The 50,366-nt window shown below is 67.4% G+C and carries 38 protein-coding genes, 2 tRNA genes and 1 pseudogene; 20 read left to right on the plus strand and 21 right to left on the minus strand.

The genetic code is table 11. The features are described 5' to 3' along the window. Nucleotides 1-63 precede the first annotated feature (63 nt). Nucleotides 64-189 (plus strand): annotated as a pseudogene (locus tag A9X03_RS30775) (hypothetical protein); the annotation flags it as partial. Here A9X03_RS30775 and A9X03_RS05140 read toward each other — a convergent pair. The 10 genes from A9X03_RS05140 to dnaA all read right to left on the minus strand — a co-directional run bounded on the left by A9X03_RS05140 (nucleotide 143) and on the right by dnaA (nucleotide 16,979). Then, nucleotides 143-5,419 carry a type I polyketide synthase gene (locus A9X03_RS05140; protein WP_082974425.1) on the minus strand — a complete coding sequence of 1,759 codons (5,277 nt, stop codon included), beginning with the start codon at nucleotides 5,417-5,419 and terminating at the stop codon, nucleotides 143-145. The pseudogene A9X03_RS30775 and the gene A9X03_RS05140 sit on opposite strands and share 47 nt — an antisense overlap. 361 nt (nucleotides 5,420-5,780) lie before the next feature. Next, nucleotides 5,781-5,853, minus strand: a tRNA-Ala gene (locus A9X03_RS05145). Nucleotides 5,854-6,007: 154 nt separating this feature from the next. Further along, nucleotides 6,008-6,081, minus strand: a tRNA-Ile gene (locus tag A9X03_RS05150). 59 nt (nucleotides 6,082-6,140) lie between these two features. Then, a complete protein-coding gene (locus A9X03_RS05155; RefSeq protein ID WP_067756293.1) occupies nucleotides 6,141-7,040 on the minus strand; it encodes a DUF3566 domain-containing protein in 900 nt (299 codons plus the stop codon). Nucleotides 7,041-7,147: 107 nt separating this feature from the next. Further along, on the minus strand, nucleotides 7,148-9,667 hold the full coding sequence (gyrA, locus tag A9X03_RS05160; RefSeq protein ID WP_067756296.1) for a DNA gyrase subunit A: 2,520 nt from the start codon (nucleotides 9,665-9,667) through the stop codon (nucleotides 7,148-7,150). Nucleotides 9,668-9,705: 38 nt separating this feature from the next. Next, nucleotides 9,706-11,739: a DNA topoisomerase (ATP-hydrolyzing) subunit B gene (gyrB, locus tag A9X03_RS05165; protein WP_067779105.1), complete on the minus strand. Its 2,034-nt coding sequence runs from the start codon at nucleotides 11,737-11,739 to the stop codon at nucleotides 9,706-9,708. A gap of 256 nt (nucleotides 11,740-11,995) precedes the next feature. Further along, entirely contained in the window at nucleotides 11,996-12,556 is a 561-nt protein-coding gene (locus A9X03_RS05170) for a DUF721 family protein (protein ID WP_067756303.1), read from the minus strand. Then, nucleotides 12,553-13,710: a DNA replication/repair protein RecF gene (recF, locus tag A9X03_RS05175; RefSeq protein WP_068259962.1), complete on the minus strand. Its 1,158-nt coding sequence runs from the start codon at nucleotides 13,708-13,710 to the stop codon at nucleotides 12,553-12,555. Before recF ends, A9X03_RS05170 begins: the two co-directional genes overlap by 4 nt. Next, nucleotides 13,711-14,910, minus strand: a complete 1,200-nt coding sequence (gene dnaN, locus A9X03_RS05180) for a DNA polymerase III subunit beta (protein WP_067756308.1) — start codon at nucleotides 14,908-14,910, stop codon at nucleotides 13,711-13,713. 536 nt (nucleotides 14,911-15,446) lie between these two features. Further along, nucleotides 15,447-16,979, minus strand: coding sequence for a chromosomal replication initiator protein DnaA (dnaA, locus tag A9X03_RS05185; protein ID WP_068260006.1), 1,533 nt, complete (start codon nucleotides 16,977-16,979; stop codon nucleotides 15,447-15,449). Nucleotides 16,980-17,587: 608 nt separating this feature from the next. Between dnaA and rpmH the strand changes: the two genes are divergently transcribed. The 9 genes from rpmH to A9X03_RS05220 all read left to right on the plus strand — a co-directional run bounded on the left by rpmH (nucleotide 17,588) and on the right by A9X03_RS05220 (nucleotide 24,025). Then, on the plus strand, nucleotides 17,588-17,731 hold the full coding sequence (gene rpmH / locus A9X03_RS28195) for a 50S ribosomal protein L34 (protein WP_073880743.1): 144 nt from the start codon (nucleotides 17,588-17,590) through the stop codon (nucleotides 17,729-17,731). A 23-nt stretch (nucleotides 17,732-17,754) separates the two neighbouring features. Beyond that, nucleotides 17,755-18,114, plus strand: a complete 360-nt coding sequence (gene rnpA, locus A9X03_RS28200) for a ribonuclease P protein component (protein ID WP_067756311.1) — start codon at nucleotides 17,755-17,757, stop codon at nucleotides 18,112-18,114. Beyond that, nucleotides 18,111-18,455 carry a membrane protein insertion efficiency factor YidD gene (gene yidD, locus A9X03_RS28205; RefSeq protein WP_082950519.1) on the plus strand — a complete coding sequence of 115 codons (345 nt, stop codon included), beginning with the start codon at nucleotides 18,111-18,113 and terminating at the stop codon, nucleotides 18,453-18,455. The genes rnpA and yidD overlap by 4 nt, the downstream gene beginning before the upstream one ends. Beyond that, on the plus strand, nucleotides 18,439-19,557 hold the full coding sequence (yidC, locus tag A9X03_RS05195; RefSeq protein WP_082950518.1) for a membrane protein insertase YidC: 1,119 nt from the start codon (nucleotides 18,439-18,441) through the stop codon (nucleotides 19,555-19,557). Before yidD ends, yidC begins: the two co-directional genes overlap by 17 nt. A gap of 81 nt (nucleotides 19,558-19,638) precedes the next feature. Beyond that, nucleotides 19,639-20,202 carry a R3H domain-containing nucleic acid-binding protein gene (locus tag A9X03_RS05200; protein WP_067756319.1) on the plus strand — a complete coding sequence of 188 codons (564 nt, stop codon included), beginning with the start codon at nucleotides 19,639-19,641 and terminating at the stop codon, nucleotides 20,200-20,202. A 59-nt stretch (nucleotides 20,203-20,261) separates the two neighbouring features. Next, the gene (gene rsmG / locus A9X03_RS05205; protein WP_068259964.1) at nucleotides 20,262-20,999 is read left to right on the plus strand and encodes a 16S rRNA (guanine(527)-N(7))-methyltransferase RsmG; all 738 of its coding nucleotides are present in this window, start codon (nucleotides 20,262-20,264) and stop codon (nucleotides 20,997-20,999) included. Further along, a complete protein-coding gene (locus tag A9X03_RS05210) occupies nucleotides 20,996-22,000 on the plus strand; it encodes a ParA family protein (protein ID WP_082974426.1) in 1,005 nt (334 codons plus the stop codon). Before rsmG ends, A9X03_RS05210 begins: the two co-directional genes overlap by 4 nt. A gap of 23 nt (nucleotides 22,001-22,023) precedes the next feature. Next, entirely contained in the window at nucleotides 22,024-23,007 is a 984-nt protein-coding gene (locus A9X03_RS05215) for a ParB/RepB/Spo0J family partition protein (RefSeq protein ID WP_067756325.1), read from the plus strand. 265 nt (nucleotides 23,008-23,272) lie between these two features. Continuing rightward, a complete protein-coding gene (locus A9X03_RS05220; protein ID WP_067887555.1) occupies nucleotides 23,273-24,025 on the plus strand; it encodes an acetyltransferase in 753 nt (250 codons plus the stop codon). Here the strand turns inward: A9X03_RS05220 and A9X03_RS05225 are convergent. The 10 genes from A9X03_RS05225 to A9X03_RS05270 all read right to left on the minus strand — a co-directional run bounded on the left by A9X03_RS05225 (nucleotide 24,022) and on the right by A9X03_RS05270 (nucleotide 35,558). Beyond that, the gene (locus tag A9X03_RS05225; protein WP_068259967.1) at nucleotides 24,022-25,242 is read right to left on the minus strand and encodes an N-acetylmuramoyl-L-alanine amidase; all 1,221 of its coding nucleotides are present in this window, start codon (nucleotides 25,240-25,242) and stop codon (nucleotides 24,022-24,024) included. The genes A9X03_RS05220 and A9X03_RS05225 overlap by 4 nt on opposite strands. Before the next feature lie 133 nt (nucleotides 25,243-25,375). Then, complete coding sequence (gene trxA, locus A9X03_RS05230; RefSeq protein ID WP_067756334.1) at nucleotides 25,376-25,729, minus strand: thioredoxin; 354 nt, start codon at nucleotides 25,727-25,729, stop codon at nucleotides 25,376-25,378. After that, nucleotides 25,726-26,733: a thioredoxin-disulfide reductase gene (trxB, locus tag A9X03_RS05235; protein ID WP_068259970.1), complete on the minus strand. Its 1,008-nt coding sequence runs from the start codon at nucleotides 26,731-26,733 to the stop codon at nucleotides 25,726-25,728. Before trxB ends, trxA begins: the two co-directional genes overlap by 4 nt. Before the next feature lie 90 nt (nucleotides 26,734-26,823). Beyond that, nucleotides 26,824-27,552: a hypothetical protein gene (locus A9X03_RS05240; protein ID WP_068259973.1), complete on the minus strand. Its 729-nt coding sequence runs from the start codon at nucleotides 27,550-27,552 to the stop codon at nucleotides 26,824-26,826. Next, entirely contained in the window at nucleotides 27,545-28,156 is a 612-nt protein-coding gene (gene sigM / locus A9X03_RS05245; RefSeq protein ID WP_067756342.1) for an RNA polymerase sigma factor SigM, read from the minus strand. The genes A9X03_RS05240 and sigM overlap by 8 nt, the downstream gene beginning before the upstream one ends. Before the next feature lie 63 nt (nucleotides 28,157-28,219). Beyond that, nucleotides 28,220-31,834 carry a murein biosynthesis integral membrane protein MurJ gene (locus tag A9X03_RS05250; RefSeq protein WP_068259976.1) on the minus strand — a complete coding sequence of 1,205 codons (3,615 nt, stop codon included), beginning with the start codon at nucleotides 31,832-31,834 and terminating at the stop codon, nucleotides 28,220-28,222. Next, nucleotides 31,831-34,212, minus strand: coding sequence for a hypothetical protein (locus tag A9X03_RS05255; RefSeq protein ID WP_068259979.1), 2,382 nt, complete (start codon nucleotides 34,210-34,212; stop codon nucleotides 31,831-31,833). The genes A9X03_RS05250 and A9X03_RS05255 overlap by 4 nt, the downstream gene beginning before the upstream one ends. Next, nucleotides 34,209-34,943, minus strand: a complete 735-nt coding sequence (locus tag A9X03_RS05260; RefSeq protein ID WP_067753215.1) for an NUDIX hydrolase — start codon at nucleotides 34,941-34,943, stop codon at nucleotides 34,209-34,211. The genes A9X03_RS05255 and A9X03_RS05260 overlap by 4 nt, the downstream gene beginning before the upstream one ends. 88 nt (nucleotides 34,944-35,031) lie before the next feature. Continuing rightward, nucleotides 35,032-35,316, minus strand: coding sequence for a hypothetical protein (locus tag A9X03_RS05265; RefSeq protein WP_068259982.1), 285 nt, complete (start codon nucleotides 35,314-35,316; stop codon nucleotides 35,032-35,034). After that, a complete protein-coding gene (locus A9X03_RS05270; protein ID WP_067753230.1) occupies nucleotides 35,316-35,558 on the minus strand; it encodes a hypothetical protein in 243 nt (80 codons plus the stop codon). The genes A9X03_RS05265 and A9X03_RS05270 overlap by 1 nt, the downstream gene beginning before the upstream one ends. A 283-nt stretch (nucleotides 35,559-35,841) precedes the next feature. On the opposite strand from A9X03_RS05270, the gene A9X03_RS05275 reads away from it, so the two are divergent. The 5 genes from A9X03_RS05275 to A9X03_RS30055 all read left to right on the plus strand — a co-directional run bounded on the left by A9X03_RS05275 (nucleotide 35,842) and on the right by A9X03_RS30055 (nucleotide 40,511). Beyond that, nucleotides 35,842-37,263 (plus strand): CCA tRNA nucleotidyltransferase, encoded by a 1,422-nt coding sequence (locus A9X03_RS05275; protein ID WP_156670063.1) that lies wholly within the window; start codon nucleotides 35,842-35,844, stop codon nucleotides 37,261-37,263. A 24-nt stretch (nucleotides 37,264-37,287) separates the two neighbouring features. Next, nucleotides 37,288-37,797 carry a pullulanase gene (locus A9X03_RS05280; protein ID WP_067784028.1) on the plus strand — a complete coding sequence of 170 codons (510 nt, stop codon included), beginning with the start codon at nucleotides 37,288-37,290 and terminating at the stop codon, nucleotides 37,795-37,797. Between the two features lie 99 nt (nucleotides 37,798-37,896). Further along, nucleotides 37,897-38,226, plus strand: a complete 330-nt coding sequence (locus A9X03_RS05285; RefSeq protein WP_068259985.1) for a DUF2563 family protein — start codon at nucleotides 37,897-37,899, stop codon at nucleotides 38,224-38,226. An 874-nt stretch (nucleotides 38,227-39,100) separates the two neighbouring features. After that, nucleotides 39,101-39,655, plus strand: coding sequence for a hypothetical protein (locus A9X03_RS30050; protein ID WP_231968851.1), 555 nt, complete (start codon nucleotides 39,101-39,103; stop codon nucleotides 39,653-39,655). Between the two features lie 670 nt (nucleotides 39,656-40,325). Next, the gene (locus A9X03_RS30055; RefSeq protein ID WP_231968857.1) at nucleotides 40,326-40,511 is read left to right on the plus strand and encodes a hypothetical protein; all 186 of its coding nucleotides are present in this window, start codon (nucleotides 40,326-40,328) and stop codon (nucleotides 40,509-40,511) included. 55 nt (nucleotides 40,512-40,566) lie between these two features. Here the strand turns inward: A9X03_RS30055 and A9X03_RS30780 are convergent, their stop codons facing one another. Then, nucleotides 40,567-41,085 (minus strand): hypothetical protein, encoded by a 519-nt coding sequence (locus A9X03_RS30780; protein ID WP_369830996.1) that lies wholly within the window; start codon nucleotides 41,083-41,085, stop codon nucleotides 40,567-40,569. 933 nt (nucleotides 41,086-42,018) lie between these two features. Here A9X03_RS30780 and A9X03_RS30785 point away from each other — a divergent pair. From A9X03_RS30785 to eccCa, 5 genes are all read left to right on the plus strand, one after another. After that, entirely contained in the window at nucleotides 42,019-42,645 is a 627-nt protein-coding gene (locus tag A9X03_RS30785) for a DUF5631 domain-containing protein (RefSeq protein WP_369830997.1), read from the plus strand. Between the two features lie 128 nt (nucleotides 42,646-42,773). Continuing rightward, nucleotides 42,774-43,721 carry a hypothetical protein gene (locus tag A9X03_RS05305; RefSeq protein WP_369830998.1) on the plus strand — a complete coding sequence of 316 codons (948 nt, stop codon included), beginning with the start codon at nucleotides 42,774-42,776 and terminating at the stop codon, nucleotides 43,719-43,721. 245 nt (nucleotides 43,722-43,966) lie between these two features. Then, complete coding sequence (locus A9X03_RS05310) at nucleotides 43,967-44,797, plus strand: transglycosylase (RefSeq protein ID WP_068259998.1); 831 nt, start codon at nucleotides 43,967-43,969, stop codon at nucleotides 44,795-44,797. A 2-nt stretch (nucleotides 44,798-44,799) separates the two neighbouring features. Then, nucleotides 44,800-46,287, plus strand: coding sequence for a type VII secretion protein EccB (gene eccB / locus A9X03_RS05315; protein ID WP_067753178.1), 1,488 nt, complete (start codon nucleotides 44,800-44,802; stop codon nucleotides 46,285-46,287). A gap of 3 nt (nucleotides 46,288-46,290) precedes the next feature. Beyond that, nucleotides 46,291-50,366: type VII secretion protein EccCa (gene eccCa, locus A9X03_RS05320; protein WP_068260002.1), on the plus strand; the 4,076-nt coding region annotated here is incomplete at its 3' end.

Consider the following 50,366-nt stretch of genomic DNA (forward strand, 5'->3'; position numbering starts at 1 on the left):
GATGCCGCCGCGGCCCTCCGAGCGAAAAGCGAGGCCGAGCATACGGGCAGGGTCCTCCTCGATGTGCCGCAGACCGGTCACACCAACGTCGTCGTACCACCCGGTCAAGCCCGGACCTTCCGGAACGACGGCTCCTACATCATTACCGGTGGCCTGGGCGGCATCGGGCTCTTCCTCGCCGAAAGGATGGCCGCGGCCGGCTGCGGCCGCATCGTACTGAGCTCCCGGTCTGCGGCACATCGAGGAGGACCCTGCCCGTATGCTCGGCCTCGCTTTTCGCTCGGAGGGCCGCGGCGGCATCGCCGAGCGCGTGGTGGGTGATGTCCGGTGTCGGCAGCTCACCCTGTGCGACAAGGCGGTACACGGTGTCCAGCAACCCGCCCACTCGCTTTGGATGGCTCTGCGACATCAACGCCAGATCGACGTAGTGGAACGTGTGGTTTCGCCGGAATGGAAAGAGCTCCACCCTGGTATTCGCATCGACATCCCGCTTACCGATCTCCACGAATCGTCCGCCGGCGGCCAACACCTCCAGGCTGGCACGTTGCGCCGCGCCCGACAGCGAGTTGAGCACGATGTCGACACCATATCCGTCGGTGTCGCGGCGGATCTGTTCCGCGAACTCGACACCGCGGGAGTCATAGACGTGGTTGATTCCGATGTCGCGCAACAACTCCCGCCGTTCCTCGCTTCCGGCGGTGGCGAAGATTTCGGCTCCCGCGGCGCGGGCGATCGCGATCGCTGCCCGCCCTACGCCGCCCGCGGCGGAATGGATCAACACCCGTTCGCCGTTGGCGATCCTTGCCTGCTCGTGCAAGGCGTACCAGGCGATCGTGTGCGGAGTGGTCACCGCAGCCGCCCGGTCGTCGGTGAGGCCCGGCGGCAGTGTCGCAGCCAGGCGGGCGTCGCAGGTGACGAACGTTGCCCAGCAACCACTTTCAGAGAACCCGCCGACGTGGTCACCCACCCGATGGGTGGAGACGTCGGGACCCACGGCGGTCACGACGCCCGCGAAGTCCGTCCCGAGGCGTGCTGCATCGCCGTTACCACCGGCCTGCCCGCCTGCTGCGACCAGAACGTCGGAGAAGTTGATGCTGGATGCGGTGACCGCGACCTCAATCTCCCCCCGCCCCGGCGGGAATCGTTCAAACGCCGCCAGTTCCAGCGTTTCCAAATCGCCGGGCGTGCGGATCCGCATGCGCATCCCGTCATCGGGGTGATCCGCCACGCCGGTACGCCGCTCCTCAGGCCTCAGCGGCCCGGGGGCCACGCGGGCGGTGTGCCACCGACCGTTCCGCCAGGCCGTCTCGTCCTCGTCTGAAGGCCCCAACAGTTGTCTGGCCAGTTGCTCGGCGTCGGTCTCCTCGTCCGTGTCGATCAGCGTTGGGCGCAGGTGCGGATATTCGGTGCCGATAGCTCGCACCAGGCCGCGTAGCCCGGCCTGCTCCAGGTTGTTCACGTCCCCCGGCACAACGGCCTGGGCATTGCGCGTCACGACATAGAGACGCGGCGGCTCTTGGTCGATCTTGGTGATATGCCTGGCAATTCGCGTGAGATGACGGACATAGTCCCCGCCACGCTGGGCGCACTCCTCATCGGGGTTGCCGTTTTTCGGCCCGGTCAGGATGACCACCCGGCGGACACTGCCGACACCAAGGTGCGAGCCCAGGGTTTCGGAGTTGGACAAATGGTCGCAGTGCTGCGGCCATGTCATGGTCGCGCATTCGGTGCCCGCGGACTTCACCGCATCGGCCAGGCTGGTCGCCATCACGTCCGCCGTGGCGGAAGTGCTGATCAGCAAGCATGATTCCCGGCCCAGGTGTTCCACATCGGGCAGTGTTCGCTGTGTCCACTCGATGGTCAGCAGTCGTTCGTTCAGCACGCGATCGCGATGGGCACCCTCGGCGGCTCCGGTGCTGACTTGCAGTCCGTCCACGGCCAGCAGCACGGTCCCTTGTTCGTCAAGCACCTCGAGGTCGGCCTCAACGCCGGCCCCGTCGGCGGTTGACACCGTCGTGTAGCAGTACCGCGCTCCGCGGGTCTCGGCGTAGAGCCGGATACCGCGGACGCGAAGCGGTAACAGCAGCCCGGCGCTGCCCGCGACTCGGGCCGCGGGGTGCGCCGCAACCGATTGAAAGCACGCGTCAAGCAGCGCGGGGTGGACGCCGTAGGCGCTGTGTTGCGAGCGGATGGCACCGGGCAGCGCGACCTCCGCCAGCACCGTGGCGGCGCCCTCGCCCGCGCTGTGCGCCGCGGCCAGTCCGGCGAAGGCCGCGCCATACTGCAAACCGTGGTCGTCGAACTGGTTCCGCAGCTCGACCCCGTCCAGCCGGCACGAGTGGGCCGCGAGCAGGCCTGCGATGTCGTAAGCCGCCGGGCGGTCCTCCCGTCCTCCCGCCCGCAGCACCGCCGTCGCCCGCCGAATCGGCTTGCGCTGCTGAAAGCTCTGCACCACGAAACCGGCGACGCCGGGCGCGGTCATCGACGCGTCCGCGCACACTGGAGTCTCGTCGTCCAACAGCAGCGTCGCCTCGAATGCGATGTCGCGAACCTCCGACTTCTCACCGAAGATCGTGCGAGCCGCGGCCAACGCCATCTCGCAGTACGCCGCCCCCGGGAGAACGGCCACGTGGTGGATGCGGTGGTCGCCCAGCCAGGGCTGCGCCACGGTTCCAACCTCGCCCTGCCAGACGTGGCGCTCGGGTTCCTCGGGCAGCCGCACATGTGGCCCCATCAGCGGGTGCACCGGGACGGTCCAGGCGCCGCGTGCCCGCGAATCCTGACCGTCGCGGTTCAGCAGCAGTCGGCGGTGGCTCCACGTCGGGAGCGGAACGTCCACCAGTTGGCCGCCCGGATAGAGCACCGAGAAGTCGACGGCCGCGCCGGCATCGTGCAGATCCGCCAGAAAGCCGCGCAGCCCGTGCGGGAGTTCCTGCTCTCGGCGCATGGCGCTGAGGGCGGCCAGCGGCATACCGAGGCTGGCCGCGGTCTGTTCGACCGCATGGGTGAGTAGCGGATGCGGCGCCAACTCCGCGAACACGCGGTGGCCGTCCTCCAACGCCGCCTGCACGGCGGCCGCGAAACGCACCATGTGGCGCAGATTGTCCGACCAATACCAGGCGTCACACACGGGCTGCTCGCGCGGGTCGAATGCGGTCGCGGAGTAGAAGGGTACGTCGGGTGTCCTGGGGTCGACCTCTGCGAGGGCGTCGGACAGCTCGTCGAGGATCGGATCCACCTGCGGGGAGTGCGATGCCACGTCGACGGCGATCTCGCGCGCAGGCACGTCGCGTTGCTCCCACGCGGTGACCAGGTCGCGCACGGCCTGCGCGGCGCCGCCGACCACCGTCGACTGCGGTGAGGCCACCACCGCCAGCACGACGTCGTCGACACCCCGGGCCATGAGTTCCAAAAGGACCTGCTCGGCCGGCAGTTCCACCGACGCCATTGCGCCGGAGCCGGCGATTGTCGACATCAGCCGGGAGCGGCGGCAGATCACGCGGACGCCGTCCTCCAGCGACAACGCCCCGGCCACGACCGCGGCCGCGGCCTCGCCCATCGAGTGGCCGATCACGGCGCCCGGCCGCACCCCGTAGCCCCTCATCGTGGCCGCCAGCGCGACCTGCATGGCGAACAACGCCGGCTGGATCCGGTCGATCCCGGTCACCGTGGCGGGTGTCGAAATCGCCTGGGTGACTGAGAAACCCGATTCCCGGGCGATCAGCGGCTCCACCGTCGCGACCGTCGCGGCGAACACCGGTTCGGTAGTGAGCAACTCCGCGCCCATCGCCGCCCACTGCGAGCCCTGGCCGGAAAACAACCAGACCGGTCCTCGGTCGTCCTGCCCGACCGCCGGCTGATAAGGGAAGTCGCCGGCGGCGACCCCCCGCAGCCCCGTGGTCAGCTCGTCGAGCGTGCCGGCGATGACCGCGGTGCGCACCGTCCGGTGCGCCCTCCGCCGGGCGAGCGTGTACGCCAGGTCCGATGCGGCGAGCCCGGGAGCGTGTTTTTCGACCCAGTCCGCGAGCCGTCCGGCGGTGCGCCGCAGCCCGTCTGCCGACGTGGCGGACAGCGGGAAGAGCAGCGGGCCATCGATCGCCGGGGGAGTCGGCGGGGCGCCCGATGTGACCGGTGCTTGCTCCACGATCGCATGCACATTGGTCCCCGAGAACCCGTACGACGACACCGCCGCCCGGCGCGGTCCGTGCTGGCTGGGCCACGGTGTATTAGCCTGCGGCACAAAGAGATTGGTCTTGATACGGGGCAGTTCGTCGGGTAATTGGGTGAAGTGCAGGTTGCGCGGGACCACCCCGTGTTGCAGCGCGAGAACGGCTTTCATCAGGCCGAGGGCTCCGGCGGCCGACTGGGTGTGCCCGAAGTTGGTCTTGATGGATGCGAGCGCGCACGGCCCGTCCGCGCCGTACACCTCCGCCAGGCTGGCGTATTCGACGGGGTCACCCACCGGCGTTCCGGGACCGTGTGCTTCCACCATGCCGACGGTGCGGGCGTCCACGTCCGCCGCCGCCAGGGCGGCCCGATAGGCCTCGACCTGTGCGGCCCGTGACGGCGTCACGATGTTCGCCGTGTGGCCATCCTGGTTTGCCGCGGTGCCGCGGAGCACAGCCAAGATTCGGTCGCCCGCGCGCAAGGCATCCGCCAACCGTTTGAGCAACAAGACGACGCAGCCCTCGCCGGCCACGAACCCGTCGGCGCCGACGTCGAAGGCGCGGCAGCGTCCCGTGGCAGACAGCATTCCGATGGCGGAACCCGAGCAGGACTTACGCGGTTCGAACGACACCGAGGCGCCGCCCGCCAATGCGAGCTCGCTTTCGCCGTCATGCAGGCTGCGGCACGCCATATGCACCGCCGCAAGCCCCGACGAGCAGGCGGTATCCACCGTCATCGCCGGACCGCGTAGCCCCATCGTGTAGGCAACGCGTCCGGAGCCCATGGCGAAGCTATTGCCCAGGTAGCCGTACGGGCCCTCCAGGGCGTTGGCGTCCGCGTGCACCAATTGGTAGTCGTCGTGCATCAGTCCCATGAAGACGCCGGTGCGGGAACCGGCCAGCGTCTCTCGGGTCAGGCCGCCGTGCTCCATGGCCTCCCACGAGGTTTCCAGCAGCAGGCGGTGCTGCGGGTCCATCGCGGTCGCCTCGTTGTCGGTGATGCCGAAGAACTCCGGGTCGAAGCCGGCGACGTCGTCCAGAAACGCGCCCCATTTGCAGACGGACCGACCGGGCACACCGGGCTGGGGATCGTAGAACTCGTCGGCGTCCCACCGCTCGGGTGGAATTTCGGTGACCAGGTCATCGCCGCGGAGCAAGGCCTCCCACAACTGTTCTGGAGAATCGATGCCTCCGGGCAGGCGGCAAGCCATGCCGATGACCGCGACGGGAGTGGCTACCGGGTGCGAAGACATAGCCCGCCCCGCACACGCGCCCTTGATATTGGCCCGAACAAAGCCGTTTCCTCCTCACAGCAAAGGCGGAGTCGCGCTGTCGGCTGCCTATCGCGCGATAGCAACTGTCGGGTTGTGGGGCTGCCTACTGCGACGTCGATATCGAGGGTGTGTGGTTTGGCGGTGGGCTTTCTCGCAGGTCAACCGCTTTCGCTGCGGCTGCGACTTATTCGGCACGCGATCAGTGCTTACACACTAGCGGGATAGCTATCGATCCGGGACGCAAAACCCGCGCCAAATTCGGGCGGGTCGCGAGTTACGCCAACCGTTTCCGTTGGCTGTTCCCGGCGGCGTGGACGCACGTCGGCGCGCCCACGATTTGTGGAGCCTAGGGGAATCGAACCCCTGACACCCGCCTTGCAAAGGCGGTGCTCTACCAACTGAGCTAAGGCCCCTCGCCGGGCTCGGGTGGTGGCTGACCCGTGGTGTCGTCCACCGCCACGTGCCAGATCTCGACCCCGCGTCGGGACCACGCCACCGCCGCCACCACAGCGATCAGTGTGATTGGCAGGGCAAGTCTTACGCAACGTCTTGATGGGCACATGGTTGTGGGCCTAGGAGGACTCGAACCTCCGACCTCTTCGTTATCAGCGAAGCGCTCTAACCGCCTGAGCTATAGGCCCGTACACGCGTACGGCCGAGCGACGAGATTACCGCAATTGCCGCCCGACCCCCAAAAACGCTAGTCGCGGTCGGCCAACGTCACCTCGATGCCGCCGATCAGATCGGTGGTCAGGTTGTAGACGAACGCGGCGATGGTGGCCATCGCCGTCAACAACACGATGTTGACCAGGCCGATCAACACGGCCCCGCCGAAGATGGTGCCGCTGGAGACCAGTTCGCCGCTGCTGCCGCTGGTGTTGTTCAGCAGGTCGCCGACGTTGCTGTTCAGCTTCGACCACACGCCCATGCCGCCGAGGACGAGATACAGGAACGCCACGGCGATCATCCAGACGAAGAACAACGCGACCGAGAGCAACAGCGAGACCTTCAGCGTGCTCCACGGATCGATCCGGCGGATCTGCATGCTGGCCCGCACGGGCCCGCGCGGTCGCCGCGACACCTGGGTGCGGCTCTCGCGGGTCTCGCGGCCCTCCCGGTTTTCCGTGGCCGACGACCGGCCGGATCCCGCCTGGGTCGACGGCTCCGGCGCGCGGTCGGGTGACGCTTTGCGCTGGGGGCCCCGCGGAATCGGGCCGGACAGGTCGGGCAACTCGCTGGCGTAAGCCTCCGCCGGCGGCCCGTCGCCACGCCCCTGCGGGGCGTCGTTGTCGTGCGGCGGGTTTTTGCCCTGCGCGGGTGCGCCGGGGGCCGCGGTGCCGGAGATGAACCGGTTGAGCCGCGCCTCGACACCACTGGGCGGGCCGGACTGGCGCGCCTCGGTGGGCGGCTCGGTCTGCCGTTGCGGCGCCTGCGGGGGCCGGGGACCGCCACGCTGCCACGGCGGTGAGTCCCCGGCGTCCGGAGCGCGGCCGGCCGGTGCGGGCGGCGTCGCGCGGTGGGCGCCGGCACGCTCGGCCGAGCCATCCCCATTAAGGCCATCGCCCTGTTTGGGGGCGCCCGGCTCGTTCGGTGAGGTCACCCCGACTCCTTAGCTCTCCTGCCACGGCCGCGGGGGCGTCGCATTTTGTCCGGTCGGGCCGAGTCTAATTGCCCGGCCGTTCGTCGGACCGCGCGGATTGTCAACGACTAGCCGTCTGCGTCCGCGGCGCCTTCCGCTTCGTCGACGACTTCGTCCGCGTTCTCCTCGGCGTTGCGCGCGATGGCCAGCAGCGTGTTGTCCTCGCCCAGGTTCATCAGGCGAACACCCTTGGTCTGCCGTCCCGCCTTACGGACCTGCCTCGCCGCCGTGCGGATTACCCCGCCGCCGGAGGTGATGGCGTAGAGCTCGCTGTCTTCGTCGACGATCAGCGCGCCCACCAGCTTGCCGCGCCGCCGGTCGTACATCACCGTCAGCACGCCCTTGCCGCCGCGGCCCTGCACCGGATACTCCTCGATCGCGGTGCGCTTGGCGTAGCCGCCGGACGTCGCCACCAATAGGTACGTGCCCTCGCGAACCACGTTGAGCGACAACAGGTAATCGTCGGTGTTGAACCGCATGCCCTGGACGCCGGAGGTGGCGCGGCCCATCGGGCGCAGCGCCTCGTCGGTCGCCGAGAACCGGATGGATTGGCCGTTGGCCGATACCAGCAGCAGGTCCTCGTCCGACGAGCACAGCACCGCGCCGACGAGCTCGTCGTTGTCGCGCAGGTTGATCGCGACGATTCCACCCGATCGGTTCGAGTCGAAGTCGGTCAGCTTGGTCTTCTTGACCAGGCCGTTGCGCGTGGCCAGCACCAGGTACGGGGCGTCCTCGTAACTTCGGATCTGGATGACCTGGGCGATGCGCTCCTCGGGCTGGAAGGCCAGCAGGTTCGCCACGTGCTGACCGCGCGCCGTCCTGGACGCCTCGGGCAGTTCGTACGCCTTGGCGCGATAGACCCGGCCCTGCGTGGTGAAAAACAGGATCCAGTCGTGCGTCGAGCTGACGAAGAAGTGCTTGACGATGTCGTCCTGCTTGAGACCGGCGCCCTGCACGCCCTTGCCGCCGCGCTTCTGGCTGCGGTAGAGGTCGGACTTGGTTCGCTTGGCATAACCGGTCTCGGTGATGGTGACGACGACCTCTTCGCGGGCGATCAGGTCCTCATCGTTGACGTCACCGTCGGCCGCGATGATCCGGGTCCGCCGATCGTCGCCGTGCTTGTCGACGATCTCGGCGAGCTCGTCGTGAACGATCCCGCGCTGCCGTTCCGGCTTGGCCAGGATGTCTTCCAGGTCGGCGATCTCGGCCTCGATCTTGGCCAGGTCGTCGATGATGCGCTGGCGCTCCAGAGCGGCCAGGCGGCGCAACTGCATGTCGAGGATGGCCTGGGCCTGGATCTCATCGATGTCGAGCAGCTCGATAAGTCCGGCCCGGGCGATGTCGACGGTTTCCGACGCCCGGATCAGCGCGATGACCTCGTCCAGCGCGTCGAGCGCCTTGACCAGACCGCGCAGGATGTGGGCGCGTTCGTTGGCCTTGCGCAGCCGGTAGGTGGTGCGCCGGACGATGACGTCGAGTTGGTGCGCGACGTAGTAGCGGATCATCTGGTCCAGCCGCAACGTGCGCGGCACCCCGTCGACGATCGACAACATGTTGGCGCCGAAGCTGGTTTGCAGCTGGGTGTGCTTGTAGAGGTTGTTCAGCACCACCTTGGCCACCGCGTCGCGCTTGATCTCGACGACGATGCGCAGGCCGACCCGATCGCTGGACTGGTCCTCGATGTTGGCGATTCCGGTAAGCCTGCCGTCGCGGACCTGCTCTGCGATCGACGTGATGAAGTTGTCGTGGTTGACCTGATAGGGCAACTCGGTGATGACGATCGAGGTGCGGCCCCGCGAATCTTCTTCTATCTCAACGACTCCGCGCATCCGGATCGATCCCCGACCGGTGGTGTAGGCATCGTGGATGCCCTGCGACCCGACGATCAGACCGTGGGTGGGGAAGTCCGGGCCCTTGACCCGCTCGCAGACTGCGGCCAGGGTGGCTTCTTCGTCGGCCTCGTGGTTGTCCAGGCACCAGTAGACGGCCTCGGCGAGCTCGCGCAAGTTGTGTGGCGGGATGTTGGTCGCCATCCCGACCGCGATGCCGCCGGAGCCGTTGGCCAGCAGGTTGGGGAACCGGCTGGGCAGCACGGTCGGCTCCTGCACCCGGCCGTCGTAGTTCGGGATGAAATCGACTGTCTCCTCGTCGATTTCACGCAGCATCTCCATGGCAAGCGGGGTTAGCCGCGCCTCGGTGTAGCGCATCGCGGCTGGTGGATCGTTGCCCGGAGAGCCGAAGTTACCCTGACCGTCGACCAGTGGGTACCGCAGCGACCACGGCTGCGCCATCCGCACCAGGGTGTCGTAGATCGACGCGTCGCCGTGGGGGTGGTAGTTGCCCATCGTCTCGGCGACCGAGCGCGCCGACTTGGCGTGACTGCGGTCCGGGCGGAAGCCCGAGTCGTACATCGCATAAAGCACGCGGCGGTGTACCGGCTTGAGCCCGTCACGCACCTCTGGCAGCGCGCGCCCGACGATCACGCTCATCGCGTAATCGATGTAGCTGCGCTGCATCTCCTGCTGAATGTCGACCGGTTCGATGCGGTCGCCGGCCTCGTCGCCGGGTGGCAGCGTGGTGTCAGTCATCTATTCCCCTTTGTGGGTTGGCGTGCCTGACGAGTACGTCAGACATCCAGGAAGCGAACGTCTTTGGCGTTGCGGGTGATGAAGCTGCGGCGCGCGTCGACGTCCTCGCCCATCAGGATCGAGAACAACTCGTCGGCGGCCGCGGCGTCGTCCAGGGTGACCTGGCGCAGCACCCGGACCGACGGGTCCATCGTGGTCTCCCACAATTCTTTCGCGTCCATCTCACCCAGGCCTTTGTAGCGCTGGATGCCGTCCTCTTTGTTGATCTTCTTGCCGGCTTTGAGCCCGGCCTCGAGCAGGCCGTCGCGTTCGCGATCGGAGTAGGCGAACTCCGGGTCGGTCCGCTGCCACTTCAGCTTGTACAGCGGCGGCTGCGCGAGGAAGACGTGCCCGTTTTCGATCAGCGGCCGCATGAAGCGGAACAGCAACGTCAGCAGCAGGGTCGAGATGTGCTGGCCGTCGACGTCCGCGTCGGCCATCAACACGATCTTGTGGTAGCGCAACTTGCTGATGTCGAATTCGTCGTGGATGCCGGTGCCGAGCGCGGTGATGATCGCCTGGACCTCCGTGTTCTTCAGCACCCGGTCGATGCGCGCCTTTTCGACGTTGATGATCTTGCCTCGCAACGGCAGGATCGCCTGGAACATCGAGTCGCGGCCACTCTTCGCCGAGCCGCCCGCCGAATCGCCCTCCACCACATATAGTTCGGATTTCCGCGGGTCGGTAGAGCGGCAGTCCGCGAGCTTCCCGGGCAGCCCGCCGAGGTCGGTGGCGCTCTTGCGGCGCACCAGCTCGCGCGCCTTGCGGGCTGCGATCCGCGCTTGTGCCGACGAAACCGCCTTGTTCACAACGGTTTTCGCCTCAGAGGGGTTGGCCTCGAACCAGTGCGTCAACTGTTCGTTGCACACCCTCTGCACGAACGATTTGACCTCGGTGTTACCCAGTTTGGTCTTGGTCTGGCCCTCGAACTGGGGCTCAGCGACCTTGACCGAGATGACCGCCGCCAGGCCTTCCCGGATGTCGTCGCCGGTGAGGTTGGCGTCCTTCTCCTTGAGCAACTTCTTGTCTTTGGCGTACTTGTTCACCACCGAGGTCAGGGCGCTGCGGAAGCCCTCTTCATGGGTGCCGCCCTCATGGGTGTTGATGGTGTTGGCGAAGGTGTGGACCGACTCCGAGTAGCCGCCGTTCCATTGCATGGCGATTTCGACCTCGTGACCGGTGCCTTTTCCGTCGAAGTCGATGACGCTCTGCTGGATCGGGCTCTTGGTGCGATTGATGTGCTTGACGAAGTCGACCAGGCCGCCGGGGTAGTGGAACGTGCGGTGCTTGACCTTGTGCGGCGCAGCGTTTTCCGCCGCCTTCTCCTCCGCGGACTTGGGCGCTTCGGCGGTGTCGCTGACCACTTCGTCGACGACCTCGTCCTGCTCGACTCGTTCGTCGGTGAGGTTGATCGTGAGGCCCTTGTTCAGAAACGCCATCTCCTGCAGGCGGCGTGCGACGGTCTCGAAGTCGTACTCCAGCGTTTCGAAGATCTCAGGGTCGGCCCAGAACCTGATCGTGGTTCCGGTCTTCTTGGTCGACTCACCCTGCTTGAGGGTGCCGGGCACGGCACGGTCGTAATACTGGAACCATTCGTGGCCGTCGCGTTTGATGTTGACTTCCAGCCGGGTGGACAGCGCGTTGACCACCGACACGCCGACGCCGTGCAACCCACCACTAACCGTGTAGCCGCTGTTTTCGCCACCGAACTTGCCGCCGGCGTGCAGCTGCGTCATCACCACGTCGACGGTTGGGGCGCCGGTCGCGTGCATGGCCACCGGGATGCCGCGCCCGTCGTCGGCCACCTCCACGCTGCCGTCGTCGAGGAGCCGCACATCGACCCGGGTGGCGTAACCGGCCATCGCCTCGTCCACCGAGTTGTCGACCACCTCCCAAATGAGGTGGTGCAGACCGCGCTCACCGGTGGACCCGATGTACATGCCGGGGCGTTTGCGGACGGCCTCCAGGCCCTCGAGCACGGTGATCGCTGACGCGCCGTATTCGTCTTGCGCCTTCTTCTTCTGGGCAGCCACGGTCGGAATGCTCTCCTTGGGGTTTCATGCGGGCGGTTCCAGTCACCGCATCAGCCGCATGCAGCCAGTCTACCGTGATGAGCCGCCCGCACCGATTCTCTGGGCGCGTTTCCACCCAGCTAACTGCGCCGTGCGGGCGATTTCTCTGTTGACGCCGCGTCCCGACGTGCGTCAACCCGCTTCACGTCGTCCTGGCGGCTTTCAGCGGCCTGTTGATGAAACCGTGTCTGGGGATGGTTCGTCGCCGGTCGCGCCGTTAACCGTAGGTGTCGCGCGGGCCCCTTCCGGCGATGTGGCGCGGCCCCTTGCGCCACGACGGCGCCACGGGCCCGGTGATTTTCAACTGCGTGACCACACCGTTGCCCACGGCCGCGGCGATCTTGGCCAACAGTTGCGACTGAATCATCCGCAATTGCGTGGCCCACGCGGTCGATTCGGCGGCCACGCTGAGGACCCCGTCGCTCAACGCCGTCGGCGTCGCGTGGTCGGCGATCTGCTGACCGACCACGGACGCCCAGTTTCCGAGCACGGTTCCTTCGGCCACCTGCGCCGACCACCCGCGCTTCTTGGCCAAGTCCCGGGCGAGACGGCCGAGGGGCTGGGGATCGCGGGCGTCCGGGCCGGGCCCCGACCAGCTTCGGCGATGCCCCGCGACGCGGCGGCTCGGCGCCGGGGTCGCGCGGCCGCGTCCGGCATCCTTGCCTTGCGCGCGGGCCGCGGCGCGGGCTTCCTCGAGCGTGCGCCGAACCAAGTCGATGCCGCGCAGCAGGCCCGGGTCGGCCGGCGTCGATTCTTGTTCGTCGCCGCTGCCCGTCATGACCTCACCACCGAGACCCGACCGAGGTCGTCGTCGCGCAAATCAATCGGTATCTGCCTGGCGGCCCAGTCCGCCGGAATGTCCTCGACCACCGCGGCGGTGACCAACACCTGCTCCGCGGATTCCGCCACCGTCGCCAACGCCCTACGGCGGGCCGCATCGAGTTCGGCGAATACGTCATCGAGTAAGAGCACCGGTTCGCTGCCGTCGGCGCGCAACAACTCGTAGGAGGCCAGCCGCAGCGCCACCGCGAAGGACCATGATTCCCCATGGCTGGCAAAGCCTTTGGCGGGTTGGTCACCGAGCCAGAGGTCGAGATCGTCGCGATGGGGGCCCACCAGAGACATGCCCCGCTCCAATTCCGCGGCACGGCGCTCGGCCAGCGCCGCCAACAAAGCGGTTTCCAGGAAATCGCGATCGGTTCCCGCCGCGTCCGCTGTGGCGTGCGGCCCGAGGCTGGTTCGGTAGGCGATCGAGGCAGGCCGCGAGGCCGGCGCGAGCAGTTGATAGGCCTTCTCCACTTCGGGTGCCAACTCGTTCACCAGGTCGATCCGTGCGGCCATCAACTCGGCGCCGTGTTCCGCCAACCGGCTGTCCCACACGTCGAGGGTGTCCAGGGCACTGCGGTCAGCCCGGTGCCGGATTCCGGCCGCGGATTTCAACAGCGCCGTACGCTGGCGCAGCACCTTCTCGTAGTCCGACCGCACCGCGGCGACCGCCGGCCGCCGCACCGTCGCCAAATCATCGAGGTAGCGTCGCCGCTCCGACGGATCCCCCCGGACCAGGGCGAGGTCTTCGGGAGCAAAAAGCACGGCGCGCAAGACGCCGATCACCTCCCGCGTGCTGCGCACGGGCGAACGATTGAGCCGCGCCTTATTAGCCCGCCCCGCCGCGATCTCCAGGTCGATCGCGCACTCTCGACCCTCGTTGACGACGATCGTCGACACCACAGCCCGTTCGGCGCCCGCCCTGATCAGGGGGGTATCGGTGCCAACCCGATGCGACCCCAACGTGGTCGAAAACCACAGCGCCTCAATGAGATTCGTTTTACCGAACCCGTTGGAACCGACAAACACCGTCCGGCCCGGCTCCAATTCGAGGTCGGCGTGCGCCCAGGACCGGAAATCGCGCAGTCCCAAATGCCGGACGTACACCTATCCGGGCAACCGAACTGGCATCAGCAGGTAGACGTAATCCGTCGGTAATGCCGCGAAGGGTCCGCTGCCGGTGGGTGAACTGTCGTCACCCGACGCCGGACGCAGCAGCGCCGGCTTCCCGGGGGTGGTGAAACCGAATGACACCCGTTCGGAATGGACCGCGGCCAGCCCGTCGGTGAGGTAGGTCGGGTTGAACGCGATCGTCAACGGCTCGCCCACGAAGTCGACGGCGAGGTCCTCTTCGGCGCGGCCCACGTCGTCGGCACCCGCAGACAACCGCAGCGAGCCTTCGGAGAATTCCATCCGCACCTGGGCACCCCGGTCCGCGACCAACGCCACCAGCTTGATCGCCTCGGTCAGCTCGGCGACGTTGATGGTCGCCACCGCCGTGTGCTCGGCGGGCAACAGTTGACGGAACTTCGGGAACTCCGCATCCAACAGCCGCGTCGTGCTCCGCTTGCCGTTGCCGCTGATGCCGAGCAACCCGTCCTTGCCAACGCCGCTGCCGGCCCCCAAGGACAACCGAACCTCGGAACCGTCGGCACCCGCCCGGGCGGCCTCGGCCAAAGTCTTCGCCGGCACCAGCACCGCGGCTTCGATGTCGGGCGACGACGCTGACCAAGTCAGCTCGCGCACCGCCAGCCGGAACCTGTCGGTGGCGGCCAAAACCACCGTGTTGCCCGAGATCTCGACCCGGATTCCGGTCAACATCGGCAACGTGTCATCACGGCCGGCCGCGATGGCCACCTGGCTGATGGCCTCCGCGAAGAGATCCGCGGCCAATGCGCCGGTCTCTTCCGGCAAGCCCGGCAGCGTCGGGTAATCCTCGACCGCCATCGTCGGCAGCGAGAATCGGGCACTTCCGCAGTTCAGCGCGACGCGGTTGCCGTCGACGTAGAAGTCGACCGGCTTGTTCGGCAGCGCGCGGGTGATGTCCGATAACAACCTTCCAGAAACCAAAACACTTCCGGGAGAAGCTATTTCGGCTGCCACCTGCGCTTCGGCGGAAACTTCGTAGTCGAATCCGGAGATCGTCAGGCCCGCATCGGTCCCGGATAACAACACTCCAGAGAGCACCGGCACCGCCGGCCGGGTCGGCAGGTTCTTCGCCACCCACGACACCGCGTCGGCGAAGGACTCCCGCACCAAACGAAACTTCAAGTCGCTGAGGCCAGCTCTTGTCGTCGCCGCGTCCATAGCGTCCCTTCACCTACCGAGAGTTTTAAAGTCCAGTGGCTAGCCGTCTCCGCTAGCACGGGGCTCCGCGACGAACGCCACTGACACGTCGTGCCAACGACGACCGCAACGGCAGTCGAAGAACAACCGTAGATCGTCCGAGGCCATCTTGAAAGCTAATCGGGAACCCTGACAAGCGTGGTTACCGGCGCATCCGTGCGGGGTGTTCGACCAAGCGTCCCCAACGCTGTATTTCAAAGAAGAAACGACGAAGAGATCTCAGTACTAGTAATAAGGCCTGTGCATCCTGGGGACAGCCGGGGTTCGACGCAGCTAGGGCGGGCATGGGGCTGTGGATGACGGGGTGCATAACTGTGAGTCCGGTGTTGGGCCATTGGGGAGCGAGGGCGGTTGTGCACGCGGCGTCCCGTAGTACACGGATGTTTGATTGTGTTGTGCACAGTCCTGCGCACAAGGCGCGGGTGTGGCGGGTGTGACAGGCGGGTGGGAAGTTTTTAGGAAAAAATGTGCCGGCGGGCGGCCGGGGCGGCCCGGAGTCAGCGCTTGGAGCGCTGGCGGATACGGGTGGTGAGCTCTTTGACGTGATCGAAGACCTCACGACGCTCGGCCATTTCGGACAGGATCTTGCGCTGCGCGTACATCACCGTGGTGTGATCGCGCCCGAATGCCTGTCCGATCTTGGGCAGCGACAGGTCGGTGAGCTCGCGGCAGAGATACATCGCGATCTGGCGTGACTGCGCCAGGGCGCGCGTCTTGCCGGGCCCGCGGAGTTCTTCCACTGTGGTGTCGAAGTACTCAGCGGTGGCAGCCATGATTGTTGCCGCGCTGATCTGCATCGTGCTGGCGTCGGCGATGAGGTCACGCAGCACGATTTCGGCCAGCGCCTTATCGATCGGAGTCTTGTTCAACGAGGCGAACGCGGTGACCCGAATCAGGGCGCCCTCGAGTTCGCGGATGTTGCGTTCGATGCTGCTGGCAATGAGTTCGAGGACGTCGTCGGGAACCGCAAGTCGCTCCATTTGTGCTTTCTTGCGCAAGATGGCGATGCGGGTCTCGAGTTCGGGCGGCTGGACGTCGGTGATCAGGCCCCACTCGAACCGCGTCCGGAGGCGGTCTTCGAGGGTGGCGAGCTGCTTGGGCGGCCGGTCGGAGGAGATGACGATCTGCTTGTTGGCGTTGTGCAGCGTGTTGAAGGTATGGAAGAACTCCTCCTGAATACCTTCCTTGCCCTCGATGAACTGGATGTCGTCGACCAGCAGCACGTCGACGTCGCGGTAGCTGCGCTTGAAGGCGACCTTGCGGTCGTCGCGAAGCGAGTTGATGAAGTCGTTGGTGAACTCCTCGGTGGATACGTATTTCACTCGCATCCCCGGGAAGAGTCGCTGCGCGTAGTTGCCCGCGGCGTGCAACAGGTGGGTCTTGCCCAGGCCGGACTCACCCCAGATGAACAACGGGTTGTAGGCGCGCGCCGGCGCTTCGGCGATCGCCAGGGCCGCCGCATGCGCGAAGCGATTCGAAGCTCCGATGACGAACGTATCGAACGTGTAGCGCCGGTTCAGGCTCGTCCCGCCGGCGACGGCCGGATCTGTGGGGTGCGGCCGCTCGGTGAAATAGTTCGGCCAACTCTGCTGTGCACTGTCGCTGATTTCGCCGTTTTCGTCGGGCTCATCGATTTCGATGGGGTCGTCGTCCGGCAGCGGTGCTTCGGATTGGGCGAACGGTTCGGCGTGCGGGATCAGGGAGTCGTCGATGTCGTCGTCGGGCGGTGCGATGCGGACCCCGAGCTGGATCTGTTGCCCGAGGCGACGGCTGAGGGCGTCGGTGATCGGGGCGCGGAGATGACGTTCGATTTCGTTCTGTACGAAACTGCTCGGCACCGATAAGAGGGCGAACCCCTCGACGATGGTCAGCGGCTGAACCAGATTCAGCCACGCCCGCTGTTGGGGAGTGAGGGGAGTGATGAGCGTTGTGCGGTTGGCGGCCACGCCGTCCGGGGTGGATTCCCCGTTGAGCTCCGAAACGACCGCGTTCCAGACGGTCGTGAAACCTGAACCGGGGTCATCGGTCAACGACGCATCCCCCTGGTTCTCGAGCATCCCGGGTCCAAGTACAACCGCGCTGGTGGACAAAGCAACTGTCCACATAGTTATACACAGGTGTGGACAGGATGAGCGTATGCGAGCCACAACCTACCGGCGACGGCTCGCGATCTCCGTGCTGGAAGAAAACCTTTTCAAGGCCGTCTAGGCAGCTAGTCGATCCACCATCCTCGCTTCGTTGTCGAGCGCCGTTGCAGTCTAAAACGACACTGGCAGAAGCTAACAGTTTTCCGTGCGGCTGCCAACCGTTCTGCTGCATTCCAATCGAGTTGTTTAGGGTTCGTTGGGCCTAGTTCGGCTCGTCGCCGGTTCGGACCGGGGTGCGGTCCTGCCGCCGGGGTGGCGTTTTTCGGCGGGGACCGCGCGGGTTCGTTGGGGCAGGCCAGGTTTGACCAGGCGAAGCCTGGTCAGTACCCTCAAACAGTCGCCCGAAAGTCGGCGATGCGGCTGCGACCCAGGTCTGCCTGGGGACCGCGCCGGCCAGCAGCAAGATTACCTCCGACCGACCCGCAGACGAACCTTGAGCGAGACAGTCTGGCCGGCCGGATGGAAATGCGAGACACAACGAGGAGAACGTCGTGGCCAAGGGCAAGCGGACCTTCCAGCCGAACAACCGGCGCCGAGCCCGCGTGCATGGCTTCCGGTTGCGCATGCGCACCCGCGCCGGACGCTCGATTGTGTCGAGTCGGCGCCGTAAGGGGCGCCGCGCGCTATCTGCCTGATCGCAACGTCGGGTCTTTCGGCGGTGCTTCCGGCACGCAACCGCATGCGGCGGTCAACGGAGTTTGACGCGACGGTGAAGCACGGGATTCGTGCGGCGCAGCCCGACGTTGTCGTCCATCTCCGCCGGACAGACGGTGACGCGCCAACGGCCCCGCACGTCGGATTGATCGTCGGCAAGTCCGTCGGTTCGGCGGTCGACCGCCATCGGGTGTCGCGCCGGCTGCGGCATGTCGCGCGATCCGTTCTGGGTGAGCTCCGGGAATCCGACCAGGTGGTCATCCGGGCGTTGCCCGGCAGTCGGACGGCATCGTCGGCGCGGTTGGCGGAAGAGTTGCGTCGCGGATTACGCCGGGCGCTCGAAGCCGCGGGACGGGACCGGTGACGGCGCCTGCGTCGGCGCGGGCCGTCATCCGCACGGCGGGGACCGCGGCCGCCCGAGGTCTGATCTCGCTGATCCAGCTGTATCGGCACATGGTTTCGCCCTTGCGGCCGGCGACGTGTCGCTTCGTTCCGACGTGCAGCCAGTATGCGGTCGACGCGTTGACCGAATACGGCTTGATGCGGGGGAGTTGGTTGGCCGCGATCAGGCTCGCCAAGTGCGGGCCATGGCATCGGGGCGGATGGGATCCGATCCCGGAACGCCCGGAATGCGCGCACTTCGAAGACGTCAGCGCCGTGGCGGCATTCGCGCCGGCGCGAGGGGAGAGTGGAACCTTTGTTTGATTTCTTTAGCCTCGACTTCGTCTACTACCCGGTGTCGTGGATCATGTGGGTTTGGTACAAGCTCTTCGCAGCGATGCTGGGGCCGTCGAGCTTCTTCGCGTGGGCCCTGTCGGTGATGTTCCTGGTTTTCACCCTCCGCGCGTTGCTCTACAAGCCGTTCGTGCGGCAGATCCGCACCACGCGGCAGATGCAGGAACTGCAGCCGCAAATCAAGGCGCTGCAGAAGAAGTACGGCAAGGACCGCCAGCGGATGGCGCTGGAGATGCAGAAGCTGCAACGCGAGCACGGGTTCAACCCCATCCTCGGTTGTCTGCCGATGCTTGCCCAGATCCCGGTGTTCATCGGGCTCTACCACGTGCTGAGGTCGTTCAACCGAACGACCGGGGGCTTCGGCCAGCCGCACCTGTCGGTGGCCCAGAACCGGCTCACCGGAAACTACGTGTTCACGCCCACGGACGTCGGGCACTTTTTGGACGCGAACCTGTTCGGCGCCCCGATCGGCGCGTTCATGACGCAGCGGACCGGGTTGGACGCGTTCACCCACTTCAGCCGGCCGGCCGTCATCGCGGTCGGTGCGCCGGTGATGATCCTGGCCGGCATCGCGACGTACTTCAACAGCCGGGCATCGGTGGCGCGGCAAAGTCCTGAGGCCGCGGCCAATCCGCAGACCGCGATGATGAACAAGCTTGCGCTGTACGTGTTCCCGCTCGGCGTCGTCGTCGGTGGCCCGTTCCTGCCGCTCGCGATCATCTTGTACTGGTTCGCGAACAACATTTGGACATTCGGTCAGCAGCACTACGTGTTCGGCATGATCGAGAAAGAGGACGAGGCCAAGAAGCAAGAAGCGCTGGAACGTCGAGCGGCCAATGCTCCGGCACCGGGGGCCAAACCCAAGCGAAGCCCCAAGGCCGGACAGCCGGCGGGCAACGGATCACCGGCCGCCGGGGAGGGGGAGGCGGACTCCGATGGCTCTGACGGCTCCGATGGCGACGGCGCGGCGGTGAAGCCACCGGCGGATAAGCCGAATCCCAGTGGACAGAACGGCGGCGCGGCGAACCGCACCCCGCGGCCGGGCGCGCGGCCCAAGAAACGCAAACGCTGACAAGGGAGACAGAGCCACGCCGGGCCGCCTCGGGCGGGTGACCCCGATTGGCAGGAACCCATGGATGAGGGAGAGAAAGACATGACGGACGCAGACACCACCACCCAACCCGACGTCGACGCCGAGCTCGAGGAGCGGTCCGAAAACGGGGCCGAGGCGGGTGCGGACGAACCCGACGACCTGGAGGAGCGGCTGGTCGCCGAGGGGGAGATCGCCGGCGACTACTTGGAGGAGTTGCTGGACCTGCTGGACTTCGACGGAGACATCGACCTGGACGTCGAGGGCAACCGGGCGGTGGTGAGCATCGACGGCAGCGACGACTTGAACAAGTTGGTGGGCCGCGGCGGCGAGGTGCTCGACGCGCTGCAAGAGCTCACCCGATTGGCCGTGCACCAGAAGACCGGTGTCCGGAGCCGGCTGATGCTCGACATCGCCAGTTGGCGTCGGCGGCGTCGCGAGGAGTTGGCCGCGCTGGGCGACAAGGTGGCGCGGCGGGTGCTGGAATCCGGTGAACGCGAGGAGCTGTCCCCGATGACGCCGTTCGAACGCAAGATCGTTCACGACGCCGTCGCGGCGGTGCCCGGCGTGCACAGCGAGAGCGAGGGCGTGGAGCCCGCGCGACGGGTCGTCGTTCTTCACGACTAGCGAGTTACAGCGGTGTAGTTCCGGCGCCGAGGCACCCATTGCGTCAGGCAAAGCAGAGGATGTTTCACGTGAAACATGTCGGCCCCGTCGAACCCTCGGCGGACCCGTCCGACCCACCGCAGCCCGGCGCCGCGCCCGAGGCGGCGGAGGCGATCTTCGGCCCGCGGCTTGATCTCGCCCAGCGGTACGCGCAACTGCTGGCCGGTCCGGGAGTGGAACGAGGACTGCTCGGACCGCGCGAAGTGGACCGCGTCTGGGACCGCCATCTGCTCAACAGCGCCGCCGCCGCCGAGCTGCTGGAGGAGGGGGAGCGGGTCGTCGACATCGGCAGCGGCGCAGGGCTACCCGGGATCCCGCTCGCGCTCGCGCGGCCGGACGTCGAGATGGTGCTCCTGGAACCGCTGCTGCGCCGAAGTGAATTTCTCGCGGAGGTCGTCGACCAACTAGGGTTGGCCGTCGAAGTGGTCCGCGGCCGTGCCGAGGAACTGTGGGTGCGCCATCAGTTCGGGGAAAGGGATGCGGCGGTGTCACGAGCGGTTGCGTCGTTGGACAAGTTGGCGAAGTGGAGCATGCCGTTGCTACGGCCCGGGGGCCGGATGCTCGCGATCAAGGGCGAGCGCGCCCGCGAGGAAGTTGAACAGTACCGGCGTGTGATGGCAGCATCGGGCGCCGTTGATGCCAGGGTGGTGACATGTGGCGCGACCTATTTGCGTCCCCCCGCAACCGTAGTTATAGCGCGACGCGGAGAGCGGCCGCGACGACAGCCGGCACGGATGGGGAAGGCGGGGAAGCGATGAGCACTCCGGGAGAATCGCCGACCGCCGCGGGCCCGTCCCCGAACGCCACGCCCGTCCAGACGCCCGCCGGGCCGGATGTCCCCGCGCCCCTCGTCCCAGGTGCCATCGAGGACCCGGCGGCCAATGTTTCACGTGAAACAGTGGCCGAGTTCGACACCCCGATCGGGGCGGCCGCGGAGCGCGCGATGCGCGTTCTGCACACCACCTACCCGCCGCTGCGCCGGCCGCGCCACCGCCGCATCCTCACCGTGGCCAATCAAAAGGGCGGAGTCGGTAAGACCACCACCGCCGTCAACCTCGCCGCCGCGCTCGCCCTGCAGGGGCTCAAGACCTTGGTCATCGACCTCGACCCGCAGGGCAACGCCAGCACGGCGCTCGGCATCACCGACAGGCAATCCGGTACGCCCTCGTCGTATGAGGTGCTCATCGGCGAGGTTTCCGTCAAGGACGCCCTGCGGCGCAGCCCCCACAATGACCGCCTGTTCTGCGTACCGGCCACCATCGACTTGGCCGGTGCCGAGATCGAACTGGTCAGCATGGTGGCGCGCGAGAACCGGTTGCGGACGGCCCTGGCCGACCTGGACGATCTCGACTTCGACTACGTCTTCGTCGACTGCCCGCCGTCGCTGGGGCTGCTCACCATCAACGCGCTCGTCGCCGCGCCCGAGGTGATGATTCCGATCCAGTGCGAGTACTACGCCCTGGAGGGCGTGTCCCAGCTGATGCGCAACATCGAGATGGTCAAGGCACACCTCAACCCGCAGCTCAACGTCAGCACCGTGGTGCTCACGATGTACGACGGCCGGACCAAGCTGGCCGACCAGGTCGCCGAAGAGGTGCGTCGTTACTTCGGTGCCAAGGTGCTGCGCACGGTGATCCCGCGCAGCGTCAAAGTCTCGGAGGCGCCGGGCTACAGCATGACCATCATCGACTACGACCCCGGATCGCGCGGGGCGATGAGCTACCTCGACGCGAGCCGCGAGCTCGCCGAACGTGATTGACCACCAGCCGTGAAGGGACGACCATGACGCAGCCGTTACGCAAGAAGGGCGGCCTCGGCCGGGGCCTCGCTTCGCTGATCCCGACGGGCCCCGCCGAGGGCGACTCGGGTCCCGCGACCCTGGGCCCGCGGATGGGGGATGCGGCGGCCGACGTGTTGATCGGGGGACCGGGACCCGACCTGGCCCCGGCGGGCGCGGTGTATCGCGAGATCGCGCCGTCGGACATCGAGCCCAACCCACGCCAGCCGCGGCAGGTGTTCGACGACGAGGCGCTCTCCGAACTGGTGCACTCCATCCGCGAGTTCGGATTGCTGCAGCCGATCGTCGTGCGTGCCGTTCCCGGCGCCAAGACGGGACCCCGCTATCAGATCGTGATGGGGGAGCGGCGCTGGCGGGCGGCCCAAGAAGCGGGGCTCGCCACCATCCCCACCATCGTGCGCGAAACGGGCGACGACAATCTGCTCCGCGACGCACTACTCGAGAACATCCACCGGGTGCAGTTGAACCCCTTGGAAGAGGCGGCGGCATACCAACAGCTGCTCGACGAATTCGGCGTCACCCACGACGAACTCGCCTCCCGAATCGGCCGCTCGCGACCGCTGATCACCAACATGATCCGGTTGCTCAAGCTGCCGATCCCGGTGCAGCGGCGGGTGGCGGCGGGCGTGCTGTCGGCCGGCCATGCCCGCGCCCTCTTGTCGCTGGAAGCCGGGCCCGAGGCGCAAGAGGAACTGGCCAGCCGGATCGTCGCGGAGGGACTGTCAGTGCGGGCGACCGAGGAGGCGGTGACGCTGGCGAATCGGGCCGGCGCGACCACCCCCGCACCCCAGCGTCGCAAGCCGATCCAGATGCCCGGCCTCCAGGAGGTGGCCGAGCGGTTGTCGAACGCCTTCGACACGCGGGTGACGGTCAGCCTGGGCAAGCGCAAGGGCAAGATCGTCGTGGAGTTCGGGTCCGTCGACGATTTGCAGCGAATTATCGACATGATGACCGCCGCGAAAGCATGACCCGCCATACCCTGTAATTACGTCACTGTGACACCGGAGCGGTCACGGACCGGCAACGACCGGGGCTCGTCGTCGCGGCATTACGAAAGCGCATGCGTTTCAAGGATTTTCGGTAACGAAACGGGTGAGACGCTAACGCGCCGACGGTGCCTGGGCCGGGACCGGCCCCTCGCGGCCAAAGCTGGCCCGATTGCGACATCCTCTCCTATCCTGGAGGGGTTGCCGGTGCAATTGGCTGCAGTACCGCACAGGAGCCAGGAGGCTAGTGTCCGCTCGAATCACACCGTTGCGCCTCGAGGCGTTCGAGCAGCTTCCCAAGCATGCGCGCCGCTGCGTGTACTGGGAGGTCGACCCGGCGACCCTCGGTAACCAGGACCACCTCGCCGACCCCGAGTTCGAGAAGGAAGCGTGGCTGTCGATGGTCATGCTGGAGTGGGGCTCGTGCGGTCAGGTCGCGACCGCGGTCACCGACGACAGAAGCCACAGCGAGCCGCCGTGCCTGGGCTATGTCTTCTACGCGCCGCCGCGGGCGGTGCCGCGCGCCCAGCGATTCCCCACCGCCCCCGTGTCCGCGGACGCGGTCCTGCTGACGTCGATGGGTATCGAGCCGGGGCAAGCCACCGACGACCTGCCGCATGGTCTCCTCGCCCGGGTGATCGATGAACTGGTCCGGCGCGGGGTGCGGGCCCTGGAAGCCTTCGGACGCACCCCGGCGGCCTCGGAGTTGCAGGATCCGCAGGCGGCAAGCCCGGACGTGCGGCCGGTGCTGGAGGCCGTTGGTGATTGCTCGGTGGACAATTGCGTGCTGGACGCCGAATTCTTGCAGGCCGCGGGTTTCGTTGTGGTCGCGCCGCATCCGTACTTTCCGCGGCTGCGACTCGAGTTGGACAAAGGCCTGGGATGGAAGGCCGAAGTCGAGGCGGCCCTGGAGCGACTGCTGGAAAACGCACAGTTGCAAGAGCCGGTCGGAGCCGGGACCGCTGCGGGAAATACGTTGCGCGGCGCCGAGATCGGCTAGGAGCCGCCGAGCCGGCTGGCCCGCTCCACCGACAGTTCGTGAGCCAGCAGTTCGGCGAAGGTGAAAGTACCGGTCGGTCGGTCGTTCTTGCCCAGCAGGTAGAGCCGCTTGACCGCGGCGAGAATTCCTTCGGCGATGGCGTCGCGGGTTTGCGTGGAGATCAGCATCGCGCGATCGTTCGGATTGGTGATGTAGCCGACGTCGACCTGTACGGTTGGCATCCGGGTCAGGCGCAGCAGATCCCACGTCCGGCCATGTGTCCGGCAATCCCGTAATCCCGTGCGGGCCACCACTTCTCGTTGGATGAAGTCCGCGAGGTTGCGCCCGATCGTGGAGACCGAGCCGTGTGAGTTCCCGAAATGAAAGGAAGCGACGCCGTTGGCCGCGGGGCTGGGCTGGTTCTCGCAGCGCAAGCTGATCATCAGGTCCGCCCCGACGTTGTTGGCCGTGGCGGCGCGTTCGGCGTCGGACGGGCTGCGGTTGACCGGTCGCGAAAGGAAGGTCTCCATGCCGATGGCGGTCATCCGTCCCTCGAGCCGGCTCGCCAAGTCCCACAACACGTCTGCTTCGCTGACCGGTCCCGACGGGCCGTGCATCAGCTCTCCGAGGTCCGTGCCGCCGCGGCCCGGATCGATGATGATCCGCTTGCCCGACAGCTTCGGCCCGGAGCGCCGGACCAGCTCTTCTTCGCGAATCGCGTGCGGGGAGCCGCCCGTGACTCGGGAGCTCAGAAAATACAAGGAACGCAACGTTTCTGGGCCACAGATGCCGTCTGCGGCCAGCCCGTACTCACGCTGATAGGACATCAAGGCGTTGTGCGTCTGCAATCCGAAGTGTCCGTCGACCAGGCCGGTGTAGAAACCGAGGTCCTGAAGCCGGGCCTGCAGCGTCGCGACGTCGTCACCGTAGAGGGGGGCACCGAACTGGTGATAGAGCGTGCGCGCGCCGAGCCGGTAGGACGCCTCCTTCAACGCGCGGTAGGTGGCCTCGCCGACGACGCCGTCGACCAGCAGGCCGCGGTGCTGCTGGAAGGCCCGCACCGCCTGGTCGAGTTCGACGTCGAAAACCTCGGCGGGCACAAGCCGGCCGGTGGTGAGTTCGTCCTCCGGGGTGTCGAGCAGCCCTAGCGTTGCCAGCGTCGCCCGGATTTCGGTCACAGCTGCGCTGCGGTCACCACAGCGCAGCGCATCGCCGTATTCACGGCGCGGACTCGACATACCAAATGCCCTCCGGGACACATTGACAGGCTCACATCTGGGCAACAGCTAACAGCAATTGTCGCAGATGGATCGCCTAATCGGGAAAACCCCAGGCTGAACGCGGGGCGTGGTGCGGCGACTTAATCCAGGATCAGCTCAGGTTGGGAACCGCGTCCGAGAGCTCGCGCAGCAGCGCCGCCTTGCCCTTGGCACCGACGATCCGCTTCACCGGTTGGCCGTCTTTGAACAGGATCATGGTCGGAATCGAGACGACCTGGAAATCACGCGCGGTTACCGGGTTGGCGTCGACGTCGAGCTTGGCGATCGTGAGCTGCTCGCCTCGCTCGCTTGCGATCTCCTCGAGAACCGGCGCGACCATCTTGCACGGCCCACACCACGTGGCCCAAAAGTCAACCAGCACAGGCTTATTGCTGGACAACACCTCGGTGGAGAACGATGCGTCAGAGACTTCGATTGTGGCCCCGGCTTTTTCGGCGTCGGTCATTGAGGTGCTCCAATCATCTCAGTACTGCCAGGAAATTCGGTTGCGTCGCTTTGGGCGGCCGAGCTCGATTCGGCGTGGTCGGCCAGCCAGCGTTCGGCGTCAATGGCCGCCGAGCAGCCGCTGCCGGCGTCGGTGATGGCCTGCCGGTAGGTGCGGTCCACCAAGTCGCCTGCCGCGAAGACGCCGTCGATCGAGGTGGCGGTCGTGTGGCCCTTGACCAATACGTACCCGCCGGGGTCGGTGTCGAGCACATCGCGGACCAACTCCGAGCGTGGGTCGTGACCGATCGCCACGAAGACGCCCGTCACGGGCAAAGTGGATTCCTCCCCAGTCTCGTTGTCGCGCAACCGCAAACCGGTCACCGTCTGATCACCGTCGACGCCGAGCACGGCCTTATTGGTCAAGATGGTGATCTTGTCGTTGTCCCGGGCGCGTTCCAGCATGATGCGTGACGCGCGGAACTCGTCGCGGCGGTGCACCAGGGTGACGCTGCGCGCGAACCGGGTCAAAAAGGTGGCCTCCTCCATCGCGGAGTCGCCGCCACCGATCACCGCGATGTCTTGATCTTTGAAGAAGAACCCGTCACAGGTCGCACACGAGCTCACGCCGCGGCCCAGCAGCTCCTGCTCGCCGGGCACCCCGAGGTACCGCGCCGCCGCGCCCATGGCCAAGATGATCGCCCGCGCGCGGAAAGTCTCGCCTTCGGCGGTGGTCACCGACTTGACCGGCCCGTCCAGCGACACCGACTCGACGTCTTCCATCCGCAGATCGGCCCCGAACCGGAGCGCCTGTTCGCGCATCTGGTCCATCAGCTCCGGGCCGGTGATGCCGTCACGGAATCCGGGGAAATTCTCCACCTCGGTGGTGGTCATCAACGCGCCACCAAACGACGTTCCCTCGAAGACCACCGGGGCCAGCTGCGCCCGCGCCGCATACAACGCGGCGGTGTACCCAGCGGGACCCGAACCGATGATGATCACGTCGTGCACAGTGTCGGCGGTCATAGAACCCTTTCAAGAAATCGTCCCTGGATTCGTACAAACGCCAGCGTAGGCACCGCTGTTCCCGGACGTCGGTCAACCCATCGCACCACACTAAGGGCGGGGGATCTCCGTGTTGGCCAACAGGCCGGTGTCGGCGGCGCTGCAGTTCAGTGCGACCGCGTAAACCGCCAGGCTGCGGGGAGCGTCGCCCGGCACCACCAGCACGACGCCGGGGCGAGCGTTGATCTCGGCCGGCCGGGCGCCCAGCACCTGCGTGGACGCCGGGTAGCCCAGCCCGGTGAGGCAGGAGGCGCGCCGCGCCGGGTCGCCGAGCGGGCCGTAGTCCGGCGCCTGGGTAAGCAGGCCGAGAATCTCGTCCCGCGACAGCGGGATGGCCATCGGCGGCGTCGACACCGTGATGTGCTCGGCGGTCACCCCGGTGCTGGGGGCGGGCTCGGGCGCGCCGATCAGCGCCGCGGTGCCCACGCCGACCGCCGCGAGCAGGGCACCGACGCCGGCCACCCCGGCGACCACCCGCGTGGGCCCAACCCGCGGCCGGGCGGAGTGCGCGACGGGCTGGCCGGTTTCCGCCGATTCCAGCGCGGCCGAGATCCGGGCGGTCACCTCGGGAGGTACGTCGGGCGCCGGCGTGGCCCCCAACGTGGCGACGTCGCTGCGGGCCCGGTTGAGGGCGCGCAGGACTTTCTCGGCCTCTGGGTCGTCGCGAACCCGTTGACGCACGCGGGCCGCGGATTCGTCGTCGAGCAGGCCGGCCTGCAGGTCGGCGAGGAGCTCAACCGTCAGGGGCGGCTCGTCGCCATGGTCGTCGGCTTCACCCATCCGCCCCAGTGTCCGTCATGGGTCGCTTGACGGCCATGGGTGGGGCCGGGTCGGCCGCGGCGTTCAGGTAGCCGAGAAGTTCGGCGAGGCGCACGCGCGCCCGGGCGCATCGACTCTTGACGGTGCCCTCGGCGACACCCAGCAGCGCGGCGGTATCGGCCACCGAGTAGCCCTGCATGTCGACCGCCACCACCGCGGCCCGCTGCTCGACGGGCAGCCGCATCAAGGCGCGCTGCACCATCATCGCAGTCTCGACCTGGGCGGTCCGATCCGCCACCGCGTAGACGTCCTCCAGCGGGACGGTCGGGTGAGACTTGATGCGCCGCAGCCGGTCCAGGCACGCGTTGACGACGATGCGGTGCAACCAACTGCCGACGGCGGCGTCATGCCGGAACGCACCGGCGCCGCGGTGCGCCGAGAGCATGGCGTCCTGCAGCGCGTCCTCGGCGTCCTCGGCGGTACGGGTGGTGAGCCGGGCGAGGCGGTGCAGCTGGCGTTGGTGGCGCAGGAACAGTTCGCCGAAGGCGTGGCGGTCACCGGCGACATGCGCGGCCAAGAGCTCGGCATCACTGCGTTCGCGCTGGATGTCTCCCCGGGAGCCCACGGCCGGACACTAACCAATTGGTGGTGGGGCGGCACTTCACCATCGGGCGGATCTGTGAGCCGGTCAGGAAGCGGCCTGGACCGTGATCTCGAAAAAACCGGCCTGGCTCTTGCCGTTGGTGGTTCCCAAGGTGGAGATCCACACCAACAGGTTCGAGGTCGGGGACCCGGCTCGCACCGGGATCACGTTGTGGCCGGGCTTGAGTGTGAACGCGGGCGCCAGCACGGTGGTGTCGTTCAGGGACGCCGGTGACGCCGTGGACGACGAGCGGATCTCGACCTTGGTCCCGCTGCTGGGTGTGTCGATGGTGACCTGGCCGATCACCGTCGCGCTCGGAAGCTGCAGCATGAGCCCTTCACCCTGCTTGAAGTTGGGGAACGGGACGGCGTCGGTGTAGACCTCGGTGGCCCATGCGGTGGTGGGATCGCCGTCGATCGCCTGACCGGCCGTGCTCGCGTTGTCGGCGTCACCGTCGGGCGAGTAGACCGTCGCCTTGGTCGGCTTCACGACGCTGCCGGCGGCCGCCGAGCTCGGGGCCGACGCCGAGGTGGACGAGGACGGGCCGTTCAGCCCGAGCTCGTCCTTGTTCAGGCCGCCACCGACGTTGCCGAAGATCTTGCTCACCACCGACGCCAAGACCAGGAGGGCCACGATGATGACCGCAAGGCCGGCGCCCATGCCGATCAGCAGGTTGCGGCGCCGCCGCGCGAACGTTTCTTCGTCCGGGGCCGCGGATTCGCGGGCGGTCGCCGGCGCGGGCGAATCATCGATCGGACCCAGCACCTCGGTCCGGTCGGCCACCGCGGTCGCCTGCTGCAACAAGTTCAAAAGTGTTGAGGCACTGCGTATCCCGCCGTCTTCCTGAACCGCCCGCACTGCAACGGCCGAAATCTGGAAGGGAATGCCGCGGTCGATGATCATCGGTTCGACGGGCTGGCCCGTCGAATCCCGTTCGGCCGGGGCGAGCCCACTACGCACGCTGGACTCGGTGAGCGGCCACCGATTGACCAGCAGGGCATACAGCGCGGCGCCGATGCCGCGGATATCGGCCTGCGGGCTCGCGTCGGGCATGGTGGCCGGGTAAGCGAGGACGACGTCGCCCTCGATGCTGACGCGGACCCGGCTCGGGTGGTCGATCGACAATGCGACGCCGGCCCGGTGGGCCGCGTCGGCGGCCGCGGCCAGCGACTGCATGGCGCGGACGGCGCCGACGGGAGACGGCGCGGTGTCGGCCACCTCCTGCAGCGAACCGCCGCGCACCCACTCGGAGACCACCAGGCCGCCGTGCCCGGTGTGGACCACGTCGAGCACCCGGGCAATGCCCGGCTTGTCGATCCGGCTCAGGCGCAGCGTGCGGGACAGGATCTCTTGCAGCACGTCGTCCGGCAACGCCCCGTCAGGGTCGACGAACGTCAGCGCCACCTGCCGGTCCAGCGCGGTGTCCAGCGCCTGCCAGAACTGCAGGGGCGGCGCTCCGCCGTGGAAGACCAGCAGCCGGTAGCGGCCACCGGCGATGCGGGCGCCGGGAACCAGGTGGACGTCGTCTCCCGACGGGTCCCCGCCGCGATCCCTGGGCGCGTCGAACGGGGCCGGACCGCGCCGCGCTTCGGGTGGCAGGTCGCCATTCGACGGGCGCGGCGCCGGTGATTCCGGCGGGCGTTCGGCGGGGATGTCGGGCTGGAAGTCGTCGGCAACCGGTCGTGGCAGCTCGGCACCCGACGCGGCACTCTCGATAGGGCGGTCGGTCACCTCCGGTCCTTTCGCTATCCGGGCTTGGGTTGCCCGCTCCGAAGGTCTGCGCCGGATCGGCTCCTGGACCGCATTTACCCCAGGCGGGGACGAATTCCTCTGCTCAGGGTACGTGACCGGGGCCCGCCGAGAATATTGGTCCTTTAGCACCGGTTTGCCGGGCACCGCCGCACGGCCGCCGAAGCGTCGCCGGACGACGTCCAGCGCCGCCTGCGCCTCCGGGACACGGGCGCCAAGCATGACCGCGGCCATGATCGGCAGCATGATCGCCGCCAGTATCAGCAGCCGCAGCAGTGACCCCGCGCCGCCGCCCTGCGCGGTCAGCGCGCCGAGCCCCGACAGCCGGTCGGCCACATGGGCCACCAAACCGGCCAGCATCGAGGCGGTGATCGTGACCAGGATGGTGCGCTGCTCGCCTTTGCCGATCAACTGGCCGCCCGCAGGCAGCAGGGTGTGCCGCAACAGCAGGTAGCCGATGATCGCGCCCGCCAGAAAGCCGATGCCGTTGGCCAGCCCCAGGTAACCGGCCACCAGCTTGGGGTCATCGGTCAGGCGCGGCGCCAGCACGGATCCGACGATCTTGACGGCCGTGATGACGAGGATGATGACGATCGGCGTCCAGGGTTGCTCGCGCGCGTAGAAGACCCGCAGCTGCAGCAGCACCAGACCGTAGGGGATCAGCGTGAATGCCGACAGCGCGATCGCGGCGCCGAGGTATCCGGCGTCGACCCCGCCGAAGTGACCGTAGGCGAACAGGGCGCTGCCGATCGCCGGGCCGCCGACGGTCATGACCGCGACGATCGGGATCAGCGTGATCAACGTCAGGCGGGTGGCCAGCGACAGGTCGGCCAGCACGGCCTTGGTGTCGTCGGCGGCGGCGTTGCGGCTCAGCCGCGGCATCACCACCGTCAGCACCGTGACGCCGATCATGCCGAACGGCAGCATCAGGACCAGCCAGGTGTAGTTGTAGATCGCGGGGCCCGACGCCGCCGCCGTGCTGGCGATCTGGTTACCGACCACCAAGCCGAGCTGGCTGATCAGCACGTAGAGCACCATCGCGGCGGCCATGGTGCCGAAGCGCTTGAGCCGCTCGTCGATGCCCCAGAGGGGACGCAGGTCCACGCGTTCGCGGCGCAACGCGACCAGCAGCACCGCGGTCTGCGCGAACACCCCCAGGGTGGTTCCGATGCCGAGGACCAGCAGCTTGGTGTTGCCCATCCGCACGGGGTCGACCGACAGCTCACCGGGGACGGCCGCATACACCGCCAAGGTCGCGAGCGCGACGACGTTGTTGACGACCGGCGCCCACGCCGTTGGGCCGAACACGTTGCGGGTGTTCAGGATCGCCATGAACACCGACGTGAGGCCGTAGGCGAGCACCTGGGGGAGCAGCAGGTAGGCGAACGCGGTCGTCAGCGGCTCGTTCACCTGCGGAGCCCGGCCCAGCATCAACCGGACCAGCAGCGGCGCGGCGAGCACCGACAAGGCCGTCGCCAACACCAGCAGCGCAGTGGTCAGCGTGACCAGGCGGCGTACGAACGCCGCGCCCCCGTCGGGGTCGCTCTGCTCGGCGCGGGCCAGCACCGGCACGAAGATGGCGGTGAAGGTCGCCTCGAGGACGAGCGCGGCGACCAGGTTGGGCAGCTGGTTGGCCACCGAGAACGCACTGGACAGCGCGGCGCCCAGGATCGCCGCCAGAAGTACGACCCGGGCGAAACCCGTGAGCCTGCTGACCAGCGTGGCGAAGGCCATCGCCCACGACCGCGACACCAGGGCGGAATCGGAGAGTTCGGGCCGTCGGCGGTCAATCCCCGCGGGGACCGGCGGCAGGGGACCCGTGGGCGGCGAGCCCGGATTGTGCGGACGCCGCGGCGGCTCTGGCAGGCGGTGGGATTGCGGTGCTGCGGCCTGCCGGTGGGCGGGCTTCATACGCGGTGCTCTTGCTCGACCCGGTCATCGGCGTCGTCGTCGAACCCCGCGGATCGGGCACCGGGCGGGTCGGGCCGGTCCAGGTCGGCGGGGTCGGGTTGGCCGCGGAAGCGGTGCCACAGGCGGCGTCCCGCCAACAGCACCAGCACGGCCGCAGCCGTCATGGTGATCGCGAACAGCACCCTGCCGTAGGCGTTGGAGTGCACCGACAGGCGCACCGGGTCGCCAAGCCGCAGGCCGTCCGGGGTCCGCAGCGACACGTCGATGGCGACCCGCTGGGTGAAGTTCACTTCGATCGGCACCCGCAGCGGCAGGTAACCGGGCGGCAGCTCGATCTGGCCGACGTCGGTGACCGTCATGCCTGGCGGGGCGTCGACCTGCAGCCGGACCCGGATCGGGACGGCCAGGCCGTTGTGCAGCGCCAGCGGCAGCGGGCTGTGCTCGGTGGCCAGGGTGTAGGAGCCGCCCGGGTTGACGATCGTGACCGCGCCGAACAGGTCATTGATGGTCTTGCCGACGACGGCCAGTCGCTGCTGGGCCATGCCGTTGCGGGTGTCGGGGGGCTGGGATTCGCTCAGCGCGCGCAGCATGTCTTCGCGTAACGGGGCGGTGTATTGGATGCCCGTCAGCCCGGTGCGTTCGTCGGTAGTCAGGGCGGACGTCAGGCCCCAGAGCCGGCCGACCTGCCCGGTGACCAGTGCGGTGACGTCGTCGCCGAAGCGGCCGCGCGCGGAGGTGTAGGCGCCCACCTGTTCGGACGGCTCGGTGCGTGCCGCGGCTTCGGCGATGACCGCAGGCAACGGCCGGGGGATCGCCAGGCCGGACCGGATGGTGGTGGTCAGCGCGGTCAGGATGACGTGCGCGTCGTCGGCCTGCAGGTTCCACGTCGCCGGCGGGACCAGGACCTGCGTACGGGGCGCGTCGTCCTGCCGCAAGGCGTGCCAGAACATGGAACCCAGGGCGTCCTGGCGGCGCGCGGTCACCGAGTCGTGCGCGAGCCGGACCGTCAGCGAGGAATCCAGATAGGTGGGCACCGAGGGCGAGCTGCCCGTCCCGGCCAGCGCCGCGCCCACCGCCGGGTCGAACGGGGCGAGCACGACTTGCGGGGACAGCCGCTGGGGCGCGGTGTCGACCGTGCTGTCCGAGGTCCCTTGTCCGTCCGGGGCGGACAGTTCGGCGGCGGCGACGGCGACGGTGCTTTCGTTGCCGCTGAGCAGGTTGACCGCGCGGTTGGTCAGCGGGCCGTCGGGCAGCAGCGTCGCCCCGCGGACGGAGGCCACGTCCAGGATGCGGTCGACAATGCTGTTGACGCCGGTGGTCGCGGTGGCGCTCAGCCCACGATCGTTGACGCGCTGCAGCGCGTCGAGGTCGGCTTGCGCATAGGGCAGCGGCGCCACGCAGGTGCGGTGCGCCAGGGCGCGGAGTCGGTTGAGCCACTCGGCGGCAGCCGCCTGTCCGGCGCCGGCGTGGGTCGGGGTGCCGGGGAGCTGCGCGGGCCCGTCGGGTGAATCGGACACCACGTAGCCGGCGGTCATCGCGTTGACGGTGACGAGCAGGTCGGGGTCGACGGCCAGACACAGGGCTCGCCCGACCGCGCCGTCGGGGTCGACATCGTGGCTGGTGGCCACCTCGGCCGCCGAAAGCAGAATGTCCAGCCGACCGCCGCTGGCCAACGAGGTAGCCAGGTCGTCGTCGACGAGGCGGACCGGGATGGTGCCGCCGGGCACGCCGGGGGCCAGCCGGGGCCGGTCGGCCAGCGGCCACAGCATGGTCAACCACACGGGTTTGGAGGTGTCGGGCGCTACGGCGGAGCCCAGGTCGCCGCCCTGGTCGGGTGGCACGCCGACGACGGGCAGCAGGAAGCGCGCGTTGTCCAGCCGTGCGGGGGCGCCGTAATCAGGCGTGCCGTTCACGTTGACCAGGACGGGATAGATCCCGGGCGTATCGATCCCCAGCGATTGCTTGGTCAGCGAGCGCAGCGGAGCCGACAGGGTGAAGCCGACTTGTTGTCCGCGCTGCAGTTCGGGAGCGACCGTGAGGAAGTCGGCGGCCGGTTGGTACTGGTCCGTGTCGCCGTCCAGGGTGGTCCGTAAGCCCGCGGACGCGGTGACGGCACCCGCGTGTTCGAGCCGGACCATCACATCCCGGACGGGGCGGTCGCCGATGTTCGTCACCATGCCGGTGACGGTGACGACGGGCTGACTCGACGTGGTGACCACGTCCGGCGTGACTTGGTCGATGCGGACCCGGACGAACGGCGTGACGCCGGGTTCTTTGGCGGCCGCGCGCGGCATTGCGGGCCAGGTGAGCACCGCGAAGCCGGCCACGATGCCGATCACTGCCGCGAGGCGCAACAAGCAGAGTCGGGATGTGGTCACGGCCCGGGCCCGTGGCCGTTCTTCCGGCCGGTGGCCGGTTTGTCGGCGTGCCGGGTGCGCGAGTGGGTTTGCGGGCGGCGCCGCGGAGAAGTGGGTGGCAGCGGCGGCAGGGCGGCGGGCCCGTCGGTCTGGAGCTTGTCGATCAGCTCGTCGGCCACCCGGGCCAGCCGCCGTTCGTCGGCGTAGGCCAGCTTCGACGGCAGCTCGTGCACCGGAACCCAGGCCACCTCGGCCACCTCGAGGTCCTCGTCGGAGAGCTCGCCGCCGGAGAAGCGCAGTAAATAGTGGTGCACCGTTTTGTGCACCCGGCGGCCGTCGGTGACGAACCAATAGTCGATCCGGCCCAGGGCGGCCAGCACGCTGCCCCGGATGCCGGTTTCCTCGGCCACCTCTCTTATCGCGGTCTGCTCGGCGGTCTCACCCATTTCGATGTGCCCCTTGGGCAGCGACCACAGCATCCGACCACGCCGATCGATGCGGCCGATCAGTGCCGCGACCAGTGAGTCGCGCGGCCCGTCGAGGCCGTCGACGACCAGTCCGCCAGCAGATGTTTCGTGCACGGTCCGCAGCCGATCCGGCCCGCGACGAGGCGAACGGGATCGGTGCGACTTCGTCGCCGTCGAGTCGGCGGGCGCTTGGCCGTTCGTCTGGTTCTCGGTCGAACTCGCAGCGCCACGGCCGCGCCGCCGCCCCCGGCGCCGACGTGGCTTGCCCTGTTCGCCGTCCGACACCCAAGCGATAGTAGCTGGCACGGCATAGTCTCCCTGGACATACTCGCCGCTAGCCGACCTGCGATGGCTCAGGACCGAATGCGTCCGGTCAGATCGGGCCGATCGCGTTGGCGATGGCGAAAGCGGGAATGAAGATCAGGAGTGAGAGCGGCCCGGAGAGGCTGCCGAGCATCATCCCGCGGCCGATCTGCCCGATTCTTCCCGGTCCCCGCGCGACGAGGGCGCCGACGCCGATGTAGACCAGCGCTGCCGGCAGAACGACAAACACCAAGGGCCACATCGGCAGAACAAACAGCCAGGTGACGAAATCCACGACGAAGACGTGCAGGATGGCTACTGCGAATGTCAGTGGGCCGTACCGGTTGTCTGTCATCAGCGCAGGACCAGGTAAGCGAATATCGCGGCGCCCGCGAGCACGGCGACCGAACAGCTCATGGTGCTGACGCCAAGGCCGCGCTTCCGCTGCGATGACGACCTGAGGAGCGCGGCGCCGAAAAGCAGCGACACCAACGTCGTCAGGACAGCGGCGGTCAGCATCCATGCCCGCTCACCGGCGTACGCGCTGTGCGTGTCGAACGGCCACTTGCCCAGCAGCCACATGGCGACAAGCAACAGCGCCAGTATCAGTTGGACGACAAACGGCGCCGACCATGTCGCGGCGCGCCAGGCGTGGGCGTCCAAGAAGTCCACTCGCTGAGAACTCGACATATTGCTCATGAATCGCAGAACCGCATTGCCGCGCCGTTTTCACCCTTCCCCTTGCGCAACGGTACTGCGGCGCGCCGGCCGGTCAATTCAACGCCGATGCGCGCCGACGATGGCCGCGACCCGTGCGCGGCTCCTCACACGGGCTTTTCGGCCCGGCCTACTAGGCTGATCGAACGTGTCCGACGCCGATATGCAGCTGCTTGCCGCCGCCCAGGTCGCCCTGAACCAACATGCGGGCATGCTGCGCGAGCTCGGCTCGGCGTTCGAAGGCTCGGGTCACGAGTTGTACCTCGTCGGCGGTTCGGTGCGAGATGCGCTGCTGGGCAGGCTGAGTCCCGACTTGGACTTCACTACCGACGCCCGCCCCGAGCAGGTTCAACAGATCCTGCGGCGATGGGCCGACAACGTGTGGGACACCGGCATCGAGTTCGGCACCGTCGGCGTCGGCAAGGGCGGCCATCGCCTGGAAATCACCACATTCCGCGCGGACGCCTATGACCGGGTCTCGCGCAAGCCCGAGGTGCAATTCGGCTCGAGGCTTGACGACGATTTGGTGCGCCGCGACTTCACGGTCAACGCGATGGCCGTGCGCATCACTCCCGAGGGGCCGGGTGAATTCCTCGATCCGCTGGGCGGTTTGGCCGCCCTGCGCGACCGGGTGCTCGACACCCCGGCCGCCCCGTCGGTGTCCTTCGGCGACGACCCGCTGCGGATGCTGCGCGCGGCGCGGTTCGTCTCGCAGCTCGGCTTTGCCGTCGCCCCTCGGGTGCGCGAGGCGATCGAGGAGATGGCGCCCGAGCTGGGCCGGATTAGCGCCGAGCGGGTTGCCGCCGAGCTGGACAAGCTGTTGCTCGGCGACGACCCGGTGTCCGGCATCGACCTGTTGGTGCAGACCGGCATGGGGGAGGTGGTGCTGCCCGAGGTCGGCGGCATGCAGATGGCGATCGACGAACACCATCAGCACAAGGACGTCTACCAGCATTCGTTGACGGTGCTGCGTCAGGCGATCGCGCTGGAGGACGACGGACCAGATCTGGTGCTGCGCTGGGCCGCGCTGCTGCACGACATCGGCAAGCCCGCCACCCGGCGGCACGAGGCCAACGGCGGCGTCAGTTTCCATCACCACGAGGTAGTCGGGGCCAAGATGGCCCGAAAACGGTTGCGCGCGTTGAAGTATTCCAAGCAGATGGTCGATGACGTCTCGCAGCTGGTGTATCTGCATCTGCGGTTTCACGGCTACGGCGAGGGCAAGTGGACCGATTCCGCGGTGCGCCGCTATGTCACCGACGCCGGGCCGTTATTGCCACGGCTGCACAAGCTGGTGCGCGCCGACTGCACGACGCGCAACAAGCGCCGGGCCGCGCGGCTGCAAGCCAGCTATGACCGGCTGGAGGCGCGGATCGTCGAGCTGGCCGCGCAGGAGGATTTGGCGCGCGTGCGGCCCGACCTCGACGGCAACCAGATCATGGAGTTGCTCGGCATTCCCGCGGGCCCGCAAGTCGGTGAGGCGTGGCGCTTCTTGAAAGAGCTGCGGTTGGAGCGCGGTCCGTTGACGGTCGAGGAGGCGACCGCTGAACTGCTGAGCTGGTGGCGCTCGCAGGGGAACCCGTAGCGGTGATCGCGCGTCGGATCGTGCATGGATTACTGCATGGCAGGCGACGACGGCACCGCTTCTATTTGGCAGCACGACCTCGACCTCGACCTTGATGGCGACGGCCGGTTCGACGCTTTCGGGCTGGACTTCGACGGCGATGGGCTGCGCGACGACGCCTTCGCGGACCTCGATGGGGACGGCATCGCCGATCACGCGGTGCTCGACCTCGACAACGACGGCACTCCCGAGGCGTACTTCACCGACGACGGATCGGGGACATGGGGTGTCGCCACCGAACAGGGCCGGCAACTGCGCTGGTTCGACCTTGACGGTGTCGAGCACACCGGCGGCCCGCTGGTCGACTTCGATGGCCACGGCGGCGCGGACGATCGGCTGTTCGATAGCGACGGCGATGGGCTGGCGGACCGGGTGCTGTGCGCCGGCGAGGGCGGCGCGACCGAATACGTCGACACCGACGGCGACGGCAAGTGGAACGTGCGGCTGACCGACGGCGATGGGGACGGCTTGGCTGACGGCGCGACCGCGTTGTAGCGGCTCGGGGACCCAACGTGAATTGACCGCCGCGCGCGGCATATTTAGCCTGGTCAATAGTGGCGCGGGGAGCGCTGCGATGGATCGGAAGGGGTGGCAGTGTTCGTCGACACCGATCTTTTGCACTCCGGGGGCAACGAATCGCACCGCGCCGGCGGGCATGCGCAAGAGGGAGCCGACCAGCTCGCGCGAGGGCCGCTGGCGTCGGGGATGTTCGGTAATTTCGCCGCCGCCGATGCATTCCACGAGGCGGTCACGGCTGCGCATGGACAGCACGTGCAGATCCTCCAGGGTCACAAGCAGACGCTGACTGATGTCGGTTCGAAGGCGCACCACGCTGCCAAGGGATTCACGAGCATGGACCAGCAGAATGCCGGTGATATGGAGGCTGTGCGACCAGGCGCCAACGGGTCAGCGCCGCGAGTTTGATCGCTCGGCCTCAGCGGGTAGGTGGGCGGAGATGCGTTACTCGGTGGGATCGTGTTGAAGCGCTATGTTGCGGTGTTGATGTGCAGTGCCGTGGATGATTCAACGGAATTACTCGGCACGGACTGAGCGGGGCTGCATGGGGGATCTTCCTCCAAACTTCGGTGGAGAACGCCAGTTATCCCGCCGCCTGGTCAACGGCAGCCGCCCTATCCGCCCCAACCTTCGAAGCGTCCAATGACATGGCTGGCGATCGCACTGGCATCGATTGCGGTTCTGCTTGGCGCTGGTTCCCTCGTGGTGGCGGTTACGCGGTCTACGAATAACTCCATCGTGGGCTCATCAGTCAGGTCAGCACCGCCGACGCACGCATCTGCGGATTCGGGTGCCGCGCACCAAAGATCTTTGCGACGTCTACACCGTGGCCTCATGTGCTGTCCAGATAGAAACGAACGGCGACAACCCGGCATTGTCTGGCATCGCAGTTGTCAACGGAGCGCTAATGCTGGAACACGTGGTGGGCGCGCATCCCGAGATGTCGCCTACCGATCGAGACGCTGCCCTGGCGCTGGCAGAGGCTTACAGCAGATCTCAGGCGACGGCGGCCACGGTTCAGCAACGTGATATCCGTTTCGGCAGTCAACGATCAGTGATGTCAACAACAAGGACGCTGCGATGAAGAGAGTTTGCGGCGGCTGAATCGCTGGCAGGCAAATGGATTCCGCCGCATGCCCGACGGCCGGCCATGTGACCCTGCCCGCACCAGCCGTCCGTCGTCACGATGCCATCGTTGTGCATGTTTGTGTCGTGGAGGTGCAACGGGGGTGGATAATTTAAGGGAATGGCCTGCAAGTTGCACAGGAATGGGAGGAGCTGCATGGGGGATCCGCCTCCAAGCTTTGGTGGGATACCACCTATAGGCTCGCCGCCGGGGGATTGGCAGCGCAGCTATCCGCTCCAACCCGCAAGGCGGCCACGCACGTGGCCGGCGGTCGCCCTGGCGGCGATTGCCGTTGTGCTGGGCGTTGTTGCGGTAGTTGTGTCATCTACACGGTCTACGAAGCACTCCACCCCAGAGCCGGCGACCGCCTCAGCGGCACCGACGTACACACCATCCGAGACGGCTGCCGCGCACAAGAAACTTTGCGATGTCTACGACCTGGCCGCACGAGCGGTCCAGATAGAGACAAACGGTGCAAGCCCGGAACGGGCTGGCATTGCGACAGTAAACGGCGCCGTCTTGCTGGGGCAAGTGTTGAATGATTCTCCCGCGATCCCGCCAGGTGATCGCGGCGCCGCCGTTGCCCTGGCAGAGGCATACAGCAACGCTGCTGCCGTGGCGAGCTTTGGAGATTCAGCTCAGTGGCAGTCGACAATTGCCGACGTCAATGCCAAGGATGCGGGCATGAAAAGAGTGTGTGGAGGGGGCTGAATGGCCGATTACGTTAGCGGCCGACCACGTTGTAAACGGTCGCGCTGACATCTTCCGCGCCCCGCTCTTTGCGAGGCCGTCGAGCCATCCGCACGAGCCCGAGATCGACTGCAAGACGAGTTACCTTAAGGGGTGACCGGGTAAATGCAACGACGCAGCCGGCTCGGATCGAAGATGAACGAACGCAACCGCGACTCGCGGTGAATTGCTGCCTCTCCTTTGGTTGGCTCAGTATGGAAGTTGAAGGACTTACGAGCGGATCGTGACAGTCTGGACGGTCGCCACGACCTAGAGGAGGGGCATGGTGGGGAACAGGCCCGGGGGTACTGCTCATGAACAGACTGCGCACAGACCTGGGGGGAATTGGCCACCGAATAATTGGGCGCAGCCAGCATCACGCTCATTCCCATGGCAGGCGATCGCCTTAGCGCTTACCGCTGCCATAGCGGTTGGCGCTCTGATCATTGCCCTTGCGCGCCCCACGGTCACGGGCACGAGTCCGTCTACCACCACTACAGCCCCAACGCCTGACCCCACGGCAATTGTTGCCGCTCAACAGCAGCTTTGTGATGTTTATAAACTGGCGGCCCAGGCGGCTCAGGTCGACACCGCCGGAACAGACAAGGCGTTAGCACGCATCGCAACAACCAATGGCGCCCTATTGCTTGAGATGGCAGCGGCCGATCCGGTCCTCGACGCGAAGCACCGCGACGCGGCGCACGCAGTAGCTATGGCATACGGCACTCTTACCGCCAAAGGCAGCGCTGGCGTCGCGACCGATGCCGACTATCAGGCGGCGCTTAGTGACGCAATCTCGAAAGATGCCGCCATGAAAAAGGTTTGCGGTGGCGGTTGACCTTCCCCCCGGCAAGTGGACAGCGGCGTTGATCGGACCGTGGTGGCCTATGCCATCAACGACCCTGCGCGGCGGCGCTCAGCATTGGAGCCAAGCGTGCGCGGAGCAGCAGTTCTTCTCGCAGGACCTCCGTAGTCAGTGGATGATGATTGCGGCAAGTAATCAGGGGCACACAGCGGACGACCTCATATCCAGATACCAGCAAGACGAGAAATTTCATCTGGACCTCGCTGAGAAGTACCAGGCCAAGTCGGCAGCCTTCGACTCCAGCGCTGACGCAATCGACTACCTTCGAAGCAGATTGACCGACATAGCAAATGCGGGAAATCACGAGATCGATCAAATTCTCGCCTCGAAAAAGCCACTGCCCGAGCAGGTCTTGGAGGTACAGGCCGTCCAGTTGCGTTGCAACGGCGATGCTGCGAACGCGAGCATGACTGCGGGCGACAAACTCGTGGCAGCCACCCAGAAAATTCTTGATGTTGAAGGAATTGGTGCTGACGCCCGGACATGGGCCCGTCAAAACGGTTTCAATACCGGCGATGTGCGCCCACCCCAGCAGATTGGCGAACATGACCTGAGTGCACCCACTCACTCCGCCTTCGGTGGAAGCCAAGGGCCTGGCGCATCGACCGCAGGCGGAGGCGGGCCGTCGAGTGCTCCCGGGCCCGCTGGTTTCGGCGGCGCGCAGGGGCCGGGGTCGTCATTGCCGGGCGCGGCCGCGCGGCCTGCACCATCGCCGGCTGCTTTCGGTGGTATGCAGGGGTCTGTTGGGCAGGTGCCAGGCGGACAACAAGCACTGACATCGCCAGGTGTTCACGTGCCCAGCGGTGGCGGATCGATGGCGCCGGGGATGTCAGGCTTAACGGGTAGCCCGACTAGCATGTCGTCCGCCGGCCTGGGCCAAGGCGCCCCGCCCAACTTGGCGCAGTCGTTCGCATCCGGAATGACCACGGGTCAGCCGGCCGGCGCTGGCGCTCAGGGGATTTCGGCGGGGGCAATAAACGCGATGGAGTCACCGCCGCAAGCCGGTCCGCCGGCGGGGACGCCGCCTGTTGCACCGACTTCACCCAGTGCTGGGGTATTTATCCCGACGGGCACGCCGGCGGACACGCCTCCGCCTGCCGCTCCGGCGCCGCCTACCACAGGAGGAACTGCGCCTGTTGCGCCGGTAATCACGAGCGGCTCATGGTCGGGACCGGCAGCGCCGGTATCCGGTGGCCCGAGCATCCCAGCTGGCCCGTTGCCCGCCTACGGCTCTGACCTGCGACCCTCAGCCACCGCACCCCCCGCGATGCCATCGGTCCCGGCGGGCCCGGTCTCCGGCGCGCCGGTCGCCCCTTCGGCGGCATCGTCCCCGTCCGCGGGTGGGCCGCTGGTTTCGCCAGTGGAACGCGGAGCGGCCGCGACCGCTGCCGGGCACGCGGGCACGAACTCGTCCAGCATGGTGGGCGCCTCCGCGATGTCGGCCGCGACCGGTGCGACGGCTGGCGCGGTTTCGAATAGGGTGGCCGAGCAGCAGCGGTTGCAACGCCTCGTCGATGCGGTAGCGCGCCAGGAGCCGCGAATCTCGTGGGCGGCCGGTCTGCGTGATGACGGCACCACGAGTCTGCTAGTCAACGACCTCGCCGGCGGATGGATACCGCCGCATGTTCGGCTGCCGGCCCATGTGACCCTGCTCGAGCCTGCAGCACGCCGTCACGATGCCAGCGCCGTCGACTTACTCGGAGCCGTCGTGGTCGCCGCAGCCCATGAACACAACACCTACGTTGCCGAAGCGGACCCCGACGCACCCACGTTGACCGGGGACCGACCAGCCCGCTCGGCCGCGCCGCAGGTAGACGAACTCGGACCAGCCCTCGTGGAAGCTGTGCGTCGCCGCGATGGTCTTCCGCGAATTGCGCAGGCTATCGCTGCGCCGGCGGTCCGGAATACCGGCGTGCTCGACAGCGAAACTGAGCTTTTACGCAGGTGCATTGTCGAGATACAGGATTCGGTTCTCTCGGCGTATCCGGATCACGACGCGGCGGCGGTCGCAGACTGGATGCTGTTGGCGGCTATCGAGGCCCTGATAGATGGGCATCAGTATCTCGCGAACTATCACATGGCGTGGTTCGCCGTAACCAGCATCTAGGGCAGTGCGCGATTCGCGAATTGCAGAGTGAATAGCGAATGTAGGCAGCTATGCCAAACTGATTAGGTAGCCGATCGCGAGTGTGTGAGCGCACACAAAGCGGTCGTGGGTTCTGGGGAGGTGTAGGCATGACCGGAGGCGATGGCACCGTCAAGAGCTCCCCGTGGATCCTGGGCGGGTTGTCCGGTGCGCCCGAAGCGCCGACGCCAATGCCCTTCCCGGTGTCCGCAGGTGGAACCAGCCCGACCGACGGGTGGCGAGGAGTTCTCGAAACCGCCGCCAACGGCGGCGTACCAAAAGACGCCGCCGACGCGGCAGCCGCGGACGCGGACCGCCGTGCACGCGCCGCCGACGCCGCCGCGAAATTCCCCGCCAACGAAGCTGAATCCCAGCAGCAGATGCAGAACGTGGGCCAGCAAGCGCCACAGATGATGCAACAGATGCTGCAAAGCATCACGGGCGCACTCGGTGGCGCGGTCGGCGGCATCATGGGCCCGCTGACGCAGCTGCCGCAACAGGCGATGCAGGCCGGCCAGAGTGCGATCCAGCCGCTGATGAGCGCGGTTCAGGGCGGCGCTCACGGCGCCGGCCTCGCCGACGAGTCGCATCTGGTCGACAGTGTCGGCCCAGGCTCCGGAGCCGGCGGCGGCGCGGGGTTGGGTGGCGGCGGCGCGGGTCTCGGTGGCGGTGGGGGCACAACCCCGGCCAGCTCGCTGGGTCCGCCTCCCGTGCCGAGTTCCTCCCCGCCGACGACTCCGGCCGGGGCCGCGAAGGCCGTCCCCACACCACCGATCAGCGGTGCGCCGACGATGTCCGGGCAGACCGGCATGGGTGGCATGGGGATGATGCCCCCCGGCGCGATGGGCGGGCACGGCGAAGGCGGCAACAAAGACAAGCCGCCCGAGAAGCGCATCTCGGCCCCGGGCGTCCCTAACGGCCAGCCGGTCAAGGGTCGCCTGACGATGCCACCCAGCGCTCCCGGTCCCAAGCCGGGCGAGGAAAAACCCACCGTCGTCACCAACCGGCCCAATCGGCGAATCGTGATCATGCCCGCCGAGGACGAGCCGAAGGAATAGCCCGCGGCTGCAGCGCCATTCCCACTCCGCCCGGAGGTGAGTGGTTGGGGCATGCGTCCGCCAGTAGTGTCGCTACGTAATCAAGCGAGTTCGGGTCACTCGTTATTGACAGCGGAACCGCGGATTCGTGCATGCTATTGACACGGGTTTTCCGCGGCCAGAGGGTGTGGGAGTAGCTCGGGTGTCCAGGACGGATGGACGCAAAGGGGACCAGGGTGGGGCAGTCGTTGACTGATCCGCTGACGATGCAGGCGGTGACGGCGTTGGCTCGTGGCCACGGCTTGTTCGCGCGCGAACTCGTCGCCGCTCCGGTCGCCGGCGCACACGAACAAGTCGAATTCAGGACCGACGGTCTTCCCACCGCCGCGGCGAAACGGTCGGCAAGCGCAATGGATGAATTGCGCCGATCCGCCGGCACCGACCGCATGCTCGCGCGAATCCTCGCGACGGCGCGTGCCGGCCACGGTGACGCACGAACGGCGACGCGGCGAGTCCTGGACGACGCGATGGCCGACACGACGTCACCCGCAGATACCCCGCTGGCCCGCCGCGAGGCGATGGCCCGCATGGCGGCCAGGCTGCGCACCCAGCACCGGCACATCCTGAACACCCGCCGACGGGCTCGGCTGCTGGCCCTTCGAATAAGGCGGCTGCGCTACCGACAAAGGCGGACAACAATGCGAGGCGAGCAGGGCGGCGGACGACCGGCGGTGGTCGCGGCGATCCGTAAAGCCTTGGATGTCAAGGGCATCCACGACCCAACGACGCGCGCCCGCTGGGAGCGCGGCATGGATCTGGTGGCACGCCGCGAGTCCAACTACAACGCCGGCGCGGTCAACGACTGGGACTCCAACGCCGCGCGGGGCACGCCGAGCAAGGGCGCCTGGCAGTTCATCGGGCCAACCTTCGCGGCCTATCACGAGCCGGGAACGTCCCGCGACATCCACAATCTCGTGGCGCAGGCGTGCGCGTTCATCAACTATGCGATGGGCCGCTACGGCGTCTCCGCCGACGCGTCGAACCTGGCCGATCGGATTCAGCAGGCCGATCCTCGCCGAGCACCCAAGGGGTACTGAGCATGCCGCTGAGCTTGTCGAACCGCGACCAGAATTCCGGTCATCTGTTCTACAACCGACGATTGCGGGCGGCGACCACCCGGTTCTCGGTGCGCATGAAGCACGACGACCGGAAGCAGACCGCCGCGTTGATGTTGTCGATCCTGTTGGTGGCCATCGCCTCCGGGTGGATGCTCCTCCTGAACGTCCTGAAACCTACTGGCGCCGTGGGTCAATCGGCGATCATCGGCGACCGCGACTCCGGCGCCGTCTACGCCCGCATCGACGGCCGGCTCTACCCGGCCCTGAACCTGACATCCGCACGGCTGGCCACCGGCACGGCGAACCCACCGACGTGGGTCAAGCGCAGCGAGATCGCGAAGTATCCGACGGGCCCGCTGATCGGTATCCCCGGCGCCCCGGCGGCGATGCCGGTGAACCGCGGGGCGATTTCGGCGTGGGCCGTGTGCGACACGGCCGGCCGCCCGCGCAGCGGGGAGAAGCCGGTCGTCACGTCCATCGCGGGCCCGCTCAACGGGGGCGACCGCGCGGCGCCGATGGCCGAGGATGCCGGTGTGCTCGCGACGTTCGAGGGCAATACGTACGTGATCTGGGGCGGAAAACGCTCACAGGTCGATCCGGCCAGCAGGGCGATCACCCTAAGCTTGGGGCTGGACCCCGGAGTGACGTCACCGGTGGAGATTTCGCGCGCCCTGTACGACGGGCTGCCGGCGACCGAGCCACTGCGGGTCCCCGACGTCCCCCAGGGGGGCACGCCGTCGACCTGGGTTTCGGGATCACAGGTGGGCGCTGTGTTGCAGGCCCAAACCGCCGGCGGCGGCAAGCAGTTCTATGTGCTGTTGCCCGACGGGGTGCAGAAGATCACGAGCTTCGTCGCCGATCTGCTCCGCAGCGCCAACTCCTACGGGGCCACGGCACCCCGGGTGGTGACCCCCGACGTGCTGGTCAACATCCCGCAGGTGAATTCCCTGCCCGTCGACTACTACCCGACCAAGCGCCTGAATTTCGTTGACACTGAGGCTAATCCGACCACGTGCGTCGGTTGGGAGAAGGGCTCGACGGATCCGCAGGCCCGCGTCGTGATCTACAACGGGCGGGGGCTTCCGGTGTACTCCTACCTGGACGACCGGATCGTGCACCTGGTGCGCGACGACCGCGACCCGGCATCCGTGGTCGCCAACCAGGTCCTGGTGCTGCCGGGAGCGGCGAACTTCGTCACCTCGACGAGCGGGGTGATCACGTCGGATTCCCGGGAATCGATGTTCTGGGTGTCCGACAACGGCGTGCGGTTCGGCATCGCCGCCAACGACGACACGATGCGTGCGCTCGGGCTCGATCCGGCCTCGGCGGTGCAGGCGCCGTGGCCGTTGCTGCGCACTTTCGCTGCGGGCCCGGAATTGTCGCGGGAGGCCGCGCTCGTGGCGCGCGACACCGTGCCGGCGCTCGGCAAGGCCGCTGTCGTGACGACGTCGGCGAAGGTGGGAGGTTAGGGGATGTCCAAGAAAGCGTTTCCCATCAACCGGGTCAAGATCGAACCGCCCAAACCCGTTCGGGTAGCACCGAATGCGCCGATCGCCCTGCCGGAGCGCGAGCCGCGCAACATCTGGGTGATGATCGGGGTGCCGGCCCTGATCGTCGCGCTCATCGGCACCATCGTCATGCTCTACGTCTCCGGGGTGCGAAGCCTGTCCACCGGGTTCTTCCCGTTGATGGGCATCGGCGCGTTCAGCATGCTGGCGTTCTCCGGGCGGTTCGGGCGCGCGCGCAAGATCACTTGGGGCGAAATGGAAAAGGGCCGCCGCCGCTACCTGCGCGACCTCGACAGCAACCGCGACGAGATCCAAAGCGCGGTCTGCGCGCAGCGCGAATGGCAGAACGCGGTGCACTCGGATCCTCGCGGGCTCGGAGCGATCATCGGCGGCCCGCGGATGTGGGAACGCGGTCGTGGTGACACGGACTTCCTGGAGGTGCGGCTCGGCACCGGTGTGCAGCACGCACCCGACTCGGTGCTGTCGGTCACCTGGCCCGACATCGCCTCCGATGAGGAACTCGAACCCGTCACCGGACAGGCGCTGCGCGATTTCATCCTGGAACAGCGCAAGATTCGCGACATCGCCAAGGTGGTCAACCTGCGGTCGGCGCCGGGCTTCAGCTTCGTCGGCGAAGACCTCGACCGAATGCGCTCGCTGTTGCGGTCCGTGCTGTGCTCGCTGGCCGTGTTCCACAACCCGCGCGACCTGAAATTGATGGTCGTCACCCGCAATCCTGAAGTGTGGTCGTGGATGGTGTGGCTGCCGCACAACCTGCACGACGAGCTGTTCGACGCATGCGGCTTTCGGCGGCTGGTGTTCGCCACCCCTGAAGAGCTGGAGGAAACCCTCGGCGCAGAGCTGCACATGAAAGGTAAGCGCGGCGCGTGGACGCCGATGGCGGCGGCCAGTCCGACCGCGATGGGATCGGCCCTCGAAACCGGCTCCACCACAGTGGATCTGGGTCCGCACCTGGTGATCGTCGACGACAACACCGGCAGCCCCGACGCGTGGGAGAGCGTGGTCGGTCAGGTCGGCAAGGCGGGCATCACCCTGCTGCGCATCGCATCACGGGTGGGCACCGGGGTGGGGTTCGCCCAGGACCAGGTCTTCGAGATGACCGAGCGGCACGGCCCAACCGCCAACGGCGAAGTCAGATTCGGCTTCGGCCGCAACGGATTCGACGCCGACGGCGAAGACGGACGCCCGGCGCCCCTGCTGCGGGTGCGCGACAAATTCTTCGCCCACGCCGACCAGCTGTCGATTCACCGCGCCTACCGGTATGCGCGGGCGATGGCGCGGTGGTCACCGACGAGCCGTAGCGAGATCGCCGATTCGGCCGGCGGCGCCGCGGAGTTGCTGCGCGGGCTGGGCATCATCGACCCCCGCGAGCTGGACGTCGACCGGCTGTGGGCCGAGCGGCGCGGCCGCGGCGACGAGCGGTGGTGCGAAATCCCGGTCGGCGCCAAGCCCACCGGCGAGCTGCAGAACATCATCATTCGCGCGAAGGACTTCGGCGGCTTCGGTTTTCACTCCGTGGTCATCGGCACCAGTGGCTCGGGCAAGTCGGAGTTCTTCCTCTCGCTGGTGTACGGCATCGCGCTGACGCACTCCCCGGAGACGTTCAACGTCATCTTCGTCGACATGAAGTTCGAATCGGCGGCCCAGGACATCCTGGGCATCCCGCATGTGGTCGCCGCCCTGTCGAATCTCGGCAAGGACGAGCGGCATCTGGCCGAGCGGATGCGCCGCGTCATCGACGGCGAGATCAAGCAGCGCTATGAGTTGTTCACCTCGGTGGGTGCCCGCGACGCCAACGACTACGAGGAGATCCGGCTCGCCGGTCGCGACCTCCCCCCGGTGCCCGTCCTGCTCGTCATCGTCGACGAATACCTGGAACTCTTCGCCAATCATGAGAAGTGGATCAACCTGATCATCCACATCGGGCAGGAGGGCCGCGGCGCCAACGTGTTCTTCATGTTGGGCGGGCAGCGCCTGGACCTGTCGTCGCTGCAGAAAGTCAAGTCCAATATCGCGTTCCGTATCGCGCTGCGCGCGGAGTCCGGCGACGACAGCCGCGAGGTGATCGGGTCGGACGCCGCCTACCACCTGCCGTCGAAGGAAAACGGCTTCGCGCTACTGAAGGTGGGGCCGCGAGACCTGGAACCGTTCCGGTGCTTCTACCTCTCGGCGCCCTTCGTGGTGCCGAAGGCCAAGGAGGTGTCGACCACGGTCGACATGACGTTGACCAAGCCCCGGCTCTACAACTGGCTGTATCAGCCGCTCGAGGAATCGGACGCAGCGGCGCTCCAAGCGGCCGCCGCCGTCGACGCCGAACCCGACGAATTCCTCTACCACGACGACGGTTTCAAGAGAAAGAAGATCGTCGACGTGCTGCGGGAGTCGCTGCATCAGGTCCCACACCGGTCACCGCGGCGGCCGTGGCTGGAGCCGCTGGAGGACCCCGAGCCCATCGATACCCTGGTGGCCGCCTACCGGGGCAAGCCGTGGCATGTCGACTACGGCGAGAACCCGGGGCTGATGTTCCCGGTGGGCGTGATGGACATCCCGGAAGAGTCCAAGCAGGTGGTCCACGCCGTCGATGCGCTGCGCAGCAACGTCATTGTGGTGGGGGCCAAGCAGCGCGGTAAGACGACCACCCTGATGACGCTGATGTCCTCGGCGGCAACGATGTACACCCCGGCGCGCGTCACGTTCTTCTGCATCGGCGGTGCGACCCTGGCGCAGGTGGCCTCGCTCCCGCACGTCACCGACATCGTGTCACCGAAGGACGCCGAGGGCATCGAGCGGATCTTGAGCAGCATGGACGCCCTGATCGACGCGCGCGAGGACTCGTTCCGGCGGCTGAGGATCGACCTCGACGGCTTCAGGGAGCGCCGGTTCGGGCCGGGGAGCGACGGCCTGGGCGGCACCGACCCCAACGACCCGTTCGGCGACGTCTTCGTGGTGGTCGATGACTATGACGACGTCTACTCGAAAGACACCATCCTGGGCGATCGGATCATCTCGCTGAGCAGCCGCGGTCCCGAGTACGGCGTGCACGTGATGTGCAGCGCTGGCGGCTGGATCCACGGCCAGCGGCAGAGCCTGTTGCAAAACGCCACGGCGCGAATCCAATTGCGGCTGGCCGACCCGAGCGAGAGCCAGATGGGGCATTCGTCCCTCGAGTCGCGGGACGCCGCGCGGCGGACGCTGAATCGTCCGGGCTTCGGACTGACCGACAGCCTGCACGAGTTGCGCGTCGGGGTACCGGCGCTCTCCGACCCCGCGACCGGCGCGCTGGTGAGCATCGTCGACGTCGGCGCGCGGATCGCCGATGTGGCGGGCGTGACGAAACACGCGACGCTGCAGCGGCTTCCGCAGCGGGTGGAGTTGCGGGCGATTCTCGAGTACGCCGCCGCGCATCCGAGCGGTGACGACCTGTCCATCGCTTTCGCGATCGGCGAGCGCCATGAACTGGGCCCAGTTCCGCTCAAGCTGCGGGAGAGCCCAGGGCTGATGATCCTGGGCCGGCAGGGCTGCGGGAAGACGCTGTCGCTGGTTTCCATCGGCGAGGCGGTCATGAGCCGGTTCAGCCCGGAGGAGGCGCAGCTGACGCTGATCGATCCGAAGACGGCACCGCACGGTCTGCGGGATTTGAGCGGACCGGGGTATGTGCGGGCGTATGCCTATGACCAAGACGAGATCGATGAGGTGATCACGGCGCTCGCACAACAGGTCCTGCTGCCCCGGCTGCCCCCCAAGGGACTGAGCCAGGAAGAGCTGCGTGCGCTCAAGCCCTGGGAGGGGCCACGGCATTTCGTGCTGATCGACGATGTCCAAGACCTGCGTCCCGATCAGAGTTACCCGCCCAAACCGCCGGTGGGGGCGGCGCTGTGGAAGCTGATGGAACGTGCCCGGCAGATCGGGCTGCACGTGTTCACCACCCGCAACAGCGCGAACTGGGCGACGCTGCAGATGGATCCGTGGATGAGGTTCCAGAACTCGGCAAAGGTCGCGCAGCTCTACATGGACAACGA

Source organism: Mycobacterium sp. E1715, from assembly GCF_001667625.1.
Taxonomy (GTDB): Bacteria; Actinomycetota; Actinomycetes; order Mycobacteriales; family Mycobacteriaceae; genus Mycobacterium.

Bases quoted from the DNA above. Each gene is read 5' to 3' on its own strand.
- A9X03_RS05225 (WP_068259967.1), bottom strand. From the start codon at position 25,242: ATGTCGAGTCCGCGCCGTGAATACGGCGATGCGCTGCGCTGTGGTGAC.
- gyrA (WP_067756296.1), bottom strand. From the start codon at position 9,667: ATGACTGACACCACGCTGCCACCCGGCGACGAGGCCGGCGACCGCATC.
- A9X03_RS05275 (WP_156670063.1), top strand. From the start codon at position 35,842: ATGCAGCTGCTTGCCGCCGCCCAGGTCGCCCTGAACCAACATGCGGGC.
- A9X03_RS05140 (WP_082974425.1), bottom strand. From the start codon at position 5,419: ATGTCTTCGCACCCGGTAGCCACTCCCGTCGCGGTCATCGGCATGGCT.
- A9X03_RS05265 (WP_068259982.1), bottom strand. From the start codon at position 35,316: ATGACAGACAACCGGTACGGCCCACTGACATTCGCAGTAGCCATCCTG.
- A9X03_RS05310 (WP_068259998.1), top strand. From the start codon at position 43,967: ATGCAGGCGGTGACGGCGTTGGCTCGTGGCCACGGCTTGTTCGCGCGC.
- A9X03_RS05200 (WP_067756319.1), top strand. From the start codon at position 19,639: ATGACGGACGCAGACACCACCACCCAACCCGACGTCGACGCCGAGCTC.
- dnaN (WP_067756308.1), bottom strand. From the start codon at position 14,910: ATGGACGCGGCGACGACAAGAGCTGGCCTCAGCGACTTGAAGTTTCGT.
- eccB (WP_067753178.1), top strand. From the start codon at position 44,800: ATGCCGCTGAGCTTGTCGAACCGCGACCAGAATTCCGGTCATCTGTTC.
- A9X03_RS05280 (WP_067784028.1), top strand. From the start codon at position 37,288: ATGGATTACTGCATGGCAGGCGACGACGGCACCGCTTCTATTTGGCAG.
- A9X03_RS05215 (WP_067756325.1), top strand. From the start codon at position 22,024: ATGACGCAGCCGTTACGCAAGAAGGGCGGCCTCGGCCGGGGCCTCGCT.
- rsmG (WP_068259964.1), top strand. From the start codon at position 20,262: ATGTTTCACGTGAAACATGTCGGCCCCGTCGAACCCTCGGCGGACCCG.
- A9X03_RS05240 (WP_068259973.1), bottom strand. From the start codon at position 27,552: ATGGGTGAAGCCGACGACCATGGCGACGAGCCGCCCCTGACGGTTGAG.
- A9X03_RS05170 (WP_067756303.1), bottom strand. From the start codon at position 12,556: ATGACGGGCAGCGGCGACGAACAAGAATCGACGCCGGCCGACCCGGGC.
- A9X03_RS30055 (WP_231968857.1), top strand. From the start codon at position 40,326: ATGGCAGCGGCCGATCCGGTCCTCGACGCGAAGCACCGCGACGCGGCG.
- A9X03_RS05250 (WP_068259976.1), bottom strand. From the start codon at position 31,834: ATGAAGCCCGCCCACCGGCAGGCCGCAGCACCGCAATCCCACCGCCTG.
- trxA (WP_067756334.1), bottom strand. From the start codon at position 25,729: ATGACCGACGCCGAAAAAGCCGGGGCCACAATCGAAGTCTCTGACGCA.
- A9X03_RS05305 (WP_369830998.1), top strand. From the start codon at position 42,774: ATGACCGGAGGCGATGGCACCGTCAAGAGCTCCCCGTGGATCCTGGGC.
- A9X03_RS30780 (WP_369830996.1), bottom strand. From the start codon at position 41,085: ATGTTCGCCAATCTGCTGGGGTGGGCGCACATCGCCGGTATTGAAACC.
- A9X03_RS30050 (WP_231968851.1), top strand. From the start codon at position 39,101: ATGGGGGATCCGCCTCCAAGCTTTGGTGGGATACCACCTATAGGCTCG.
- A9X03_RS05210 (WP_082974426.1), top strand. From the start codon at position 20,996: ATGAGCACTCCGGGAGAATCGCCGACCGCCGCGGGCCCGTCCCCGAAC.
- trxB (WP_068259970.1), bottom strand. From the start codon at position 26,733: ATGACCGCCGACACTGTGCACGACGTGATCATCATCGGTTCGGGTCCC.